The following is a 56921-nucleotide window of genomic DNA, read 5'->3' as shown; positions in this document are numbered from 1 at the left end:
GGGACTTTATCTCGGACTTGCTTTTATCGGTGTAGGCGTGGGAGGATTTTCTTCCCAAAGCGCAATGATTGTCTCTGCAGTATTAAACCCTAGAGATGCAAGCCAAAGTGGAGGGATTCAAGCTTCTGTAAGAAATATTTGGCAAGCAGGAGGTGTGGCGATCGTGGGAACCGTGTTTTTATTCTCTCTCACAAGTATTTTTAAAGCCAATATTGCGCAAAGTAATATGCCTGAAAATATCAAAACTTCCATTGAAAATATGAAAATTATCAATTTAGTCAGAACGTCAGAAATAATACAAAAATTGCAAAATTCAGGCATTCAAAACCTAAATGACTCATCAACAAACAAAATTATCCAAATATACAATGACACCACTTTAAAATCAGGAAGGCTAGCATTATGGGCACTCTTTATCCTAGTGGCATTACATATTCCAGGGTTTTTTGGGATTCAAAAAAACGGTTGGACGCAAAAATCCGACTCAAAAAATAAATCTTAATACAAAGGAGAAAAAATGAGATTTAATGATATTGATTATGGCTTAATCGACTTAAATAAGCCAGTAAAAGTATTTTGTGCCAAAAAGGTTATTACAATGGATGAAAATAGACCTGAGGCTGAAGCGATCGCAATTCAAGATGGATATATTGTAGGCGTAGGTAGCAAAGAAAGCGTACTTAGGGGACTCAAAGTCAGAGAAATTCAATTTGAAACGGATATGCAATTTGAAAATTATTACATTTATCCAGGATTTGCCGAACACCATATGCACCCTCAAATTATGGGTAGTTTTATGACAGGGGGCAACTATATCGGATTCACGGACAGAACAACTGCTGAAGGCGGAATACTTCCGGGTATTCAAAGTATAGAAAAGCTCAAAGCTCGTATCAAAGAATTGGTTGTCCAAAATGAAGAAAGACTGAAAAAAGGTGGGAATGAATGGCTGAATTGTTGGGGTTTTGACCCATTAATGCTTCAAGATGCAGATGTGACTAGAGACGTACTTGATGAAGTGTGCAAAGACTACCCGCTTTGTATTTATCACGCTTCAGCTCATATTATGAATTTGAATTCAGCAGGTCTCAAACTTGCCGGTTATGACAAACTCCCGCCAAGTCCTTTTTTACCCCGCTATGAAGATGGCAGAATTGATGGGACGATTGAAGAGCCTGAGATGATGCGTTACGCCTTTGAAGCAGGGGCTTCCCGACTTGATTATTCTTTGGAAGGAATGATTAAGGCAAGTGAGGTTTCTACAAAAATTGCTCGCATTAAAGGATGTACATCTGTAACCGATAAGGGAACTAATTTTCCCCTCACTCCCAAAGATATTGCCTCTAGGGCTTGGGTAAGTGCAAGAGATCAAAAAAAGATCCATACACGTGTCAATATGGAAGTATGGTTCAATACCGTTGATGTATGGGACTACAAGGGAAAAAAAGGCTGGGATGCCATCAAGGAAATTCAAAACGAGAAAGACCCACGACTTAGCGTCGGAAATTTTAAAATCCTCATAGACGGTTCAATTCAAGGTTTTACGGCAAATTTATTACCCAATTGTTGCTACATCAAACCAGGAAAAGAAAACGGGCTATTAACAGTCGATGAAGATCATTTGGTCAAGCTTATCAAAATAGCTGAAGAACACGGAATGAGTGTTTCTGTCCATACCAATGGTAACGGAGCGACTGAGGCAGTCATCAATGCGATTGAAAGAGTCAGAAAAGAAAGTCCAAGCATCGGCTTCAGACATTCTATGGAACATTGCCAATTGGCTACAGAAAATCAATTTTGGCGTATGGCAAAACTTCACATTACTCCTAATCTTTTTACGAATCACCTGTATTATTGGGGCGATGCACACGCAAAATACACCGTTGGCGAACACGGCGTGCGCCATATGGACGCATGCAGATCAGCCCTAAGATACGGACTCAAAATTGGTATGCATTCTGATGATGTCGTCACAGAAGTTTCACCACTCTTTACAGCTTGGTGTGCAACAAATCGAAAATCACTTTCAGGCAAAGTCTATGGAGAAGATCAATGCATCAGTGTGGCTGAAGCAATGCGTGCAATCACGTACAATCACGCTTGGTTAGCCCACCAAGAAGACGTAAGGGGCAGTATTGAAATGGGCAAATGGGCTGATTTCACCATCCTTGAAGAAGAAGCTACTGAAGATAAAAAAGAAAGACTCAAAGATATCAGAATCATCGGTAGTGTGATTGGTGGTGATGATATTTTTATTAATGGCAGGAATTAAGGCTTATTGAGTACCCCTCATTAAGCCTTAGAATCATTGATATAATGAAATTTATTATATTATTCATTTTATTCATTTCCTGTTCGCACGCCTTTAGCTATAAATTTTATGGCTCGGCTTTAAGTTTTTCAAAGCTAGGATTCAATCATAGCAAAATCGACTTGCAAAAAGGAAAATTTCCTACTGAATCCTATTCTTTTTTAGATGCAGGAATGCGATTTGATCTTGATCTTGACTATGGGTTTAACGCAGGGATTGGAGGATATGTCGGAGGCGTCGCGTTTGATGGAACCAAGTTTGTCAAAACAACGGAGGGAGATTTTCTAAATCCCAATGGGGTTATTTATAACCTATTTGGCTTCTGGACAGGTTCAAACGCTACAGGTGTTGCGAGTTCGCGTACAGCAAAATATTATTCCTTAACAGAAGCCAATATCGGCTATAAATATTTAAATCGGATAGATCTTAAACTGGGACGCTTTAAACTCGGAGGAGATTTAGGAACAGATTGGCTGACTTCTTACGTACAAGGAGTGGGAATTTCAAGCAGAATTATTCCCGATACTGCGCTTTGGTTTTTTGCAATCAATAAAAGAGCTTTTGTAGGAGGTTCTTGGTTTAAAGATTTTAAATACATCAATCCAAATCTCCCTTTTGATAATGGTAAAGGATTTTATATTTATGCTGGAGGCGTAAATATAAGGCATAAAAATATCAATCTAAACGCCTATATCTATGCCCAAGATTCACGATTTATTGCACCAGGTTTTCGCTTCAAATACGATACAAAGCCTGATTTCAATTCACAAGGATTCCGTTCCAAAACAGAATTATTGGGATTATTTATGACGCATTTCAAACCTGGGATGAGAAAAACCACAGGATTTAATAATTACGCAATCGGAACGACAGGATTGCCTGATAGTTATTTTCAAATCGGTTCAAATTCATCTCTCCCCCATATTGGTAAAGGTGGCATTAGCTTGATGTTTAAACAAACATTTTATATCAATGCATACAATTTTGGATTTCTAGTATATAAGAATTTTGGCAATCCAAATGAATTCTTAGGAAGTATTGGCGATCCTACAGGTTATGACAACTGGAACAATAGCATTTATGATAGCTCCACTTGGAATAATATGTTTAGGCGAGATTCTTTAAGTGGATTTTTATTCCTAAACAACTCATTTGGAAAATTCAGCTACGGATTTTTAGGTCGCATCACACACGCTCCTAGGGCAAATGAACAAGCTTTAAGCCTTAGTGTGAATTATTTGTTTTTTCACAATACAAACGCTGGATTTATCCTCACTTACTACAACAATACGACCTTTAAAGGCTATACTCTAGGATTGCCCCCACAAGTTGTTACACTTAAAAATACTCTCTCTCAAGACAGAAGCTTTATTCAAACCTATATCAATTACAATTTTTAATGTTTAAGCTTGTATCTCTTGGATGGGATCTTGCGAATATTCTTTAAAAATATCTTGACTAATTTTATAGCTGCAAAATTTTGGTCCGCACATTGAGCAAAATTCAGCTTCTTTAAAAACTTCTTGAGGAAGCCCTTCATCGTGATACTCTCTTGCTCGCTCAGGATCTAAAGCAAGCTCAAATTGCTTATTCCAATCAAAACCATACCTCGCATCACTCATCGCATCATCCCTATCTCTTGCCCCTATCCTGCCCCTTGCAATATCGGCTGCGTGTGCTGCTATCTTATAGGCCAAAATGCCTTCTCTGACATCTTTGGCATTAGGCAACCCTAAATGTTCTTTTGGGGTCACATAACATAACATTGCTACCCCTTTCCAAGCTGCTACGCACGCCCCAATAGCACTTGCAATATGATCATATCCTGCTGCAATATCTGTCACCAAAGGTCCTAGCACATAAAAAGGAGCTTCATTGCAATATTCTTTCTGCAATTTAACATTGCGCTCAATTTGATTTAAGGGTACGTGTCCAGGACCTTCAATCATCACTTGCACATCAGCATCATAAGCCCTTTTTGCAAGCTCACCCAATACTTTCAATTCTGCAAATTGAGCTGCATCACTTGCATCAGCCAAACAACCTGGACGCAAAGAATCCCCCAAACTTAAGCTTACATCGTATTCTTGACAAATTTTTAAAATCTCATCATAAGCCTCATAGAAAGGATTTTGCTTGTGATAGTGCATCATCCAGCTTGCCATCAAACTCCCACCTCGACTGACAATACCCATTTTTCTCCTACTCACATAAGGCATATGCTCTAACAAAAACCCGCAATGAATCGTAAAATAACTCACCCCTTGCTCAGCTTGCTTTCTCAATACTTCAAGCATCACTTCAATATCAAGCTTCATTACATCATTTTTAACATCATGAAGAATCTGATACATAGGAACGGTTCCGATTGGCACGCTTGAAGCTTGAATGATGGCTTCTCGAATCTTATCTAAATTGCCTCCAGTAGAAAGATCCATTACCGTATCTGCGCCATATTTAATTGAGACTTTTAATTTTTCAACCTCTTCATCAATCGAATTGATAATAGAAGAACTTCCAATATTTGAATTGATTTTGGTTCTTAGTGCCACTCCGATACCCATTGGCTCCAAATTCATATGATTGATATTAGCTGGAATGATGAGCCTACCTTTTTGCACTTCTTTACAAATGCTTTCTGCACTCAGGTTTTCTTTATTGGCAATGTATTCCATCTCCGGAGTAATGATCCCTTTTTTAGCATAATGCAATTGTGTCTTGATCTTATCACTCTTACGTTGTTCTACCCATTCTTTTCTCATATCTGCTCACTTTCATTATAATATATTTTTAATATTTTTTAATTATACACAAAACCTTGTAACAAAAATTTCAAAACAAACAAAATATAAGCTTTTAAAAATACTGAAATAGTGTATAATTTAGTAACAAGTTTAGATACATAGGAGTTAAACCCAATATAATGGAAAACAATCTGAACATATCCCTAATCATAATGGCAGCGGGAACTTCAAGTCGCTTTTGCTCCCAAATGTCTCCTAATCACAGAATCAAAAAGCAATGGTTGCGTCTAGGGCATACTCCTTTGTGGGAAAAAGTAGCAAATGACCTTGCAAAGCTTTATGATTTCAAACAAATCATTCTTGCAATATCTAAAGAAGATTTTGCCTATGCGAAAAAAATTTATGATTACAAATTCGTGTGCGGAGGGAAAACGCGTCAAGAGTCTGTTCAAAATGCCTTAGAATATATTCAAACCCCGCTTGTACTTATTAGCGATGCAGCCAGATGGAATCTAGATGAAAATGTTTTTAAAAATCTTCTAAATGCCTTGAATGAAGATACCGACTGCGTCGTGCCCTATTTAGAAGTTCCTGATACAGCAACTTATGAAGGGCGCTACATCGAAAGAAACTCTCTGAAATTGATCCAAACCCCACAACTTTGCCGTACTCAAAAACTCAAAGATGCACTCACAAAAGGCAATTTCACCGATGAAAGTTCAGCCATTTGGACAAATGGAGGAAAAATCGCTTATATCAAAGGCAGTTCCAAGCTTGCTAAACTTACTTATGAAAACGACTTGAATGCACTAAAAGAATTGCCCAATCCCTCTAAAGAAATTTTTTGTGGCAGCGGATTTGATGTTCATGCATTTGAAATGAATAAAAAAATGATCCTTGGAGGGATAGAGATAGAATCGGATTTTGGCTTTAAAGCTCATAGCGATGGTGATGTTTTGCTTCACGCGCTCACAGATGCCATACTTGGAGCAATTGGAGGGGGAGATATCGGAGATTGGTTTCCTGATACAGACGAAACGCACAAAAATGCTGATTCTAAGCTCTTGCTTAAACAAATTTATGACTTTGCCATCAGTATAGGGTTTGAAATCATCAATGCTGATATTACTATTTACGCTCAAATCCCTAAAATAAGCCCTTACAAATCAAAAATACGCCAAAGTGTTGCAGAAATTCTCTACACCGACAAATCCCGTATCAATATCAAAGCCACAACAACTGAAAAACTTGGATTTATTGGCAGAAAAGAGGGGATTGGAGTAAGTGCAAGTGTGAATATGAAATTTATTAACTGGAAGGAAAAAATATGGACATTCTAATCATCGAAAATGAGACCTACCTAGCCCAAAGCATCGCCTCAAAACTTGCTGATGTAGGGCACGAATGCCATATTACTTCAATCATAGATCATAATCTCAAAAATGCCTATGACGTTATCCTCATCTCTTCAGGCATTTGCGGGGATCATTATGAAAAATTTATCCGCAACAATGCTAAATCCATCATTATTATGATGATTTCATATGTAAGCGATGATACTGTTAGCAAACCCATCAAAGCAGGTGCAAAAGATTATATTCTCAAGCCATTTATGATTGATGAATTGATTAGAAAAATCGAACACTATCAAAATTACAAAGACATTGTCACGAAAATAAATTTTTATAATTCTTATTTTAATTTTATAGAAAAAGAACTCAACACACCCACACCTTTTCAATATAACCCTCCCTTCGTCATCAAAAGCAACTCTCAACGCAGTGCCGATATTTATGCAATGAAATATGCGAGGGAAAAAAATGTGTATTTTGAGTTTTTTACTCTCAAAGATGATAGATATAAAATTTTTCTTAGAAGTAACCCACCCAAATCAATGATTATCTATATCACAAATCTTGAAGAGCTTAAAAAACAAGAAAGAAAAGAATTTCTTGAAATTGCCTTGAAGTATTCAATGATTATTTCAATTGTAACCACTGATAAAATTGCCTTTCCTCAAGTTATGGATATATCCAACATACCCAATAACCACGAAATCGGTGCAGAAATCCTTTCAATAAAAGACTACGAAAAAGCAATCATAACAAAATTTGAAGGACGCTATCCTGATATTGAGTTGGCAAAAAAACTTGGGATGAGTCGAAAAAGTTTATGGGAGAAAAGAAAAAAATATGGCATTGCAAGAAAAAAATAAAATCTATATTGACAAAGAAGCCCTTTCAGCACTCTCACTTGTCCAAGAAGGTCTTCTTTATCCCGTAATTACGCTGATGAACCAAAAAGAAATGGAAGAAGTCAATAAAACTGGGCTTTATAAAAATCAAAGTTTTCCTTGTCCATTTCTTTTAAGCCCTAGCGGTAAAAGAAACCACGAGGTTTTATCTAGAATAAAAAAAGGCGAAACGCTTGAAATTATAAGCGAAAAAAAAATAGTGGGGGAAATCACAGCAGAAGAAATCTATAAAATTGACAAACTCCAAAGGCTTGAAAAAATAATGGGAGGAGGTGATCTTTCTACTCAAGAGGCTGATATGACTCTCCAAAGGCTTGGAGAATATGCTATTAGTGGAAAATATAATGTGATTTTTGAAGACATCAAAATAGCCAAAAAAACTCTTGAACAAAAAATCAATCTTTTAAGTGCCAAAAAAATTACAGGGGTAATGATGAGTGCCAAGCCTTTTCACAGAGCTCACGAAAGAATGTTGCGCGAAGAATTAGATGATTGTGATCTGCTTGTTATCTTCCTTTTAAAGCCTTATAAAAAAGACCTTATGGATTATCGTTTAAGAAAAAAATGTATGCAATATATCGCCAATAACTTTCTCATCAAGGACAAAATCTGCATCATTCCCCTTGATGACACCTATCTTTTTGCAGGGCAAAACAAAATGATCCTTCATGCCATTGTTGCCAAAAATTATGGTTGTACCAAATTAATTGTCGGGCAAAATACGCCTAATCTCTCCATTTATTATACGGGTAATGTCAGGCATTCAGTATTTGATCGGCTTGAGGGTGTGAATATCGAAACAGAAATCATTAATGAATACGTTTATTGTTCTCTTTGCAAAACGATTGTAAGCAAATCGACTTGCCCCCACGGACACCATTACCATACCAACTATAATGCCGAGTCGATTTTAGAATTACTTGGACTTGGGATATTGCCCCCTTCTATTTTAGTTAGAGAGGAGATTTCAGCAATGATTCTTTCTTGTTTTTATCCCAATCGCTTTTCCAATCTCAAAAAACTTTATTATGATCTTGTCCCTTCAGATGGAATTTTAAATAACAAGAACGAAGAAGAATTTTATATCCAGCTGATGCAGTTGTATCAAAATTCATTCCAAAGATAAGGCACTATCAAATGAGAGAATTATTTTTGACCCTTTTTTACAGCGGTAAATCTTCTGTTGCTCCAGGTACAATGGGAAGCTTAGTAGCGCTTATAATCGGACTCCCTATTTTATATTTTTCTTCAGAAACAATTTTTTTATTTGCTATATTTATTGGAATTATAGCCATCAAACAAATTGATATTTATGAAAAAAATGGTGGGATTCACGATGATAAAAGCATTGTCATCGATGAGCTTGTAGGTCTATGGCTAGCAATGGGAATGGTCGGATTTTCTTTAAGCGGGATTATTATGGCATTCTTATTTTTTCGCCTCTATGATATTTGGAAACCCTCAATTATCGGAAAAATTGATCGGGAAATAAAAGGAGGATTGGGAGTTGTGGGCGATGATGCGTTAGCAGGCCTACTTGCAGGGTTAAGCGTGCTGATTATTCTCCGGATATTATCTTTTTTTCAAATAAGTCCTAATTGGGGATTATTTCAATCTTTTGCTCAATAAATCCACTAGTGATAAACCATCATTTAGCCTCTGATATTATGGGCAATAATAAAATCAGCCAATCCTGCAGTGCTTACCAAATGTGGTATCAGAAAATGATGATTTAAATTTTCAGGTTTTATTTTAACTCTTGTATGGCGTTTCCAACGCCCTTTATTCCTATCAGCATTTTCTTGTGTCCCCGCTATTATAGCGAGCTTCTTGAGCCTCATTAAAAAATTCTTCTCGAGTTTTAGGAATCTTATCGGGATGATTTTTTTGCATATGCTCCAAATACTTATCATAGCTTGGAAGCCCGACCAAAAGATACAAAAATCTATCTGAACGTCGATAAAGATTTAAAATCCTTGCAAACCATTTCACTTAAACAGCCTTTATATAAGGGGATTCTTTCAATGGAGGATACACTCCTTGATTTCCATATTTCCAACAATACCAGCAAATTCTAAGACAAGAAATAATCACAAGAATTGTTACAAACATAAAGAAAATACATAAAAGAGCATTGACAATATTATTGGTAATCGCACTTTTTGTGGTTGCTATCTCAAGTGGATCGCTCAAATTCACTAACTTAGCCTTCAGGTTTTGAGCTGTCGCAATGTGGCTCACGCTATCACTCACCTTATCTCCACTTGCAGGCATCACCTTTTGAATGCCTGCATAAAGCGTTGCCACAAGTACAAATGCAGCAGGCAACGCATTCACCCACGCATATTTGCCTTTACCCATCTTGAACAAAATTGCAGTAACAAGTAAAAGCGCCATCCCCGCAAGCATTTGATTACTAACCCCAAAAAGAGGCCAAAGTGAATAAATCCCTCCTTTTGGATCAATAGCCCCCTGATACAAAAAGTATCCCCATCCTGCTACACAAATCGCAGTGGCAACAATACCGGCAAAATAAGAATGTGTATTACCCAAAGGCTTATACACATTCCCCAAAATATCTTGCACCATAAAACGACAGGTTCTTGTGCCAGCATCCACGGCAGTCAAAATAAAAAGCGCTTCAAACAAAATAGCAAAATGATACCAAAAAGCCATCATTTCCGAACCTCCAATAATTTGATGCATAATCAAAGCCAAGCCGATGGCAAATGTTGGCGCTCCTCCGGTTCTACTCAAAATAGTCTGTTCGCCAATATTTTGAGTCAATGAAGCAATTTCTTGTGGTGTAATCTGAAAACCCCAACTTGTTACGGTATGAGCTGCTGAAACAATATCTGCTCCGATAGTAAGCGCAGGAGAATTGATCACAAAATACAAACCTGGATGTAAAATACAAGCAGCTATCAAAGCCATCATTGCAACCACAGATTCCATAATCATTGAACCATAACCAACCACTCTAGCATCAGACTCTCTCTCAAGCATTTTGGGGGTCGTGCCTGAAGCGATTAAAGCGTGAAACCCGCTGATAGCCCCACAAGCAATTGTAATAAACAAGAACGGAAAAATACTGCCAGCAAATACAGGACCGCTTCCATCAAGATATTGAGTCAGTTTGGGCATTTGCAATGGTGGGGCTACAAAGACAATCGCGACTGCCATACATAAAATAACCCCAATTTTCAAAAAAGTACTCAAATAATCCCTTGGAGCAAGCAAAAACCATACGGGCAAAATTGCAGCAATAAAACCATAAGCGATCATCATCATTGCCAAAGTCGGTGCATCAAAAGTAAATAAGCTTGCCATTTGTGGATTAGCAGCAATATAACTGCCACAATAAAGGGCAATCATCAATAAAATAAAACCGACAATCGAAGCTTCTCCAACTTTTCCTGGACGAATATAACGCATATAAACCCCCATCAAAATGGCTATGGGGATTGTCATTGCTATTGTAAAAAGTCCCCAAGGACTTTCTGCTAACGCTTTAACCACTACCATTGCTAAAATCGCAATGATGATGAGCATAATGCCAAAAATCCCTAGCATTGCAAATGCTCCTGTAAATCGCCCCATCTCTCCTTTTATCATTTCACCCAAAGATTTTCCATTGCGTCTAACCGAAACAAACAAAACAACAAAGTCGTGAACAGCTCCTGCTAACACGCCCCCGACTAAAATCCATATCATACTTGGGAGATAGCCCATCTGTGCAGCCAAAATCGGTCCGACAAGCGGTCCTGCTCCTGCAATAGCAGCAAAATGATGGCCAAAAAGAACGATTTTATTCGTAGGGACATAGTCCTTGCCATCATTATTAACTATCGCGGGGGTAGCACGATTATCATCAAGCCCAAGCACTTTATAAGCAATAAACTTGCTGTAAAAACGATAGCCAATGACATAGATGCAGACACTAGCAAGCACAAGCCATATCGTATTGATATTCTCCCCTTTATTGAGTGCCAAAACACCAAAACAAAACGCTCCAACAATAGCGACTAAAGCCCAAAATCCGACCTGAAAAATTTTACTCATTTATTTTCCTTAGAAAAATTTTTTCCTGCCTAATAATAAACTATAAAATTGGATTTGGAACGTTGAAAGAAATCTAAAAAAGATAAAATTGAGAGTTTTTGGAAAAAAGTAACATTTTTCCAATTAACCCCGATAAAATAGAAAAAACTACTTTATTGGAGATTAATTATTTTTGTTCAGGATTCCAAATCGTTTCTTCTGAAGGAGTGTAATCAGACTCATCAAGCTGAGCTTTTTGCTTATTTATAGCACATCCATTAAAAAATACCATCAGCAATAAACCAATACCAATTGAAAATTTCATCATCTTTTATCCTTTTAATCCAAGAGATTTGAAACACCAAAAACTTACAATTACTTTGGTGTTCTATTATACCAAATTACCGATATCTTTAAATAAAGCCTCATAAATTAGAATTTCTAGCTTTGAGAATATCTGCGATCAAAAATGCTAATTCAATGGCTTGGGTAGCATTCAATCTAGGATCGCATTGGGTATTATAATTACAGCAAAGCCCTGCTTCAGTGATCGCTTGAGAGCCACCTACGCATTCAGTAACATCCTGACCTGTCATCTCCAAATGCACACCTCCTGCATAACTACCCTCAGCCTGATGAATTTCAAAAAAGCTTTTTACCTCACTTAAAACACTATCAAACATTCTAGTTTTATATCCCGAGCTTGCCTTTATCGTATTTCCATGCATCGGATCACAACTCCAAAGAATTTCTCTGCCCTCAGATTTAATTTGTCTTAAAAGCTTGGGTAATTTTTCTCTGATCACATCTGCCCCCATACGCACAATCAGATTTAAACGTCCCGACTCGTTATGCGGGTTGAGAATTTCACATATTCCTAAAATATCTTCTTTAGTGGCTTTGGGACCAATCTTTACCCCTACTGGATTTCTAACCCCTCGCAAAAATTCCAAATGAGCCTCATTAAGTCCCCTTGTACGCTCACCTACCCAAAGCATATGCGCAGAACAATCATACCATTGCCCACTTAAGCTGTCTTGGCGCACAAGCTGTTCTTCATAATTAAGTACCAATGCTTCGTGACTTGTATAAAATTCGGTTTCTTTTAAAATCGGGGTATTTTGCGTATTGATACCACACGCTTTCATAAATCCTAAAGTCTGGGTAATGCGATCTGCTAATTCTTCGTATTTTTTCCCAAAATCATTGTTTTTGACAAAGCTTAAATTCCATCGATGCACTTCATTCAGATCTGCCAAACCACCTTGTGCAAAAGCACGGATTAAATTAAGTGTCGCAGCGCTTTGATGATAAGCACGCAATAACCTCTGAGGATCGGGTGTTCTACTGGCAGCATCAAATTCCATTCCATTGATCATATCCCCACGATAGCTTGGAAGCTCAACCCCATCAATCGTTTCAGTATCACAAGATCGCGGTTTAGCAAACTGACCTGCCAATCTTCCGACTTTAACGATCGGACAACTGCCTGCAAAAGTCAAAATTGCACCCATTTGAATGATGACTTTAAACATATCTCGGATATTGATGGCATTAAATTGCGAAAATGATTCGGCACAATCCCCGCCTTGAAGCAAAAAAGCTTTGCCTACAGAAGCCTCTTTTAGCCTTTCTTGAAGATTTCTGGCCTCTCCGGCAAAAACAAGTGGGGGGTAGCTCCTAAGTTCAGTTTCAACCGCGTTAAGTTCTTGAATATTGGGATAAACAGGGTGTTGCTTTATGGAAAAATCTCTCCACGACCTTGGACTCCATTCTTTCATCTCTGCTCCAATCACTCAAAATATTCCTACATTCTACCCAAAACTTTTCAATAAGCCCCTGCCTCAAAGAAAAAAATACTTCAATACCAAAGAAACAAACATCACTAAAAAAGATAAAATCACAAAAAGTTTGACAATTTTTTCTCCGCCCTTAAGGGCAAATCGACTCCCAAGATAGGCACCAAAAATATTTGCAACAATCAAAGGAATGCCAAGAGCATAAAAAATATGGCCAGAGAGAGCGAAGGCAAAAAATGAACCTAATCCTGAAGCAAGATTAAGAGCTTTGGCAGTCGCTGAAGCACTCAACATATTCATATGCAAAAAGAGATAAAAGCTCAAGATCAAAAATGTCCCAGTTCCTGGACCAAAAAATCCATCATAAGCTCCAATAATAAAACTAATCAAAGGAGCATAAACAAAAGTATCCATAGAACTAAAACTCTCCTGTCGCATTTTTGAAACACCTTTGGGAATAAAAATAACCAAAGCACTCACAGGCAATAAAAATAAAATGACAGAAGCAACATCACGCTCATCAAACAAAAGAATCAGTTTTGTACCCGCATAAGCCCCTATCAGTGAAAATCCAACACTCAAAAGAGTGATTTTATAAATCAACTTTTTATGGCGTACAAAATTTCCCAACGCAACGGCTGTTCCAAATATCACGACAAATTTATTAGTTCCTAAGGCATATTGGGGCGGAATACCTGCCAATAACAAAGAAGGCATAGAAATCAAACCACCCCCACCTGCAATGCTATCAACAAAACCGGCAATAAAAAATGCTATGCAAACTCCAACAAGCGTCCAAACTTCAAAATTTTCATACACACCCATCATTGATGTTGCTCCAAATTTTGATACAATAACATCTTTAAACTTTTAAAATCAAGGGCAAGAATGAATGTCGATGAGCGTCTATTGGAAAAACTTGAAAAACTAGGGATGATTGAGATTGCTCCAGATAAAAAAGAAGCAATCAAAAAAGACTTGGATGAGATTTTAGGCTTTGTAGAAAACATTTCTGAACTCAATCTTGAAGATTTTGATAAAGAAAGCACTCAAAAGATAACCCCTTTGCGAGAAGATACAAAACACAATGATCCCTCCATTGCTCAAAAAGTACTTAAAAATGCTCCAGAAGCAAGAGAGGGATATTTTATCGTTCCTAAAATTATCGAATAGTAAGATTTTCTCAAAGCTTCAAGAAATTCTCTAATATTTTTTTACCCCCATCAGACAAGACTGATTCGGGGTGAAACTGTACGCCATAAACATCATAAAGCTTATGTTTAAGAGCCATAATGACTCCATCGTTATCATAAGCTAAAGCAATCAGTTCTTCTCCAAGCGAAGAGACATATAAAGAATGATATCTGCCCACCATCAAACTTGATCCCAATCCCTCAAAAAGTGCGCAAGGAAGTAAATTGATTATGGAAGCTTTTCCATGAACAGGTGCAAAAAGCCTTGAAATCTTTCCCCCATAAGCCTCCGCGATACATTGATGTCCTAGACAAACTCCCAAAATTTTCTTACTCGCTGCATAATGCTTGATCAAATCCATATTAATCTTAGCATCTTGAGGATTTCCAAAACCGGGCGAAATCAAAATATGGCTATAAGAATCCAAATCTTTTAAAGCAATACCATCATTTTTAAAAACATCTATTTTTTGATCAAGCGCTTCAATATAATGGACAAGATTATAAGTAAAAGAATCGTAATTATCAATCATAGCAATTTTCATTTCTGCACTTCCACTAAAGTCATACCTCGCACCGAATTGATACAATAGATTTTATCTGCTTGCTTCAAATCTGACAAACGCAATATTTTTTCTACACACATATGCTGAGCAAGTAATTTTTCCCGATATATACCCCCAAGCAAACCACACTCTATCGGAGGCGTAAAAAGATTACCATCAATTTCAAGCACCAAATTACTCCTAGCCCCCTCTGTGAGTTCTCCATTCTGATTGTAAAAAACCTCATCAAAAATCATTCCTTCTGTGATTTTTTGCATACTTTTCTCATACCAAGGGCGATAAGTGGTTTTATAATATAAGAAATCGTTCCGATTATCTAAAAATTCATTACTGAGAATAATTTTATTGCTTGCAGGGAGCAACCATTCTGAATAAATCTTAGATGTATGCCCATTTTTATCTGATAAAATCCTAAGAATTCCATCTTTTTGGGGTTTTAAAGCCTGCAAAGAATCGTCAAATTTAAAACCGAAATAATCGGCTGCACGCCTCAAACGCTTCAAATGCAAAGAAAAATCGATGATTTTCAAATCTTGCACACGCATTGTTTCAACTAAACAAAAATCAATCTTTGGGTAAATAAAAAGTGATTTCAGTTTGGTCTCATCCCATTCCTCGCTAGTCTTACTATCCCAGACAATTCCTCCACCCACATTTAGTGTATAAGTCTTATGTTTGCATTTTTTATAAAGAGTGCGGATAGGAACGCTGAAGCGCATTCCGACTTTATCAATAACCCCAATAGCTCCGCAATAAATACCTCGATCTTTAGTTTCAAGCTTGCTGATGATTTCCATTGTTTTGATTTTAGGAGCACCGGTAATGGAACCACAAGGAAAAAGAGAATTGAAAATGTTGTAAAGTGAAATATCTTTAGGAATTTCTGCTGTGATTTCTGAAATCATCTGATGAAGTGTGGGATGGGTTTGTATCTCAAAAAGCTTGCTTACTTCGACGCTCCCTTTTAAGGCAATTTTACTCAAATCATTGCGCAAAAGATCGACGATCATTACATTTTCACTTTGATTTTTTATATCATTTTTAAGAAACGCTTTATTTTTTAAATCCTCCTCTTGATCTGCTCCTCTTTGAATCGTACCTTTCATCGGTCTAGCAATGATAGAATGATTTGCACCTTTGGAAGTAATTTCAAAAAAAAGTTCGGGCGAAAAACTCAAAATACTTTCAAATTCATTGGTAATAAATGCTTTATAGGGAGTATCCTGATTATTTAAGATCGAATAAAAAACACTCTCTTCATCACAATGAGTAAATATATCTATCGGATAAGTAAAATTAGTCTGATAAGTATCCCCTTTTGCAATCGCCTCCTTGATTGAAACAATCTTATCTTTATAGACATAAAAATCTATTTGTGGCTTCAAATGGGGATAAAAAGCATTCCAAATATTTTTTTTGAGGGGAAAAGGGCGACTTTTGGCGAAATGTTCAAAATACAAAAGAGGTTCTTTCAAAACAATATCTTTACCTAAAAAAATATCTTTCGCCTCATATTTCACATAGCCTACAAAATAACCTCTGTGGCGATGAGAATCAATATAGTCAAAAGCTTGTATAAGCCCTTTTCTATCAAATGCGACAAGTTTTTTCAGGCTTTGATAATAAAGCTTATCTCCAAAAATCATCCTTCAAAAACAGCTTCAAATTTCTCAACTAAAAATACCGGATTATAGCTCATTTTAGCTCTTCGTAATCCCTCTATCCCTAAATCTTCTTCACGATTGGCATAGACATAGGTGCTAAATTCGTTTAAAAGAAGCTGTTGATTAATGATCTGATAAGCTCCATGGTGTTTGGAATCAGCTTTTTCAATATGCACCACTACCATTTCTTGATTGATAATCTCACCAAAACTGAAAGCAATGATCTCATCTCCTATACTTACAAACCCACCTTTTAAGCCCAAAAATTCATAGTTTTTAAGTGCATTGACAATCCCAATATTTTCATTTTTCAACCCTTCGCTTGCCTCATCTTGAATCTGCAAAAACCATTTTTCCCACGCTTGAAGAACTCTAAGCTTATTGGATATGTCAATACTTGTATAAGTAAAATTAGGGTAGGTCTGCAAAAACTGGTTTAAATGATTTTTTTTCTTATGGTATTTTCTGCCTGAAAGCTCAATAAGTTCTTTAATATTATAAACATAATCGCTACGATCACGATTAGGGAAAATAGAAAATTTCTGAGGAAAATATTCCTGAAGGCTTTGAACAGATTTGGATTCTAAAGAATGAAACTCAAGTCTTTCTCCTCTAAGAGTGCTATCTTGGATTAATGCCTGAATACACAAAGCCCTATTTCCACTCCCGATAGGATAAAAATAAAACGGCGATTTTTGCAGATATTGTGTGCGTATCACTAAAAAACCCTCTACAATCGCATAACTAATTTCTCTTGCGGTATGCCAAATATAAAGATTGCCAAAGCTGATATCTGAGACATAAAAAAAGTCTTTGTTTAAATAAGAATCAAACAAAGGCTTATCTTCTAAAGAGATTTTTTTATACTCAATCATTTTTTTCCTTATTCATCCGTTTTAACATAACTACCCAACCACTTTAACTCATCTTTGCGGGTATCAAAAAGATCTTTAATATGGGGATCATCCCTATGGCCTTCAAAATCAATATAAAATCCGAAACTGAAATCAGATTTTGTTTTGATCGGACGAGAATCAATCTTAGTCAGATTAATACCTCTTTGACTAAAATCTTTGAGTAAATCAAGCAAAGTACCAGACTTTTGAAATCCTTTAAGATTAGCAAAAACTGAAGTCTTATCTTTTCCGCTAGGACGATTGATAAAATCACTGATGATAACAAAACGCGTTTTATTTTTATTAGAATCTTCAATATTGTCAAACATAATGGGTAAATGATACAATTTTCCGGCAATTTTTGAGCAAATCGCAGCAGAATTTTTATCCTCTTTAGCAAGTTGGGCTGCTTTTGCAGTCGAATCTACGGGAATTCTATCAATCTCTTGAAGCTGATGGGATTCAATAAATTCATTGCATTGTCCAAAAGCAATATCTTTGGAATAAATACGTTTAACCTCATCTAAATGTTCGCAATTGCTTGCAAAACTATGATGAATAGGCAAAACAATCTCAGCGATAATTTTGAGTTCAGAATTGGCAAGCAAATCAATCGTATCCCCCACCATCCCATTAGTATTGTTTTCCAAAGGCACAACCCCATATTTAGCCCGCTTAAGTTCCACAGCCTTAAAAACCGAATAAATATTTGTCATCGCCAAATATTCGCTCATCGCCCCAAATCTCTCTTCGGCAGCCTGATGGGTATAGCTTCCTAAAGGTCCTAAATAAGCAACTTTTTCAGGCAATTCTAAATTTCTAGAAATAGCAAAAATTTCTTGGTAAATCGCTTCAATAGTCTTATCATTAAGATATCTAGATTCTCTATGTGACAAACGCTCAATGATCTCCCTCTCTCTTTCGGGTCTGTAAATACTCGCACCTACTTTAAGCTTTTCTCTCCCAATCTCAGATACAATGGCTAAACGCTCATTTAAAAGATCAAAGATTGCATCATCAATCGCATCAATCCTGATTCTTTTTTCACTTAAATCCATTTTGTGCTCCTTGAAGGATTTTAAGCTCATCACTAACCATATCTTCAAAATTCTCCCGATGTTTCAACACCCTATCCTCACCTCTTTCAATACCGACTTCTGCTACTCTTTTTCTTGTATTATAGTTACTTGACATACTATAGCCATAAGCACCTGCATTTTCAAATACAATCAAATCCCCTGAAGCCAAAGAAGGAAGCATCACATTCTTGGCAAGATAATCCCCGCTCTCACAAATCGGTCCGACAATATCACACAAGCTTTCTGAATCTTTTTGGGGTTTATTTTTAAAACAAACTCTAACTTTATGAACAGCCTGATAAAGGGTTGGACGCATCAAATCATTCATTGCTCCATCTACAATCACAAAACGTTTTGTCTTGGTATGTTTTTCATATAAAACTTTTGTGACCAAATAACCGCTCTCCCCCACGATATATCTTCCGGGTTCGCAAATAATAGTAAAATCCAATCCTTTGAGCGCTCTTAAAATTGTTTGAGCATAATCATAAAGCTCAATTGTTTTTTCATTAGCATAAGCAATACCAAGTCCCCCGCCCACATCAAAAAATTTTAAATCAATTTTAAGAGCAAGTAGGGATCGGGCAAAATCTGCTACCTTTTCCACACTTGCAGTTATAGGCGCTAAATCCGTAAGTTGAGATCCGATGTGAAAATGAATGCCGACAGGTTCTAAAAAAGGCGAATTCTTAGCATAAAGATAAAGTTTTAAAGCCGTTTCCTTATCAACGCCAAATTTATTTTCATCAAGCCCTGTAGAAATGTAGGGATGTGTCTTTGGATCGATATTTGGATTGAGGCGAACTGAAATTCTAGCCTTTTTATCTAATTCTTTGGCGATAAATTCTATCCGTTCAAGCTCTTGTTGGGACTCTACATTTAAAAATAAAATATCTGTCTCTAAGGCTTCCTTGATTTCCTCATCGCTTTTACCCACACCACTAAAAATAATCCTATATTTTTTCACTCCTACCAAAATCGCACGTCTCACTTCTCCGATAGAAACACAATCTGCCCCGCTTTCAAGACAAGAAAGCGTATGAATGACACTCAAATTTGAATTTGCTTTCAAAGCATAGCAAATCAAAACCTTTCTTCCAAAAAAAGCATTTTTAAAATTCAAAAATTGTTCTTTAATGCGATCTAAGTCATACACATATAAAGGCGTTTTGTATTTCTGCGCCAGACTTAAAAAATCCATTTTTATCCTTAATAGAGTTTAAATATAAAAAGGCTACAATTCTAACTAAAAGTCTTTAATGTAATCATTTAAGTCAAATGAGGAAAAAATGGATCCAAATGCATTTTTTATTATCGTTTCATTTGTAATTGTTTTTGGAGTATTTTTCATTACTCTGCTAAAACTTTTAAATAAAAAGAAACAAAAAATTGCTCTAAACGATGACAAAATAATCGATTACAACACCGTAATGCTTTTGCTTGATTCTAGATATAGTACTTATAAAGACCTACAAAGAGCAATCGAATATTTTTTCAACAATTACGAAAAATGGGATCTGAATAAGTCTCAAAAAAAGAATTTTTTATTTGCGCTTTGTCTGCATAAAAATGCCAATTCAAAAATAATTCTTGAAACGCAAAAAAAACTCACTGATCTGAATGAAAATATGAAAAACGATTTCGAAAAAATTGTTAAAAAAGCCATTGATATTCGTTAAATCCCCGACTTTGAAATCAGGATTTTGCCAATCCGATTTTCATAGCCTCTAAAGCGTGCTTTTCGCCCAATTCAAATGCTTTTTTATTTAATTCTACTACTTTATCAGGAACTTTGCTAATCATTGTATTAAAAACCAAATCCCTATCTACACATTTTGTAAAGGTAACCGTTACAGCCAAAGCAACTACTGATTGGGTCACAACATTTCCAACCTCTTCTTTTGCGATAGTGATGATGGGAATCTTATAAATCTGGTATTTTTTAAAATCTTCTTCTATGGGGAATACCAAATTTGGCTCAACCACAACAATTCCGCCGACTTTTACTCCAGATTTAAACTGATTGTAGCTCACTTGAGCAGTAGAAAGCATAAAATCTATTTCGCCTTCATTTGCATAAGGATAAAGAATTTCTTTAGAATCTAAAAGAATATCAACTTTCGTAGGTCCTCCACGGACTTGACTTGTATAAGTGGATGCTTGGACGCCATAACCCCCACCACGGATTCTAGACTCTGCAAGTATCTCTCCGGCAAGCAAAACCCCTTGTCCTCCAACACCTGTGAATCTCAACTGGGTTTCCATAATCAATGCCCTCCTTTTTCTTGGGCTTTTTTAATCACTTCTTTATAAGCTTTTGTATATTCAGTCTTTGTTGTATCTTGCTTCAATATGCCTGTAGGAAATTTTCCTTCTTTCTCTTCATCTTTGAGTTCGTCATATTTGCGTTTTGAAATTGTGCGTGATTCAATCCATTTGAGCGTTTGAATTGCTTCACCCATCTTATTTTTGCGTCCTAAATTAATATGGCAGTTACTATGGATATCAAAAAAACTAAATCCCTCATGCTTAAATCCTTCAGTCAATATTTTTTCGATTTTCTTAGGATCTAAAACACTTTCTCTAGCAACAAAAGTAGCGCCTGCTGCATCAGCAAGTTTGCAAGGATCAAAATTATTGTCAATATTTCCATATTGAGCAGTCACAGTCCACATTCCTTTGGGCGTAGTAGGTGAGGTTTGAGAATTAGTAAGTCCATAGATAAAATTATTAACCAATACAAAATTAATATCAATATTTCTTCTGCAAGCGTGTATTGTATGATTTCCCCCAATTGCAAGCGCATCACCATCACCAGATACAACAATGACGTGCTTATCAGGATTGGCCATCTTAATCCCTGTAGCATAGGCCACTGCCCTTCCGTGTGTAGTATGCACAGTATTACAATTTACATAAGAACTCATTCTCCCACTACAACCAATCCCGCTGACCAAACAAACATCATTCATATTCCACCCAAGCGCATCAATAGCTCGAATGATCGATTTCAAGATAACCCCATCGCCACAACCCCAACACCATAAAGTGGGCATTTTTTCCACTCTTAAATATTCATCGTAATTAAATGCCATCTTAAAGCTCCTTTAATTTAGAAATAATCTGAGTGGGCGATATGCTTCGACCATTTGCCTGACCCATAAAATGAACTTTTCTTTGTAAAATTCTTTCGATCTCCTCTACATACTGCCCTTTATTAAGCTCAATAACTAAAATTTTTTCAAATTTCTGTCCCAAAGCCTTAATTTGCTTTTCGGGACTAGGCCAAATTGTAATGGGACGGAAAAGCCCTACTTTTTTACCATTTTGTTTTTTGAGTTCCACCATTGCTTCTTTCACAGCCAAAGATACTGAACCATATGCAATGATAGCAATTTCAGCACCATCTAAATCGATTTCTTCATTTTTTGTAATGGTATCAATCCTAGATTCTATTTTTCCAAATAACCGATCAATCAAAGCTTGCCCCATTTTTGCATCTTCGGTTGGGAATCCGATGGGTCCGTGATGTAACCCTGTAATATGATAGCGATAGCCTTTAAAAAATGGATTTAAAATGGCAGGTTCATTTTCAGGAACCCCATAAGGTTGATAATCCTTAGGATCTCCTTGAAAAACTTTTCTATTTTTGATTGTTTTTTGCATTTCTTCAAAATCTGGAATCATTGTCTTACCATACATATGCCCGATTGTTTCATCCATCACTAAAAATACCGGCGTCATCAACTCTTCGGCCAAATTAAATGCGCGAAAAGCCTCCGTATAAGATTCTGCCAAGTTTCCTGGTGCAAGAGCTACAGCTTTAAAATCGCCGTGAGAAGGATGCTTTAAAAAAGATATATCCCCTTGCGCAACACGCGTAGGCATTCCAGTTGAAGGACCCGAACGCATTACATCAGCAATTACAAGAGGAATTTCAGCCATAAAACCAAGTCCGATTTGTTCGACTTTGAGTGAAATTCCAGGTCCCGAACTTCCTGTCATTGACTTCACACCACTCATACTAGCTCCAAGCGAAACCGAAATCCCACTAATTTCATCTTCCATCTGAATAAAATGCCCTCCATATTTTGGAAGCAATACACTCATTTGGTGCATAATATCTGAGGAAGGCGTAATCGGATAACCTCCATAAAATCTGCAACCAGCCTCAATAGCTGCCATTGCCACTAATTCATTCCCACCAGAAATAACTTCTCGCATTATCTTCCCTTTTCTTTTAATTCAATTAATTCAATAACATAAAATTATTCTCTTTGACTTTTTGAGCCCTTTCTTGCGCATCTTGAGAAACTTTTGCAAATTTAAACTCTTTTCTGTCTGCCACATAAATCGCAAAATCAGGACAATGCAATTCGCAATCCAAACAACCTATGCAACTTTCAGGATGAGCAACTTTTACAATTTTTCCCAACACTTTATTTGCATCTAATCTCATACCCAAAACGCCTGCAGGGCACAAAGAAACGCAAATGTCACAACCCTTGCAACGATCCTCATTTACCCATACAGGGACGTCCTTAGGGGCAACCATACTAGACATTATCTTCTCCTTCGATTGATATAATATAATCCGAATTAATTTCTGCCCTAATTGAGCAGACCATCTAAACCTAAAAATAGTAACATAAAATTTTGAACAAATTTTAACCATATCTTGACTAAAATTTAATTAAAGTTCAAAAAAAATTACCTGATATTCTTCAAATGCTGCTGGTATGTAGAGCTGAAAACATGATCTCCATTTTTTGTCTTAACAAAATACAGATACTTTACATCAGCAGGGTTAATGACGGCTAAAATCGCATCCATACTCACACTCCCGACTGGGTATGGCGGAATCCCGCGATATTTATAAGTATTGTAGGGAGTGGTATCTTTTTTAATCCGCTCTGGCGTTACTTTTGTATGCGAATATTGCCCGTAATTTAAGGCTCCATCCATTTGCAGAGGCATACCGATTTTTATCCTGTTATAAATAACTGCAGCTACAATCGGCATTTCTTTCTTATTTGCAGCCTCTTTTTGCACAATGGAAGCCAGCGTAATGTAACGAAACCACTGCTTCTCATCAAAACGTCCCAAAACTTTTATTGCCAATTCTTTATGTTTATCCATAGAACGCGCGACCAAATATTGCATCAAATAATTTGCGCTGATACCCAAAGGCAATTTATAAGTATCGGGCAAAATAACCCCATCGGGAAAAGGTGCATATCGCTTGTAAGCTTCCCAAAGATCAGATTCTTTCAATCCGAAAATATTGCTCGCATCACGGATAAAAAAATACATTGTTTCACCCGGTATCAGAGTGATATCCTTAAGCGCAGCTTTTGACTTGGTAAGACGATATAAAAAATCTCCTTTAGCAAGCTCAGTCTCTCGAATATCTATCCATCCGCTTTGAGGCTTCCCCATCACGCGCAAAATATACCTGTCAAAACCATTGATATCAAAGTTATTTTTAGATAAATATGTTATAATTCCTTTAATTGACCCCTGTGGCATATAGATCACACTACTTGAACGTATGGGAATACTTAAATAAAAAAAGATTGACACCACTATGAGTAAAATCGTATCAAAAAAAATACTGAGCCTTATTATCTTCTTTGTCATCATTATCATACTTCTTTTTACAGGGTATAAAATTTTATCCGATGGTCTTTATATTCAAAATATCAAAATTGGCAAACTGAATATTAATGAATTGTATCTGAAACTAGACAATAAACTCATATTAGACATTGGCAAGCTTGATATTTCCTCTTATCTCAATTCCAAGCCCAAACAACCCTTAGACGTGGAAATCTTTACCGAAAATATAAAATATGGCATTTGGGCAATATCTTACTTCCAAAGATTGGGGATTAAAGAAATTATTCTAGATAAAAATAGCAAAGCCTCTATCATTTATGATGGCAAACAATACAAGTTAGAATTTCCAAATATTCAAGCTAATTTTGCCATTCAAAACAACAATAAAGACATATCCTTGAAAATCCTAAATTTGATTTTTAAGGATATGGGTATTCAAACCGATGGGAATATTATCTATTCGACCCAAACTAGAAAATTAGGATTCAATCTAGCTATTTCTCCAATTCAAATTAAAAAAGACATTCTTTATCTACAAGGAATCACTGATCTAAAAAAGATTGAACTCAAAGCTAAAACTTCAGAAATCAAAGACATTGGATTTTTACAACCCTTTTTTGATAAAATCCAAAATCCCGAACTGCAAGAATGGATTTTTGAAAAAATAAAATTTTCTAGTCTGCAAATCAATTCTGCAAAAATTCAAGCAACTTTAACAAAAAACCATTTTCTTCCAACCCTCATCAAAAACGCTAGTATCAAGATAAGCATAAAAAATCCTGAAATCTATCTAGAAAAAGATCTTGAACCTATTAGAGCAAAACAAACCGATATAAAAATAGAAAACCAAAAGATTTATATTGACCCTCAAGCTCCCATCTATGATAATATCAACTTGGAAGGATCGAATGTGATTCTTTCTAACTTGCTTGACTCCCCCAAATTGGACCTAAAAATCATTTCTAAGCAAACCCACTACAGCCAAGCTATCAAAAATTTGCTCGGAATTTACCATATCAATCTACCTTTAGATAATATCAACTCGCCTCTAGATACAGATATTAATCTTTCTGTCCAATTTTTGCAAAACTCAGAGCCAATTTTAAGTGTCAAAGGGCTAATTAGCACTCAAGAAAACAATTTCTTACTTTATCATATTCCTCTTTATGTACAAAAAGCCGATGTCTCACTAGACATTACTCCTGAATACAAATATGTCTATATCAACGCAACGCACGCAAGATATCAAAATATAGCCGATACGGATGCAAATATCACTCTTAATCTAGGAGAAAACAATCTACATACTGATATGAACATCCATAAACTCCAAATCAGTACAAATAATGACATCAATACGCAACCCTATCAAAACCCTATCGATCAACAATCTCAAGAACAACAAGACCAAGTCGATCAAAAAATTTCTGAAAACAAACCTGTTCAAACCACTCAAGTCGATCAAAAACCATTCCCTACCTCGCAAAAAAGCTCTCCTGCAGCTCTCCTTAAGAGAAAAATTATCGAAGCCATCAAGGCTCAATCCGAAGATAAATTTACAAAAGATATTTTTTATGCAGACAATCAAACATTGCCAACACTCTCTTTTGATATTGACTTCTCAAATCCTCAATCAGTTCTTTTAAATATTCCCGAATTTCAAGTTGAAGGGATTATAGGTGAAAATCTTTATGAGTTTAAAGCAAACGACTTGAGTCAGTTTTATACCTATTCACCTTTGATGCAATATATCTTGATTAAAAATGGGAATCTCGACATAAAAACAAAAGATTTTGAAAATATTGATTTTGAAATCTACCTCTCAGATTTAAATCTTCCTATATATCAAAAAGACGGCAAACAACTCAATGAAATTTCAATTTCAGGAAAAATCAATAAAGATGAAGTAATAGCTTCCTCTTCAAATCAAGACCTCATCGCACATATCAAAGGCAATAAAAAAAGTATTACTTTCAAAAATCTTAACTTCAACTTAGATGAATTTCTCAAAAGCGACATACCTGCAGTCAAGGAAATGTTTGCCCAATCTCCCCAAACTAAACTCACACAAAAACAAATTGAAGAAGAAACTCATTTCATACGAGAAAAACAAAGATACGAACAAACCCATAACATTGAACCTCTGATAACAACTATCGAATCAGATAACACTGCCATCACATATAAAAACTATCAAATCCCTCTAGAAAATATCAATTTAATGTTGCGCGATGGAAGAATATCTGCTGATGGTACCTATAAAAACGGGATAGTCAGTCTTGACCTCGCATATGGAAATATCCTAATCAGGGCAAATAATTTTAGTGGTGATTACATCAATAAAGTCCTGAAAAAAAATATTGTCAGAGGCGGACTTTATACCCTAATAGGAGCCTATAGGGATGACACTTTTAGTGGCGAGCTCAAACTACAAAATACACTTTTTAAAAATTTTGCAGTTTTACAAAATATCATCAACCTGATTGATACTATTCCCTCCTTGATTGTATTTAAAAACCCCAATCTAGGAACTGATGGCTATGAGATTCAAAAAGGAAATATCATTTTTGCCATCAATTCAAAATATATCGGCATTGAACACATCAATCTGATTGGAAGCTCAATGGATATTGATGGGAATGGCGTCATTGAATTGGGTTCAGAAGAAATCAATATGAATCTTACAATATCTACAATCAAAAATTTTACCAACATTGTCAATAAAATACCCGTCGTGGGTTACCTGATACTCGGAAAAGAAGGGAAAATCTCCACAAACGTCATTATAAATGGCACACTAGAAAATCCAAAAACAGAAATTACCCTTGCTGAAGATGCAATTAAAGCTCCATTTAACATATTAAGAAGAGTCTTTACCCCTATCGACATCATTGTCGATGAGATAAAAAATGAAATGAAAAAAGAATAATTCAATATCAAATTTAATATTCAATACTATAATTAATACTATGTTATTTAAATAAAAATTTTATGACCAAAGGCAAAAAATGACACTGGATCAATGCGAAAAAGGCAAATCATATAAAATAAAAAATATTAATTTCTGTGACAATGCTTTAAAAAATCGTTTTATATCATTTGGTATTACAAAAAATACTATCATCACACTCTTACACTGTTCGACAAAAAAATCAACTCTAGCTATCCTTATCAACCAATCTCAAATTGCTCTGCGGGATCACGAGGCAAAATTTATTGAAGTCGAACAGATTGCCTGATGACAAAAAAACAAAGAGCTTTAGAAATTAAAAAACGATTTTTAAAGCATTATCAAAATCCAAAAACTGAACTCAAATACCGCAATATTTACGAATTATTGGTTTCAGTGATTCTCTCTGCACAATGCACTGACAAGAGGGTTAATCTTGTAACGCCTGCACTTTTTGCAAAATACCCTTCTCCTTCTATGCTTGCAAAAGCTAATGTTGAAGAAGTCAAAGAAATCATCAAGTCTGTTTCTTACTTTAACAATAAAGCTCAAAATCTCGTCAAAATGGCTAACCAAATCATAGAAAATTTTGAGGGAAAAGTTCCTACTACGCAAGAAGAATTAAAATCACTTGCAGGCGTCGGACAAAAAACTGCCAATGTAGTTTTAATTGAATATTTTGAAGCCAATTATATGGCTGTGGATACTCACGTATTCCGAACATCTCACAGATTGGGATTGAGTAAAGCAAAAACAGCCATTCAGACCGAAGAAGATTTGACAAAACTTTTTAAAACAGATTTAAGTATTCTCCATCAGGCATTCGTTCTATTTGGCAGATATACCTGCAAAGCTCAAAAGCCTGAATGTGAAAATTGTTTTGTAAAAGATTTTTGCACCTCAAAAAGCAATTTCAAACCGGCATAAACAAAATCTGGGTATAATCAAAAAGTTATATAATATCGGATATTTAAGAAGGGTTTGGGATGCAAATTATTCATAAAAGTTTTTTTGATGTCATACAAAAAAGCATTAATATGACCCCTCAAGATTCTATTATGCCCCTCAAAAAAGGCTATTTATCCTCAATAGAAATGCTTGAAAGTGGCATAGTGGTTTATTTGGCCTTTAATAAAGCTTTTTTAAAGATTATGTGCAAGCATTTTTTATCAGAAGAGCAGCCTTCAGAAGAAATGCTTATTGATATGGCAAAAGAGCTTGCCAACCTCACCACAGGACGGGCAAAAGTAATCGTACAGGAAAAAGGTGGTAGTTTCAGTATTTCCACCCCTAAATATCTGGGAATAAAATGCATCAAAAACTATGACAAGGGTCTTCATTTCAGACTTAAAAACGGACGTTGTAGCATTTTTATAAGAGGCCAATGATGGCAAAAGAAAACCCTATCTTAGACAAACAAAAGATACATTCTCAAAAAGATATTGAGCTTGCTACTTATCTTGAAGATTTAATGACTAATTATGAAGGTCTTCTTGATATGGAAGTTGCCTTTATGGCCGAATTAGGCTCGACCAAAATACCATTGAGAGAAATATTAAAGTTTGAAAAAGGTTCGATCATTGATTTGCAAAAACCTGCGGGCGAAAGTGTAGATACCTTTGTAAATGGCAGAGTCATAGGGAAAGGAGAAGTGATGGTATATGAGAAAAACCTTGCCATCAGATTAAATGAAATTTTAGATTCCAATGCGATTGTTTATTACTTGACCAAGGATTTCTAAATTCATTATGAAAAAAATATTCCTCATATTCCCTATTCTATTTGCCATCGCCCAATCAGCCACGATCAAAGACATTGAAATTTTTGATCGAAAAGAAAATCTGGATTTACTTTTATTATCCGATGGCATTTTTTCCACCAATCCTGAAATTCTTAAAATGCAGAACGAAAAAATTATCACTCTTAAAAATACTTCCATTGACCAAAAATGGCAAAAACATCTCTCCTCTTCAATTTTAAACTCCATAGAAGTTTTTTCAAAAAATAAAAATCTCTACATTGTGCCAAAAAGCGAAAAAAAAATAACAATTCAGGCCGCAAAGTCAAAAGACGGCTATACCTTAAGGCTTCGTTTTATTCCTGAACAATCTATCGATCATATCGATTCCCTGATAAACAAGACCCCTGAAATCAAATCTAAACCCATAGCAACATTTAAAAAAAATTCCGTATTGGAAGAAGACTATCAATATTGGGCAGTTTTAGGGATTATGGGTCTCTTAATCATTGTATTGGTATTTGTGCGAAAAAAGATAAACCTTGACAATCCTTGGAAAAAAAATAAACTTGACCAGCATACCTCCCTTCAAATCTTGTCTGCTAAAAACATTGATACCAATAATAAAATTATCCTCATTCAAAGTCAAAATTATCGGTATATATTGCTTTTGGGGAATAAACAAAATTTATTGATTGATAAAATCATTCTTGATGGACAGGAAAACAAAAGCAGAATTATTGACGATGATTTTTGGGCATCACTAAAACAAAGTTCCATAAACAACAAAAATGCAAGATAAAAATTCCGATAAACGTTTTATCATTTCATTGTTTATTTCAATTCTGATTCATTTGTTGATTGGAATTATTATTTATGGTTTAAATAAACTTACCTACACGCAAAAACCCCAACTGGCAAAAATTGATGCAAGCAATCTTCTTATTCTAAAAAGAGGCCGCTCTCAAGATCCTTCAAAGCAAAAACCCGGAGCACAGCCCCCATCTTTGGCAGCAAGTGGTAAGTTAAAACCTGTTTCCCCAACACCTCCAACACCACCAATGCCTGCTTCCAGACCTACCCCAACACCACCAAATCCAAACAAACCTAAACAAAATGATCAAAAAGAAAAACAAAGCAAGATAAAACAACAAAAAAAACAAGAAAATTCTACAAGCAAAGCACTTGATAAGTATCAAAAAGATTATATTGATCCCAAAAATCTCTCTTTGCTTTCAAAAGAACAATCTTTGGCTTTTCAGTCCTCCTCTTCATCCCAAAGTGCAAATACTAGCGAAGATAACAATAAAGGAATGGATACTCAAACCAAAAAAGAAATTGATGAACTCTATGGGGAAGAATTTGGAGATTTGGGCGAAGCAGAAAAAGATTTTATCAAAAACAATCTACGCGAAATCGGAAGAATTACTCAAAAATACCTCGAATATCCAAGAACTGCAGCATATCTAGGACAAGATGGGGAAAACGCAGTTGAATTTTATCTCCATCCTAATGGGGATATTACCGACTTAAAAATTCTTAAAAAATCAGGCTATGTCATTTTGGATCAAAACACCCTAAAAACTATCGAAATTGCTTATAAAGACTATCCTCGACCTAGTGTAAAAACCCTCATTAGAATTCACGTTAGATACTTTATGTATAGATAGATAAATGCTTATTATAAACGCATTGGCTACTTGGAATTAAAGGATTTTGATTATATAACAATTCATAGTAAAATTAAAAGATAAAAAATAAAGGGATACTTATGGAAGAAATCACCCTATACAGCCCTCTTGATATGCATCTGCATTTAAGAGAAGGAGAGATGCTTAAAAACATTATTGACTTCACCACTTCTCAATTCAGCGGTGCTGTCATAATGCCAAATCTCTCTATCCCTATCACCACAACCCGCCTTGCAATGCAGTATAAGAAAGAAATTCTTAGTAATTCTAAAGATAAGAACTTTACTCCTTTCATAACACTTTATCTCACTGATGCATTAAATGAAGAAGAACTCAGAACTGCCAAAAACAATGGCATTAAAATTCTCAAACTTTACCCCAAAGGCGCGACCACAAATTCTCAAAATGGGCTTGGAGAAATTCTCACTCCAAGAACCTTAAAGATATTTGAAATGGCTCAAGAACTTGGTTTTATGCTCTCCATTCATGGCGAAACCAACGGATTTTGTATGGAACGAGAATATGAATTTAAACAAATTTTTGCATCCATTGCAAAGGACTTTCCCAAACTTAAAATCATCATTGAGCATATGAGCGATCATCGCAGCATTGAGCTTTTAGAAAGCTACGAAAATATTTATGCAACCCTCACGTTTCATCATATTACAATGACCCTAGATGATATTTTGGGCGCAGGTTTAAAACCCCATCATTTCTGCAAACCCATCTTAAAAACTCCAAAAGACAAAGAAATGCTTCTAAAGCTCGCTTTAGAAGCCCATCCAAAAGTGAGTTTTGGATCTGATAGTGCCCCACATTTAGAAAAAAATAAGCTTAAAGACAATGCGTCTGCAGGTATTTTTTCATCACCAGCAATTCTATGTGCCCTATGCGAACTCTTCGAAAAATATGGCAAGCTTCAAAATCTGCAAGCTTTTGTGAGTGATAATGCTAGAATCAACTATGGCATTTCAAATCTGCCAAAAAAAGAAATTAAATTATATAAAAAACATTCCTCAATCCCAAGTCAAATCAAATTGATACAAAATAATATTGTTCCCTTAAATGGGGGGCGATTACTCGAATGGACTCAAGCTTTATGAAAAAAGTTTATTTTGTCTTAACAGTAATCTTATTGGGAGGAGTTTTTTTATATCTTTATCCCCAACACCCCAATAATAAACTAAATTTTCAAATTACACTCACTCCTACCCCTTATACCCGTCCATATTTCTCAAAAACAGATATTCCAATGCCGCCAAAAGTTCCATCTGCACATGCTGCAACCCTTATATACCTTGAAAATGGAGACTTACTGACCGCTTTTTTCGGCGGAAGCAGGGAGGGAGCTAGAGATGTCAAGATTTATGGAAGCATTTATGATGTCAAAAAACATAAATGGAGCCAACCTTTCATAATGCTCACCAAAGAGGAATTAAGTCAAAAATCGCACCAATACATTAAAAAACTTGGAAATCCTGTACTTTATAGAGATAAAAATAAAATTTATCTCTTTGTTACCGGCACAAATATAGGCGGATGGGCGACAAGCAAAATTTACCAACTTTATATGTATAATTTTATCCCAAATAAAAATTTCACCTATCAAGGAACTCTCCAACTAAGTCCATTTCTAAATATTAGCAATCTTGTCCGATCCATACCCGTTAAAACAAATGATGGCGGGTTTTATCTTCCCATTTATCACGAGCTTGCAGACAAATACGCCTTGATTCTCAAATTTGATTCTTCAGGCAAACTCACCTCCATCATCAAACCTAACGGATTGCACAGACAACTCCAGCCAAGTTTAAGTCCAATTTCAGATAGCAGCTGTCTAGTAGTTTTTCGCAACCACGATCGTTATGACAACACAATGTTTTCTCAAATCTGTCTAAAAGGTGGGGAACGTTGGCTAAAGCCGGAAATGACAAATATAAAAAATTATAACAATTCTGCCAATCTGATTAATTTCAATAAAGATATTTACCTCATCCACAACACGCTTGATTTAAATCCTAATTTAGAAAGAGGAACGCTCACACTTTCAAAAATGATGTCCCCAACCGAATTTAAAAAGATCTTTGATCTTGATCATACAACTTCTCCAAACGGAGAAGTGAGCTATCCAACAACCATTACCGACGGGGATAACATTGATATAGTCTATACCTATAATAGAAAAAATATTCGCCATATTCGGTTTAATCGATCTTATCTTAAGGCTAGACAATGAACTATTATGTCTTTTCCGTTAGTTATATGGCTATTTTTGGATATTTTGGACATCGAGCAAAAATTTCAACGCTGACAAATCTGATCCTTATCATTTTAACGGGTATTGTCGTGAATATCCCTTTTAAAGGTCTTTCAATCAATATGCTTACTTACAGCTTCCTAGGCGAAATGAGTGTTTTTTTATTCGCTTTGAGTCTGATCACTATCTTTGAAAGTTTAGGAAAAACACAAAACGCCTTGATGAACTTGAAAGCCTTTATTTTTATCTTTATTTTCGGACTTATCTTATATTTGAGTACGCTAAATCTGATCCCTATTGATCTTTATTATCAACCCACGCAAATAACTATCTCGATTTGTTGTGCAATCACAATTCTGGCATATTTCATCCATAAACCCTTAGGCATTATCTATCTCATCAGCCTGCTTAGCTATGGACTTGAGATAATAGAATCGAAAAATTTATTTGACTATTTTATTGATGTGCCCATCTGGGTATTTTCAATTTTTTATATCCTAACTTTCATAATCAAGAAATTTAACAAATGATGAAAATTCTCAACACTTTACTTCAATCTGTCGTTTTTAGCTTATTCCTTAGTCTTTTATTTATATGTCTTCGTATTGCTTTTATTCTTTTAACACCAAATGAGGCATTGGAAAGTGCAAATTTTCAAAATATTCTTCAATCTCTTATTGATGGAGCTAAATACGATAATAGAACGGTAGCCACTGCAGGAATTATCTTTTTCTTGTTGGCATTTGCCTTTATCGCTAATCGTTTTCAAAAACAAATCCTTCTATTTTATGCGGGATTTATATTTTTCATCTGCATTTTTTTAAGTATAGCTAATATGGCGTTTTACAATATCTATGGCAGCACATTTGATGGGAATCTTTTAGGTATTATTTTTGATGATCAAAAGGCAATTTTCAAAACCGGTATACAAGGCAACTATCACATCAGCACCAAAATTATTTCTTTGCTTTTAGCAAGTTTTAGCACTTTTTATATTTACGCCAAAATAGTCAATCTCATACAAAAACTTGCTTCCCAAAAAATATGCATACAACATCTTAAAATATTTGTTTTAGGTTCATTTGTCATATTTGCAGGCATTATACTTGTTTTTATCAATTCTCATTTGGGGTTTAAAGCCCTTTCACTTGACCAACACATTCACCCTTCAAAAGATCCTTTTTTGAGAAAAATCACTCCGGGTGCTTTTCGTGATCTCTATTTTGTCTATAGAGATTATAAAAAAATTACAAACTCAAAGTTTTCAGATTTTTATGACAAATCCCCGACTCAAGCTGTAAAAGATTTTTTCAATTTGCCTCAAAATGCAAAGCCCCCTTTTGATCTTTCCAAGCTCCTTTTACATACAAGCACAAACACTTCTGAAGTTAAAATTAAACATATTTTTTATATTGTCTCTGAAAGTCTGAGTGAATGGCATTTTGATCCTGAATTTGATGCTATTGGGCTAACTTCAGGACTCAAATCACTCCTTGATGGCAAACACGGCTTTAAAATTCAAAATTTTTTAGAAAATGCTCCTGGAACCATTAAAAGTCTTGATGTACAAATTACAGGACTTTTTCAGACTGATATCCCTATCAATACAATGATTGGTGACCTCCCATTATTTCCTACCGCTATTGCTGGGATAATGCAAAAACTAGGGTATGACACAAGGTTTTATTATGGGGGTTCAGGTATCTGGCAAAAGCTTGACAGATACACATCTGCAGAGGGTTTTAATAAAATTTTATACAACGCAAATATCTTGGATTATGCCAAAAATAAGCCTTATTTAAAACCTCTTGAAAATATATGGGGAGTTTATGATCACATTTTATTTGACTATATCATTCAAAACACTATGGATTCTAAGCATCCGACTTTCAATATGATAATGACCACCTCCAATCACCCCCCTTATGATGTCAATTTAAAAGCTTTTGGCGTTCCTTTAGAAAAAATCAAAAATTTTTTAAAAACACATTTCTTGAATAAGCAAAGATTCCAAGAAGCCGATGAAAATGTTTTAGGGCATATCTGGTGGTACGATAAACAAATCACGCACTTTATCAAAGAAGCCTCAAAGCTTTTTCCACAATCCTTATTTGTGATCACAGGAGATCACTTTGATAGAATGTATCCTTTGACAAAAAGAGATAATCGGATTATCAAATCCATTCCATTAATTCTCTACGCACCCTCCTTAACACCCAAACAAATATCTGATATCGGCTCTCATATCGATATAGCTCCTAGTATTGTTGAACTTGTCGCCCCAAAAGGCTTTCAATACGATAGCTTTGGCAAACCTCTTTTTACAAATAATCATACCCTTAAATTTAAAGATGATGGGTATGCATTAGGTTATTTTGCCATCGCTACAAATCGCTTTATTTATACCCCTGATTTTGGAATCCAATACCGTAATGCCCCCCCCCTCCCCAAAAAAATATAGAAGATATCCAACAAGCTCAAAACCTCTATAACAAACTTCAAGAAGCCAGAGCACTAAGCTGGTGGATATTTACCCAAGGCAATGAAGTTAAATGAAAGATATTTTAGAGGACTATGATTTTATTATTGATGTAAGAACACCTTCAGAATATGCTCATTCTCATATTCCAAACGCGATCAATCTCGCAGTCTTAAACGATGACGAATATGTCAAAATTGGGACCATATACAAACAGGAATCTCCATTAAAAGCAAAGATACTCGGAGCAAGCATAGCTTGCAAAAATATTTCTAAAATCCTAGATTCAATCCCAAAAGATAAAGCACTCCAAACCATATTGAACCACAAAAACAAACTTTTGATTTATTGCGCTAGAGGCGGTCAAAGAAGTGAGTCTCTATGTGTTATTTTAAACCATATAGGATTCCGTGTCAAAAAGCTTGAAAATGGCTACAAAGGATATCGCAACAAAGTAGTGGAATATTTTTCTACCCCTATGAACCACTTTTTTTTGACACTTTGCGGTCATACAGGGTGTGGAAAAACAGAAATCATTCAGAGTCAAGAAAAATGGAGCATTAATTTAGAAGCGCTTGCACATCATTATGGCTCAAGCTTTGGAAATATGGCTTCATTAAAAGGGTATCAACCCACGCAAAAAATGTTTGAAAATAGGCTCTTTGAAGAATTTTGCAAAAAAGCACCTGAAAAAATCCTACTGATAGAAGCAGAATCTCGAAAATTAGGTAAAATTATCATACCTCATTCGCTTTTTAAAGCCTATCAAGACAAAATCATAATTCTAGTACAATCAGACTTATCACTACGCATTCAAAGAATAGTCAAAATGTATCAAAACATCCCAGAAAATGAATTTTTTATCGGGATGGAAAAAATAAAACCATATATATCAAAAAATATTTTTTCTGAAATCTTAACCTTATGGGAAAAAAAAGATTTAAATAAAATTGCAGAAATTCTTATCGTGAAATATTATGACAAAGTCTATCGAATTCCAAAATATACACATATTATTACCAACAATAATATGCACACAAGCATTCAAGAAATTTTAGAAATCAAAAAATATTATGAAAGCATCTTGTCAAATAAACTTGAATTTAATCAATTTCTAAGCTCCAAAATATAGCAATGCTGACCCCCACGTTAGCCCTCCCCCAAAGGCATCTAAAAGCATCAAATCACCTCCGTTGAGTCTCCCATTTTCATAAATATCATTCATTGCCATAGGAATACTAGCTGCAGAAGTGTTGCCATACTTTTCAACCGTTACAACGACTTGTTCCGAAGAAAATTTGAGTTGCTCCCCAACAGCAGAAATAATACGTAAATTTGCCTGATGAGGGATAAAAAAATCAATATCCTTAGAAAAAATATTATTCTTTTTCATAATTTCTTTAACATCGCTTGTGAGCGTTTTAACAGCAAGCTTGAATGTTTCATTACCCTTCATTTGAAGGTACTGAGGAGCAAATTTTTCCTGTAAAAACTTACTTTCTTTCAAAGATCTAGGTGTCAGCAAATAATCATAATATGTTCCATCTGAAGAAATATGAACATCAAGAATAGATTTATTTTTCTCCGATGTAGTACCAATAACTGCTGCTCCAGCCCCATCTCCAAAAAGTACACAAGTACTCCTATCTTTAAAATCAAGCACACTACTGACTTTTTCTGCCCCGACAATCAAGATATTTTCATAAGCACCTGACTCTATAAAAGATTTTGCCAAAGAGAGTAGATAGATAAAACCCGAGCAAGCAGCGCTAATATCAAAAGCAGGTTTATTCCTAATCCCTAACTTTGCACTCAAAAGACAAGCACTCGAAGGCATCCCCAAATAATCTGGACTTAAAGTAGCCACAATCACTAAATCAATGTCCTGAACGTCTAATCCTGAACGTTCAAGAGCTAATTTTGCAGCCCTTGCCCCCAAATCACTACTATTTTCATCATCGGAAGCAAAATAACGCGTTTGAATACCGGTACGCTTGCGTATCCATTCATCACTAGTATCCAAAATTTCCTCAAAATCAGAATTTTTTACACATCTTGAAGGAACATAAGAAGCAATCGATTTCAAAGATGCGTATTTTTTCATTAAACTACCTCGACTCTATTAATAAAGGCTTGGGCTATCTTATCACAAACATTTGACTCAATAGCTCTAATTGCTTGATAAACAGCACATTCAATAGCCCTTGCGTTACTTTTTCCGTGACTGATGATGACAGTCTTATTTACGCCCAAAAGAGGAGCACCACCATACTCGGCATAATCCATCTTTTTTTTCAAATTAGCAAATGCACCTTTCAAAAGCAAGCCGCCCAAAATTCCCCATATCGAAGATTTTATTTCACTTTTCAAAATATAACCAATCGAATTTGCAACCCCTTCTGCAGCCTTCAATACAATATTTCCACTAAATCCGTCACAAACAACCACTTCTACGCTTCCATTAAAGATATCATTGCTTTCGACATTGCCCTTAAAAAAATTATACGATTTTAAAATTTTAAAAGCTTCTTTAGTGAGTTCATTGCCCTTAGAATCTTCTTCTCCATTTGCCAAAAGCCCAACCTTGGGATTTGCATAACCCATAACATTTTTAGCATACTCATAACCCATAATTGCAAAATCAACGAGATATTCAGGCTTACAATCAGTATTGGCACCCGCATCCAAAATCATACTTGGATTTTGAGTGATTGAAGGCATCAAAGTGCAGATGGCGGGGCGTGAAACCCCGTGAATTCTACCGATTTTTAATGTGGCTAAACTCATCGTAGCACCACTATGTCCAGCAGAAACAATAGCATCTGCATTGCATTCTTTAACAAGTTCAGTTCCGATATAAATAGAAGAATCCTTTCTTTTTATAGCAACAGAAGCCGACTCTTCCATTCTGATAAAATCAGAACAATGGACAATTTCAATTTTATCGGCAATACCTTTTGAAATCAAAGGTTTTATTGCACTCTCATCTCCAACCAATACAGCTTGAAATTGCTTGGAAGACAAAGCTTTTGAAACCCCTTCAACAATAGGCAAAACACCATTGTCAGCACCCATAGCATCAATAACTATTTTTAACATATGTTTTTCCAATTATTTAAATAACAAACAGATATTACACAAAAACTTTGTAAAACAAAGTTTTTATTTATAAGAACCGCTAAATTTATTAACGTGATGAGGCATTTTCCAGCTTCCATCCTTATCACGAACCGGACAAGCTAATTTTACCTTATAATGGGTCCGTCGTTTTGCTGCTCTTGTTTTACTCACTCTCCTATCAGGTACTGCCATTTTAACTCCTTATCTTAATTCTTTAGTATGATAATCCATTTTAATAGATTCTATCTCACTTTCTAAAATATATCCTATATCAATAAAGCCGTCAAAGAATTCAATGACATCAAAATCATCAAATTTTAAACTTTGGCTTTGCATATCCCACAAACCATCTGAGATATACAAAACTAAAGAATCACTAAATTCTTTTAAAAAACTATCCCCACTCATATCACAGATCAGTTCTAAAGTCCCACTCAAGGAAGCATCCATACGAAAAAGCTTAGAAGCTTTACGAGAAATCTCACCCTTTAAAACAAGACCTTCAGATTTTAAAGAAAACTCTTTAGGAGTTTGAGTGATTTTTCTCATTTCAATTTTCATCTGAAAATACTAGCAAATCTCTCTTTTTGAAAAGAAAAATTCAATTTCAATTTTTGCATTTTCCAAACTATCGCTGCCATGAACTGCATTTGCATCGATACTTTCAGCAAAATCTGCACGAATCGTACCCGGCTTGGCTTCCTTAGGATTGGTAGCTCCCATTAACTCACGATTTTTTATTACAGCTTCTTTGCCTTCCAAAACCATTGCAACAACAGGACCACTAATCATAAATTTTACCAAATCCCCAAAAAAAGGTCTGTCTTTATGAATATGATAAAACGCTTTGGCCTCACATTCTGACAAATGAATTTTCTTTATCGCAGCAATCCTCAACCCTTCTGTTTCAAATCGATCAATAATTTTTCCAATCACATTTTTTTTCACCGCATCGGGCTTGATAATTGAAAGTGTCTGTTCCATATATAAATACTCCTCATTGTTTAAAGGCTAAAATTTTTAGATTTTACAAAATCAAACTTTTATTATACATAAAATCGCATTTAGAACGCTTAAAGATTATCTAAAAATAAAATCCCAAAAATAAAATCTTAGCTTACAACAGGATGTGTGCCATCCCTCAAACTCAAATCAATCTCACTTCGATTAGAACTTCCTAAGTCGCTCCAAACAATGCATCCATCTGTAGGGCAAGCATTCGCACAAGCAGGGATTTCATTATGTTCAACACATTCCACACATTTATCAGGATATACGTAATAAATATTTTCTCCGTTCGGGTTGTCATCATCATCAACAATCGCCTGAACAGGACATTCATCAATACAAGCACCGCAAGCAATACAAATATCTGTAATTTTTACTGACATCACACTCCCCTAACAAAATAATTGAAATAAAATATATTATTTTTGAGTCTATAAAACCAGACTCAAAATATAATGTAATTATTATAAATAATGATATTAATGAGAATTAATGGATACTGAAAAATTCTTTTATCTCATTCACCTTATCAAGTTTTTCCCAACTAAACTCAGGCAATTCTCTCCCAAAATGCCCATAAGCAGCCGTACTTCTATAGATAGGTCTGAGTAAATCCAAACTTTCTATAATACCCTTAGGTGTCAAACGAAAAATTTTTCTAACGCAAGCCTCTATCTTAGAATCATCAAATTTCGAAGTTCCGTGGGTATTGACATAAACAGAAACAGGCTCAACCACACCAATCGCATAGGCAAGCTGAACAGTTGCCCTTTCACAAATTCCGCTCGCAACCAAATTTTTTGCCACATATCTAGCTGCATAAGCTGCGCTTCTATCAACCTTGCTTGGGTCTTTTCCGCTAAAAGCACCGCCACCGTGAGGGCAACTTCCTCCGTAAGTATCCACAATAATTTTTCTTCCGGTAAGCCCAGCATCCCCTTGCGGTCCTCCAATCACAAACTGACCTGTAGGATTGACATGGTACTTAATATTATCATTAAGGTATTCTTGAGGCAAAACCTTATAAACAATCTCTTCAATGACTGCTTCTCTCAAACGTTTTTGCTCAACTTCGGGAGAATGTTGCGTTGAAATCACAATTGTATCAATTCCAACCGGTTTGCCATCAACATATTTAACGGTTACTTGAGATTTTCCATCAGGTCTTAAAAATGGAATAGTGCCATCTTTTCTTCTGTCAGCAAGCCCTTGAGTAAGTTTATGAGCAAGCCAAATGGGCAAAGGCATTAACGTATCAGTTTCCTTACACGCATAGCCAAACATCAATCCTTGATCGCCCGCCCCTATCTCTCCATCAACCCTATCAACCCCCTGATTGATGTCAGGACTTTGCTCACCAATACCATTTAATACAGCAGCGCTTCTATAATCAAAGCCATACAAAGCATCTGTATAGCCAATACTTTTTACAACTTCTCTAGCAATTTCTTGCATCGGAGCATAAACTGATGTTTTAAGCTCCCCAGCAATCACACAAAAACCATTCGATACAAGAGTTTCGCAAGCTACTCTGGCATTTTTATCTCTTCCTATAATATAATCTAAAACCGCATCACTGATTTGATCAGCCATTTTATCAGGATGACCCTCTGTTACAGATTCTGAAGTGAAAAGAAACTCATTTTTCATAAAAACTCACCTTGTATTTTGAAATTTTATTTGAGATTGTACCACCTTTTCATAAATAACGGCTCAAAAACCAAAACGATTAGACTTCAATTAACTTTTAATCGTTATCATTAGCAGGTGATAATTATTATTTGTTATCAGAAAATTAAAAATTAAATTCACTAAGGAGAAAAAAAATGTTAGTAACAAAAAAAGCACCTGACTTCAAAGCAGCAGCAGTTTTAGGCAACAATCAAATCGTAGAAAATTTTGAGCTTTCAAAAAATCTAGGTAAAAACGGCGCAATATTGTTTTTTTGGCCCAAAGATTTTACATTTGTATGCCCCTCTGAAATCATCGCTTTTGATCACAGGGTAAAAGATTTTCAAGAAAAAGGTTTTAATGTAATCGGTGTATCCACAGACACTGAAGTTGTGCATTTTGCTTGGAAAAACACTCCTGTCAATCAAGGCGGTATCGGTAATATTACTTTCCCAATGGTTGCAGACATTACCAAACAAATTTCAAGAGACTATGACGTATTATTTGAGGGATCTGTAGCATTGAGAGGATCTTTTTTGATAGATAAAAACCAAGTTATCCGTCATGCTGTCATCAATGATCTTCCTTTGGGTAGAAATGTAGATGAAATGATCCGAATGGTAGATGCTCTTTTATTCTTTGAAGAGAATGGGGAAGTATGTCCTGCAGGTTGGAGAAAAGGTGACAAAGGTATGAAAGCCACTCACGAAGGTGTAGCTGAATACTTATCTCAAAACGCATCTAAACTCTAATCACTCAAGACCAAGGCTTGCCTTGGTTGCAACTCAATAATTTAAATATTAAATCTTACTTCATTGTCATAACCGCAATCAAACATATCAGCTAGATGCAAAACTTTACAGCTGTTTTCAATCAAAGCAATCGTTTTTGCCAATGAATACAAATCTCTATGATAGGCATAAATTCCATAGCCTTTGATAAAAATAAAATTTCTTTTAGTTTGTTTGAAGTATCTTGAAATATCAATATCGGCGCGCTCATACCAATCATCATAATTTTTTGGGTCAAAAATATCTACCTGTTTGCCCAAAAAACGATAGCCAAAGTAATCTTTGGGAAATAAGATATCGTGCTTTAGAGAATAAGCAACGCTATAAGGTGGCATACTATACACAACAAAACGAGCTTCTGTAAAGTTTTGATAAATATTGGAGTGGATATAAGCATCAATACTTGCCTCTTGCCACCGATAATCCTCTTTGTCATAAAGCATAATCAAAGAAGCATTGTCAATCCTGTCAAATATCGCATCTTTTTTATTGATCAAAAAGCGATTCTGAGAAATCCTAGCCGATATTGAGCCGTGAAAAACTCCAAAAAAACTCTTTCTGAACATCGCCAAAGAAACGCTACTAATCTTATCAATGAGATTTGGATCTATATTTTTGGTATGTATATTCATAAGTCACATTTTACCATCTTTTCATTTTCCAAAGCCAAATTTGTAAATTTTATAATCTATAATTAATGAGAGATTGTCTTAATATCAATAAATTCTATAAACTTTATTTAGTCTGTAAATTTATATTACTTTATATTAAAAGACTAAAGCTTTATATTTTTTAGCAATATTTTTATGTGAATGCTAATTTTATTTACTTTTTTTGGTATAATAGCGACAAAATATTTTTTAGAAATCGTAAGGCTTTTAAAACTATGAATCGTAAAAAAGATTTGCTTTTAGACAAAATCATTCAGAAATACATACACTCTCAAGAACCAATCGGTTCAGAAGCGTTGAAAATGTCTTTGAGCATTAAAATTTCATCAGCAACCATTCGAAATTATTTCAAAATTCTCTCTGAAGAGGGTGTTTTGATGCAGCCTCATATCAGTAGCGGGAGAATACCCACTCACTTGGCGCTCAAAAACTATTGGAGAAGCAAGCTTAATTTTAAAGATGCTTGCCTTGAAATTGATATTTCAAAGTTTAAAAAAGCCTGTGAAGAAAATGGTATTTTTGGGATCATTAAAGAAAATTCTTTTGAGATCCTCCAAGAAGTTACTAATCATAATAATAAGTTTTTGATTTTAAGTTTTGAAACCGATCAAATAGTGCTGCCTTTTAATCATTCAATCGAGAGATTTACGAAAGAACTTATCGGCTTAGAGATTCAAGATATAAAAAAAATTGCCCAACAAGTCTGTGCCCTCAGTCTTGTCAAAAAACTTGACCAAATGGTAGAAAATTCGCAATTGTCCTACTCTGGCATCCAATTTATAGGATTTTTGTTACAACATTCAGAATTTCAAAAATTATTTTTTGAAATCATCAGCGGAAAAATTTTTGACAAACTGAATAAAGGTATCTATTTTGAAAATACTATACCAAAAGGAAATATTGCCATCATCCAAGACATCAAACTTGAAAAAAAAGATGCGAAGATGTTTTGTATGGGGGCATTAGATAGAGACTATACAAGTTTTTATGAAGAAATTGCTTCATAAACCAACATAAGGAGTAAAAATGGAAAACGATCAAGAAACGGGCGTTCAAGAAGAACTTCCAACCCAAGATGAAACTCAAGAAAAAAATCAAGCACAGGAGGATGAAAATTTTGAAAAGAAATATAAAGAGCTTCACGAAAATTATATTCGAGTTCATGCGGATTTTGAAAATACCAAAAAACGTCTTGAACGAGATAAATATCAAGCGCTAGAATACGCTTATGAAAAAATAGCTAAAGATTTGCTACCTGTGATCGACACGCTTGAAAAAGCATTGGAAAGTGCAAAAAATACGCAATCCAATGAAGCAGTCGTGCAAGGTTTGGAACTGACGATTGAAAACTTGCACAAAGTTTTAGCAAAACACGGTATTGAATGCATTGATTGCGTTCAAGAGTTTGATCCAAATTTTCACGACGCTATTATGCAAGTCCCTTCTGATGAAAAAAATGATGGGGAAATCGTGCAAGTTTTGCAAAAAGGCTATAAGTATAAAGAAAGAATGCTTAGACCAGCAATGGTAAGCATTGCAAAAAATAATTAATCTCAACATAAAAGGATAAACAATGGCAAAAGTAATTGGAATTGACTTAGGAACAACAAACTCCGCAATGGCAGTCTATGAGGGCAATGAAGCTAAAATCATTGCAAACAAAGAAGGTAAAAACACCACTCCTTCTATCGTGGCCTTTACAGATAAAGGCGAAATTTTAGTCGGGGAAAGTGCAAAAAGACAAGCAATCACCAATCCCCAAAAAACCATCTACTCCATTAAGCGAATTATGGGGTTAATGTTCAATGAAGACAAAGCTAAAGAAGCTGAAAAACGTCTTCCTTATAAAATCGTTGATCGAAATGGGGCGTGTGCGATAGAAATTGCTGATAAAGTCTATACCCCTCAAGAAATTTCAGCAAAAATTCTTATGAAACTCAAAGAAGATGCTGAAGCTTATTTGGGTGAAGAAGTGAGTGAAGCAGTCATCACGGTTCCGGCGTATTTTAACGATAGTCAAAGAAAAGCGACAAAAGAAGCTGGCACAATTGCAGGGCTAAACGTCTTACGTATCATTAATGAACCAACTTCTGCTGCTCTTGCTTACGGGCTTGACAAAAAAGAATCCGAAAAGATTATGGTTTATGATTTAGGAGGTGGAACATTTGATGTTACCGTCCTTGAGACTGGGGACAATGTCGTAGAAGTCTTGGCTACCGGAGGAGATGCATTTTTAGGCGGGGATGATTTTGATAACCGCATTATTGATTGGGCAGCCAAAGAATTTAAAGATGAGACAGGCATTGACATCAAATCAGATGTGATGGCACTCCAACGTCTCAAAGATGCAGCTGAAAATGCCAAAAAAGAATTGAGTTCAGCTCAAGAAAGCGAAATTAATCTACCCTTTATCACAGCTGATGCTAGCGGCCCCAAACACTTGGTTAAAAAATTAAGCCGTGCTAAATTTGAAAGCCTCATTGATGATCTCATTGATGAAACAATTAAAAAAATAGACTTTGTCATCAAAGATGCCGGACTCAATAAAAGCGATATTTCTGAAGTCGTGATGGTGGGTGGTTCAACCAGAATCCCCAAAGCTCAAGAAAGAGTCAAAGAGTTTATCGGTAAAGATTTGAATAAATCTGTTAATCCTGATGAAGTTGTCGCCATCGGTGCAGCTATTCAAGGCGGGGTTTTAAAAGGAGATGTTAAAGATGTATTGCTCCTTGATGTTACGCCTTTGAGTTTAGGGATTGAGACCTTAGGGGGAGTAATGACAAAAGTGATTGAAAGAGGCACAACGATCCCAGCTAAAAAAGCGCAAGTCTTCTCAACTGCCGAAGACAATCAACCTGCAGTTTCCATCCACGTATTGCAAGGGGAAAGAGAGCTTGCCAAAGATAATAAATCGCTTGGAAGATTCGACCTTACTGGCATTCCTGCTGCCCCAAGAGGCGTACCTCAAATTGAAGTAACATTTGATATTGATGCCAATGGAATCTTAACCGTTTCAGCCAAAGATAAAGCCAGTGGTAAATCTCAAGAAATCAAAATTTCAGGCTCAAGCGGTTTGAGTGATTCTGAGATAGAAAAAATGGTCAAAGATGCAGAATTACATAAAGAAGAAGATTCTAAACGAAAAGAAGCAATTGAAGCTAGAAATCAAGGGGATTCTTTGGTGTATCAGACTGAAAAAAGCTTAAGCGAACTCAAAGACAAACTCGAAGCAAGCGAAGTGGAAAAAATCCAAAAAGCTCTAGATGAACTTAAAGAGACACTTAAAAATGAAAATGCTTCAAAAGAAGAGATTGAAGCCAAAGTAAAAGCACTCACAGAAGTAAGCCATAAACTTGCTGAAGCGATGTATGCCAAGGATAATAACGCTCAAAATCAAAATCCTGGAGCAAATAATAAAAAAGATGATGATGTCATCGATGCTGAAGTGGAATAAATTCCACTTTCACACCGCTATTTAGGATTTTATCTGAAATAAAATCCTACTCTCTCTTTGATTTCAGTCACATTTTTGTATAATCTAAAATAAAATTTAAAATGATAGGGTTTTCATTGATGCAAGAGAAATCAGATAGAAAAAAACAAGCTATCCCCGTTATGTTTTGTTTTGATAAAAATTATGTAATTCCTGCTAGTGTGGCATTTTATTCGCTTTTAAAAAATGCTGGGGAGTTAATGGGGGGGGGGGTATAAGTTTTATGTCCTTCACAATGATATCACCAAAGACCAAATCCAAAAATTATATGAAACCATTGCCCCCTTCTCTTATTGTGAATTAGAATTCATTCACACAAAAGGACGCTTTGAAAAACTCTGGAAAACTATACCTTCAAAACACCATTTTTCTAAAGAAATGCTCTACAAACTCTTTGCTGCAAGCTTTTTCCCTCAATATGACAAAATTATTATTTCTGATGTCGATGTCGTATTTTTAGATGACGTGAGTGAAAGTTTTTTAGCATTTGACACCAATGAAAAATCCTACCTTGCAGGTATCAGAGCAAATGAACCTGATGCTATTTATCCTCTTACAGATTGGAAAGAAGGTTATAAAAAATTCTCACAAACTGAGTTTGAATCGATTCAAAACGGTATAGGAGCGGGTTATTTTATTGCCAATCTCAAACAAATACGCAAAGATAATATCGAACAAAAATTTCTTGATTATCTGATCAAAAATACTCACAAATTAGTCCTTGCTGAACAAGACATCCTCAATATTATTTGCTATCCTCATATCAAAACTTTAAGCCTAAGACATATGATCTGTCATAGTATGTGGAAACAATATGGAGAAAAATGGGAAAATCTGCACCCCAATTTTTACACTCAAGATCAAATTACACAAGCTCGACTTCACCCAATCCAACTCCATTATGCCGGAAATAAAAAACCTTGGCAATACCCCAATGCCCCCAAATCAGCTCTATGGTATTATTACGTGTGTCAAACCCCATTTGCTCAAGATTTTCTTAATGAACTACCAAATGCAATCATTTCCCTCTATAAGCAAGAAAGATTTTTCAACAAACTGATTTTATATATCTGCAACAACCCGCTATTTATCTTTAAACCCAGATTTTATGTCAAACTTGTTTTATTTTTCATACGTCCATTAAGGCGAATATCAAAATTTTTAAGCTAGAATGATAAAAACCACATTATTTTGGAGAATTGCTTGAAAGGTATTATCTTAGCAGGAGGTAGCGGGACAAGACTATACCCGACCACCCTTGCCCTATCTAAACAACTTCTCCCCATCTATGACAAACCAATGATCTATTATCCGCTCTCTGTATTAATGCTTGCTCAAATTAGGGAAATTTTAATCATCTCTACTCTTAAAGATATTCCTTTTTTTCAAAAAATCTTTGGTGATGGTTCTTGGCTTGGGATAAATATAGAATATTGTGTCCAACAAAACCCAGATGGGTTGGCTCAAGGATTGATTTTGGCAGAAAATTTTATTGGAAATGACACTATAGCACTCATACTCGGAGATAATATATTTTATGGGCAAGGATTTTATCCAATGCTAAACATCGCAAAAGATAATGCCCTAAAATCCCAAGCCACTATTTTTGCTTATCCCGTAAAAGACCCCGAAAGATTTGGTGTGGTAGAATTTAATGAACACCTTGAAGTTATCAGTTTAGAAGAAAAACCTCAAAAAGCAAAAAGTAAGTTTGCTATAACCGGTCTTTATTTTTATGACAATTCGGCCATCAAAATTGCCAAAACCATTGTGCCAAGCAAACGACAGGAACTTGAAATCACTGATGTTAATATTGCCTATATGAAAGAAAACAGACTGAAAGTTCAGCTACTAGGAAGAGGATTTGCGTGGCTTGATACAGGAACACACGACAGCTTGATTGAAGCAAGCAGTTTTGTTCAGACCATTGAACATAGACAAGGCTATAAAATTGCCTGTTTGGAAGAAATCGCTTATAATAACGGGTGGATTGATACTGATATAATTTTCAAACGGTCTCAGGAATTGAAGAAAAGTGGCTATGGAAAATACCTAGAAACACTATTAGCAAAAGATATAAATCAAAAATAAAAACAACTGAAAATATAGGAGTATTAAAAGCATAATGAAAATCAACAATTTTAATTCTGACGAAAAAATATTGCATTACACAGACAAAATTGATTATTTTTTCAATTTTCACAAAACCTTAGTTGTTGCCGAACTTGATTTAACCAATAAATGCAATCATCGATGTCCTGGATGTTGCGGAAATAATGAAAATAATGCTGAACTTTCAAAAGAACAAGTTGAAGAAGTTGTACAAGGATTAAAAAGTCTTGAGTGCAAAGGTGTGATTCTCTCAGGAGGTGGAGAACCAACTATCAGTCCGCATTTCGAATATGCCATTCACTTACTCAAACAAGCAGGTATCAATATTGGTCTTAATTCCCACGGAATGAATTTAGATGAACAAAAAGCACATATTATTGCAAGCAATTTAGAATATTTTCGAATCAGTCTTGACGCGGGAAGTCCTGAAATGTATGAAAAAATACACGGAATGAAACCCCATCATTTTGAAAAAACACTTGAAAATATTGCTCTTTTTTCTAAGACTAAAAAAGCTCTAGGGGGGGGGGGGCTCTAAAACATCTTTCGGAGTAGGTTTTTTAACTTCTGAACTTACTCAAAAAGATATGGAACCTTTCGTTCGTCTTGTAAAAGAAAGAGGAGCTGATTTTGCACAATTCAGACCTTTTACAGGGAATACGTTAAACATTATGCCTATTCTAGAAAATTTGAGAAAAAAATATGAAGATGAAAATTTTAAAATTGTCGCAAGCTATCAAAAATACAAAGAAATGAACGATCCGCTTCATCGAGGTTATGACAAATGTCACGGAATGTTTTTTTCCACAGTTATTTCAGCAGATTTTAAAGTTTGGGCCTGTCTACATTTCAGACAAAGTGATAAACACTTTTTGGGTGATTTGAGAGAACAAACAATGGAACAAATTTGGAGAGGTTCAAGGATTAGAGAAGTCTATGAATCCATCAATTGTGCAGAATGTCCTATTTTATGTCGAAACGATAGCTTTAATCGAACGCTTAATCGACTAAGCCTTAATGTTACCAATAGTGAATTCTTATAAAAAGGTTTTTTATGACTATAAATGTAAATAAACCTTATCTTCCAGATATTAAAAAATATCAAAAATACCTAGAAATCATTTGGAAAAATCATCATCTTACAAATTTCGGACCTCTTTCCCGTATGCTTGAAGAAAAACTATGTGAATATTTGGGGATTTCGAATTTATTATTTGTAAGCAATGGAACCATTGCTCTTCAAATTGCATACAAACTTGCTGGATTGAAAAAAAACGACGAAGTGATTACTACTCCCTTTTCATTCGTTGCTACTACAGGGACATTATTATGGGAAGGCTTCAATCCGATTTTTTGCGATATTGATTCAAAAAATTTCTGCATAGATACAAATAAAATTTTACCACTCCTTACTCCCAAAACAAAAGCAATTTTACCCGTTCACGTATTCGGCAACGCCTGCGAAGTGGAAATTTTACAAACAATTGCCAAAAACCACAATCTCAAAATCATTTATGATGGAGCGCATGCCTTTGGAGTAAATTATAAAAATAAAAGTATTTTTGAATATGGCGATTTAGCAACCTTAAGTCTCCACGCAACCAAAATCTTCCATACTGTTGAAGGGGGGCTTATCATTGCAAAAGATCCCGCTATGATTGATGAAGCTAGAAAAATTATTAATTTTGGGCTTTCTGATTCTTTTCCTCAAACACTTGGAATCAATGCTAAAAATAGTGAATTTCATGCTGCTATGGGATTATGCTTACTTGAAGATTTGGACTTTATCTTACAAGAGAGACAAAGAATTTGGGAATATTACTATGAACATTTAAAAAATGACTTCGTTTTCCAAAATCTTCATCAATACTCCACTAATAATTATCACTATTTTCCGATTTTATTCCAAAAAGAATCTACCCTTCTTGAAAGTCTTTCAAAATTAGGTGATGAAAATATCTTTCCAAGAAGATACTTTTATCCTAGTTTAAATACATTAAATTTTAATCCCTCAAAATCTTCTTGTACCATATCAGAAGACATATCCAAAAGAATTCTTTGCTTGCCTATGTATGTGGGATTGTCTCAAAAAATACAAGATAAAATCATCGAAATTTTGAAAAAAAGCATATGAAAAATTCAAATAACTTCAGATATAATCCCAAGCAAATAATTTTAGGCTAATCAATAATGAACAGCTATTATACGAAAGATCAACTCCATAAATTAGGTTTCAAATCACTTGGAGACAATGTACTTTTGAGTAAAAAAGCAAGTATTTATAATGCTGAAAATATCTCCATAGCAAATAATGTCAGAATTGATGATTTTGTGATTTTATCTGGATATATTGATATTGGAAGTTTTGTTCATATCAGCACAGGAAGCGTCCTAATGAGCAAAGAAGAAGGTATTATTTTAGAAGATTATTCGTGTGTAAGCATTCAATGTAAGGTTTTAGGTTCAAGCGATGATTTTACAGGGGAGGCTTTAGTAGGGCCGTGCATTCCTTTGCAATATCGCCATATTACTTCTAAACCAATCATTTTAAAAAAATACTCCCTCTTAGGTTGCAATTCAATCATACTGCCAGGTGGAAATCTTGCTGAAGGAGTCAGCGTAGGCGCAGCCAGTCTAATTTTACGACCTACAAAAGCTTGGGGAATTTATTTTGGAACTCCGGCTAAGCGTATTGCTGAACGAAGTAAAAATCTTCTAAAACTAGAAGAAGAATTTTCTGCACTGGGGGGGGGGGCAGATAAACTAAAATCATCACTCTCTTCAATCTCTCTTTTATTTTCGATCCAAAAAAGTGCTTGATATGAAAAATATTTTATTTATTGGGGCGGGAGGATTTGGAAGTGAATGCTACCAATATTTATCAGATGTAATGAATTTTGATAAAACTATTTCTTTTAAGGGCTTCTTATCTACAAGTAATGATTTAGCCCCTTATGGATTGGAGCATTTGTTTTTAGGACACTATGATGATTATAAATTTATGGAAAATGATTATGTTGTGATTGCTATTGGTTCGCCTGTTGCAAGATTTAATATTTATCATTTACTTAAAGATAGAGGTGTAAAATTTTACAATTTAATTTCTCCCAAGGCATTCATTACTCACACAAATAATATCGGCGAAGCAAATGTGATTGCGCCTTTTAGCACCTTAGGCATCAATACAATTATAGGAAATGCCAACATTATCGGCGCTTATGCTTTGATTGGGCATGATTGCAAAGTAGGAAATTATAACTTTATCAGCTCTTACACTTCTTTTGGCGGAGGTGCAAGTATAAAAGATTTCAATTTCTTGGCCCATAAAACTACTTTAACTCCCAAAACAAACGTTGAAAATAATTGTATTGTATCAGCAAACTCCGTAGTATCTAAGAAACTTAAGTCAAATTCCATTGCACTTGGGAATCCTGCTGAAATCATCGGAATAAACACAAATCAAATAAAGGAGATATAAATATGGAAGAAAAAATAAAGCAAATCATTCTTGAATTAAGACCTGATATTGAACTCGACCAAACAATAGAATTCATTAATGATGGGGTATTTGATTCCTTTGATATCATTTCATTGGTCGCTTCTCTTGACAAAGAATTTGGAATTTCCATAGATGGGAGCAAAATTACTCCAAAATATTTCAACACACTCAAAGATATTCAAAATTTAGTGAAAGAAAGCAAAAATGAACTTTAATTTTATTGGAAAAAAAATCTCCTCAATTACTAGCATACTCCCAGAAAATGAAAGTTTTTTTGATGATGAAATTTCCAATTATAACTTCCCGCCCAAAAAATCAAGAATTCTCAAAGAACTTATGGGATACGAAAAACACAGGGTTGCGTCTCCCAATACGCTTGCTTCTGATTTTATCATCGCTGGATTTGAACATCTTTTTACAAATAATATTATAGAAAAAGATGAAATTGACGCCTTCATTTATGTTACCCAATCTCCTGATTATCTTGTTCCACAAACTTCAACCATTATCCAACATAAAGTCGGACTAAAAAAAGATATTTTATGCTTTGATTTAAATCAGGGTTGCGCAGGGTTTATTCACGGACTTTTTCAAGCATTCTTTATGCTAGAAAACCCTAAGATTCAAAAAGTAGCCATTGCAAATTCAGATGTTTTGAGCCATAAAGTCAATAAAAAAGATCGCAATAGTTATCCCCTAGTAGGTGATGGTGGGAGTATTGCCATCGTTGAAGCAAGCAAAATCAAAAATGAAATCTTTTGTTTCAACCAAACTTTCGGAGAAAATGCACTTGCTATTTCCATCCCTGCAGGTGGCTTTAAACTCCCCTCCACAGACGCAACAGCCAAAGATTTTGAAGATGAAGACGGCAATATCAGAAGTTTAAACAATCTTGTTATGCAAGGGGCTTCCGTTTTTAGTTTCGTGCAAGAATATGTGCCTGTAATGGTAGATTCACTATTAAAGGAAGCAAAACTTTCCAAAGAGGAAATTGATTATTTTCTCTTTCATCAGCCCAATAAATTTATGCTTGAAAAACTTGCCGATAAAATGCAAATTCCTCACCATAAAATGCCCAACAACATCGTGCAAAATTTTGGCAATGGAAGTGGGATCACGATACCTCTTAATATTTGCTTTAATTTATCCTCTGATGCCAAAAAAAATCCCTTAAAAGTCTGCCTTGGTGGATTTGGAGTGGGACTCACACTCTCAGGGATTATTATGGATTTAGAAAAAATTCCTCATCTGCAACTCATAACCCTAAAGGAATCCTATGCAAACCTTACTGAATAAAATCCAAGATCTATTAGATGTCAAAGACTTAGATCTCCAATCAAAATTGAATGATTTTGACGAATGGGATAGTTTAAGTATGGTCGCCCTAATTTCTTTTGCGCAAAAATATTACCATATTAATATCAGCATTAATGAATTAATGGCGTGTCAAAATATTCAAAATATTTGTGATTTAATATTACCGCTGGGGGGGGGGGCAGATAAACTAAAATCATCACTCTCTTCAATCTCTCTTTTATTTTCGATCCAAAAAAGTGCTTGATATGAAAAATATTTTATTTATTGGGGCGGGAGGATTTGGAAGTGAATGCTACCAATATTTATCAGATGTAATGAATTTTGATAAAACTATTTCTTTTAAGGGCTTCTTATCTACAAGTAATGATTTAGCCCCTTATGGATTGGAGCATTTGTTTTTAGGACACTATGATGATTATAAATTTATGGAAAATGATTATGTTGTGATTGCTATTGGTTCGCCTGTTGCAAGATTTAATATTTATCATTTACTTAAAGATAGAGGTGTAAAATTTTACAATTTAATTTCTCCCAAGGCATTCATTACTCACACAAATAATATCGGCGAAGCAAATGTGATTGCGCCTTTTAGCGTGATTGCTTATAATGCAAAAATTGGAAATGGAAATCTGATCAATGTTTCTTGTGCTTTGGGGCATGATAGCGAGATTGGAAATTTTAATGTTATCGGCTCATATTCCGGATTTGCAGGATTTAGTTCTTTAAAAGACGGAAATTTCTTGGGTCCAAGAGTGAGTCTATTTCCCAAAGCAAAAGTAGGCAACAATAATAAAATTTCTGCAGGAAGTATTATTTTTAAACGCCTCAAAGACAATACTATAGCCTTTGGAAATCCGGCTGAAATCATCGGTGAAAACGAAATTTTTCATTTTAATTAAGGAGAAAATATGGAAAAAATATATGCAAAACTACAAGACATTTTAGAGGCAGACAATCTCTCAGATAATGATATTTTAGATAATTTTGAAGATTGGGATAGTTTGAGCATCATCACTCTAATCACATTTTTAGATAAAGAGTATGGTGTAAATCTCTATACAAACGAAATCAAGGCCACAAAATCCGTAAAAGATTTAATGGATTTAATCAAAAGCAAACTCAAATGAAATCCTTTGCTTTGCTCACAGGTGGAAACTCAGGTATTGGTAAGAGCATTGCTGAAGAATTAAGTAAAACACACAAAATTATCTTTATTTCACGCAATCCCGCCAAAACAATTGAGGTAATACAAACACTCCCAAACCCTGATGGACATAAAATTCTTGAATGCGATTTAAAAAATTTAAAAAAGATTGAGTGCATTATGCAAGAGATTTCTAAAGATCTTAAGATAGAAGTTTTCATCCATTCCGCAGGAGTGAGTTATATTTCTTATGCAAAAAATTTCTCCCTAAGCGAAATGTCAGATTGTGCCAATATTAATCTCTATTCAGCAATGATGATCATAAAATACTTGCTCAAAAAATCATTCAAATCCTGTCTTAAAAATATTATTTTTATCTCTAGCACATTCTCAAAAAAAGGAGAAATTGCAAATAGTTTTTACGCTTCTACAAAGGGTGGATTAGATTCTTATATGAAAAGCCTAAGCGTGGAACTTGCACCAAATATTCGGGTCAATTCCATTCTTCCAGGAGGCATATTTGAAACAGGTATGACAAAAAAACTTTTTACCGATGAACAAAAACAAGAAATTCTAAAAAAATACCCGCTTGGAGAAGGAAAATGCGAAGAGATTGCACAAGGCGTGAGATTTTTACTTCAAAATAAATGGATAAGTGGGCAACAAATCATCATTGATGGAGGATTTTGTGCCTGATATTTCACATACTAAACCGACGCTCCATCTATTGAAGCAGATATTAAATAAGGAAAATATATGGAAAATAAAAATCTGATTCTTTTTAAAAATAATCATCAAGCCATCACAAAAGAAATCTTGTTTAATTCCTTGCTTGAAATTGGGGCAAACGAATGTGAATATCTGTTTATCCATTCTGAACTGAATTTTGGAACACCCAATGAAACAATGAGCAAAAAAGAGCTCTTATCCGAGATTTTTGATGTTTTTATCAACCTTAATGTCCCTAATCTCATTATGCCTACCTTTAGCTTTAGTTTTTGTGCTAGAGAAGATTTTAACTTGCAAAAAACCAAATCCCCTATGGGAATTTTTAGCGAATATTTTAGAAAACATCCTAATGCTAAACGTAGCATTGATCCCTTAATGTCTTGCGCACTCATAGGTAAAGATCAAAGTCTGCTAGAAATCTCCAAACACTCTTGTGGCAAAGGAAGTTTATTTGATAAATTGCACCATAAAAATGATGTAAAATTTTTGTTTTTTGGCAATATAGTAAGTGATTGTTTTACTTATTCTCATTATATTGAAAAAATACTTGAAGTTCCCTACAGATATGATAAAACTTTTGAAGGTAAAATTATTCTAGAAGACAAAACCTATCAAGACAGCTTTATTTTACCCGTCAGATATGCCAATGTAAAAGCATTCGAAGATGATAGATTGAATAAATTACTCCAAAATGAAATCAAAGAAATTAAAACAGGAAAATCCCAAATCCAAATCGTGAATGAAAAAAATGCCTATGCCCTAATCTATGAGGCAATAGAGAAAGACATAGACTTTATGCTTAAGACTCCTTATCCAAGAGATACCCTAGACAATAGTTATCTTTATGAAAAAAAAGTTGCCCTATGAACTATACATTTCTTAGCGGAGCAACTTCAGATATTGGAAAGGCAATTGCACACTCACTAAGCAAAAGTCGCACACTCCTTTTAAGTGCGCGAGATAAAAAAAAGTTGGAAGAAATCGAATTGATTCCTGATTTTCCTCATAAAATCTTACCTCTCGATCTTAATCATATCCAAGATATTAAACCCTCTATAGAAAGCTTTATTCTAGGGGGGGGGGGGATAGACACTTTTATTCATTGCGCTGGGGACGCTAGCTTTGGGGCTATCAAACATTTTGACTATACCCACGCACTTGCAAGTTTTAATGTAAATATTTTAAGTTGCTGTGAAATCATTTCCATATTATTAAAAAAATCAAATAAAAATTGCCTTAAAAATATCATTCTGATTTCAAGCATATCCACGCTCAAAGGGTACAAGGGTACAAGTATTTATGCAGCAGCAAAAGCGGGGTTAAATTCTTTGGCAAGAAGCTTATGCAATGAACTGAGTCCTAAAGTAAGAATCAACTCCATCTGTCTTGGACCTATCCCTACAAATTCGAATGCATATTTAGATCAAAATAATTCAGATATAAGCGGATTTCATTCGGGAAACTGCGAAGATGTAGCAGGATTAGTAGAATTTTTATGTTCAAAATCTTCTGTCTATATCAATGGACAAAATATCGTTCTTGATGGAGGAAGAAGCGTTATAGGATGATAGGGTTATGATATAATAACCTCAAATTTACTCAATCGGGATTAGAATGAAAATCAATGTGGTGGAATATCTCCAAGAAACACTTCAAAAATACCCTGATAAAATAGGCTTTGAAGATAGCAATCAAAAACTTAGTTTCAAGGATTTTTTTCAATATTCTCTTCATATTTCAACCCATTTAAGCAATTTAGAACTTGATTGCGTTGTTATCGCTATCTTCTTACCTAAAAATATTGAATCACTCCTATGCATTAGTGGTATTTTGCTTTCTGGAAATATTTATATGCCCTTAGATATCAAAAGCCCTCAAGAAAGACTCAAATCAATTTTAGAGAATATTGCTCCTGGATTTATCATTACAGATATTGCCCATAAAAATAAGATTCAAGATATTTTTCCTGAAGAAAAAATTCTACTCATAGAAAATCTATTAGAAAAAACAGAAAATATAAAAACAAATTTTGCTTCTAGAATTGATACAGATCCTGCTTACATTATCAACACTTCAGGTTCAACA

Annotated in this window: 66 protein-coding genes (2 of these 66 cut by a window edge); 42 read left to right on the top strand and 24 right to left on the bottom strand. The window is 35.0% G+C overall.

Translation table 11 applies throughout. The annotated features are described in order from the left end of the window. The 3 genes in view from BKH41_RS04640 to BKH41_RS04630 are tightly spaced (at most 44 nt apart) and all read left to right on the top strand, a layout consistent with a single transcriptional unit that may run on beyond the window. A protein-coding gene (locus tag BKH41_RS04640; protein ID WP_095297458.1) for an MFS transporter crosses the window boundary here: on the top strand, nt 1-502 show its end. 1118 nt of this gene lie to the left of the window's left edge; the window shows 502 of its 1620 coding nt (coding positions 1119-1620); its start codon lies beyond the left edge, outside the window; its stop codon occupies nt 500-502. Nucleotides 503-517: 15 nt separating this feature from the next. Next, nucleotides 518-2272 (top strand): amidohydrolase, encoded by a 1755-nt coding sequence (locus BKH41_RS04635; RefSeq protein WP_095297457.1) that lies wholly within the window; start codon nt 518-520, stop codon nt 2270-2272. 44 nt (nt 2273-2316) lie between these two features. Beyond that, nucleotides 2317-3711: an outer membrane family protein gene (locus tag BKH41_RS04630; RefSeq protein WP_095297455.1), complete on the top strand. Its 1395-nt coding sequence runs from the start codon at nt 2317-2319 to the stop codon at nt 3709-3711. A gap of 3 nt (nt 3712-3714) precedes the next feature. On the opposite strand, the gene thiC is transcribed toward BKH41_RS04630, so the two are convergent. Beyond that, a complete protein-coding gene (thiC, locus tag BKH41_RS04625) occupies nt 3715-5073 on the bottom strand; it encodes a phosphomethylpyrimidine synthase ThiC (RefSeq protein ID WP_095297454.1) in 1359 nt (452 codons plus the stop codon). A gap of 161 nt (nt 5074-5234) precedes the next feature. Between thiC and BKH41_RS04620 the strand changes: the two genes are divergently transcribed. Genes BKH41_RS04620 through BKH41_RS04605 form a run of 4 tightly spaced genes read left to right on the top strand, consistent with a single transcriptional unit; the run spans nt 5235 to nt 8938 of the window. Beyond that, nucleotides 5235-6395, top strand: coding sequence for a bifunctional 2-C-methyl-D-erythritol 4-phosphate cytidylyltransferase/2-C-methyl-D-erythritol 2,4-cyclodiphosphate synthase (locus tag BKH41_RS04620; RefSeq protein ID WP_095297452.1), 1161 nt, complete (start codon nt 5235-5237; stop codon nt 6393-6395). Then, complete coding sequence (locus BKH41_RS04615; protein WP_095297451.1) at nt 6383-7270, top strand: response regulator; 888 nt, start codon at nt 6383-6385, stop codon at nt 7268-7270. Before BKH41_RS04620 ends, BKH41_RS04615 begins: the two co-directional genes overlap by 13 nt. Continuing rightward, entirely contained in the window at nt 7248-8435 is a 1188-nt protein-coding gene (locus BKH41_RS04610) for a sulfate adenylyltransferase (RefSeq protein WP_095297449.1), read from the top strand. The genes BKH41_RS04615 and BKH41_RS04610 overlap by 23 nt, the downstream gene beginning before the upstream one ends. Before the next feature lie 11 nt (nt 8436-8446). Further along, nucleotides 8447-8938, top strand: coding sequence for a phosphatidylglycerophosphatase A (locus BKH41_RS04605; RefSeq protein ID WP_095297448.1), 492 nt, complete (start codon nt 8447-8449; stop codon nt 8936-8938). A 162-nt stretch (nt 8939-9100) separates the two neighbouring features. On the opposite strand, the gene kcuS is transcribed toward BKH41_RS04605, so the two are convergent. The 5 genes from kcuS to BKH41_RS04580 all read right to left on the bottom strand — a co-directional run bounded on the left by kcuS (nt 9101) and on the right by BKH41_RS04580 (nt 13977). Next, nucleotides 9101-9301, bottom strand: coding sequence for a KCU-star family selenoprotein (gene kcuS, locus BKH41_RS04600; protein ID WP_095297445.1), 201 nt, complete (start codon nt 9299-9301; stop codon nt 9101-9103). Beyond that, complete coding sequence (locus tag BKH41_RS04595) at nt 9302-11371, bottom strand: carbon starvation CstA family protein (protein ID WP_095297443.1); 2070 nt, start codon at nt 11369-11371, stop codon at nt 9302-9304. It lies immediately after the preceding gene. A gap of 166 nt (nt 11372-11537) precedes the next feature. After that, complete coding sequence (locus BKH41_RS09785; RefSeq protein ID WP_095297441.1) at nt 11538-11678, bottom strand: hypothetical protein; 141 nt, start codon at nt 11676-11678, stop codon at nt 11538-11540. Nucleotides 11679-11775: 97 nt separating this feature from the next. Continuing rightward, on the bottom strand, nt 11776-13131 hold the full coding sequence (locus tag BKH41_RS04585; protein ID WP_095297580.1) for a 3-deoxy-7-phosphoheptulonate synthase class II: 1356 nt from the start codon (nt 13129-13131) through the stop codon (nt 11776-11778). Between the two features lie 63 nt (nt 13132-13194). Next, nucleotides 13195-13977, bottom strand: a complete 783-nt coding sequence (locus tag BKH41_RS04580; protein ID WP_219350016.1) for a TSUP family transporter — start codon at nt 13975-13977, stop codon at nt 13195-13197. A 60-nt stretch (nt 13978-14037) separates the two neighbouring features. Between BKH41_RS04580 and gatC the strand changes: the two genes are divergently transcribed. Beyond that, nucleotides 14038-14322 carry an Asp-tRNA(Asn)/Glu-tRNA(Gln) amidotransferase subunit GatC gene (gene gatC / locus BKH41_RS04575; protein ID WP_095297439.1) on the top strand — a complete coding sequence of 95 codons (285 nt, stop codon included), beginning with the start codon at nt 14038-14040 and terminating at the stop codon, nt 14320-14322. A 10-nt stretch (nt 14323-14332) separates the two neighbouring features. On the opposite strand, the gene BKH41_RS04570 is transcribed toward gatC, so the two are convergent. From BKH41_RS04570 to lysA, 5 genes are read right to left on the bottom strand one after another with little or no spacing between them, the layout of a single operon-like run. Continuing rightward, nucleotides 14333-14887 (bottom strand): aminodeoxychorismate/anthranilate synthase component II, encoded by a 555-nt coding sequence (locus BKH41_RS04570; RefSeq protein ID WP_095297437.1) that lies wholly within the window; start codon nt 14885-14887, stop codon nt 14333-14335. After that, entirely contained in the window at nt 14884-16554 is a 1671-nt protein-coding gene (locus BKH41_RS04565; RefSeq protein WP_095297435.1) for a chorismate-binding protein, read from the bottom strand. The genes BKH41_RS04570 and BKH41_RS04565 overlap by 4 nt, the downstream gene beginning before the upstream one ends. Further along, entirely contained in the window at nt 16551-17447 is an 897-nt protein-coding gene (locus tag BKH41_RS04560; protein ID WP_095297433.1) for a phosphatidylglycerol lysyltransferase domain-containing protein, read from the bottom strand. The genes BKH41_RS04565 and BKH41_RS04560 overlap by 4 nt, the downstream gene beginning before the upstream one ends. 8 nt (nt 17448-17455) lie before the next feature. Then, a complete protein-coding gene (gene pheA / locus BKH41_RS04555; RefSeq protein WP_095297431.1) occupies nt 17456-18526 on the bottom strand; it encodes a prephenate dehydratase in 1071 nt (356 codons plus the stop codon). After that, nucleotides 18513-19748, bottom strand: a complete 1236-nt coding sequence (lysA, locus tag BKH41_RS04550; protein ID WP_095297429.1) for a diaminopimelate decarboxylase — start codon at nt 19746-19748, stop codon at nt 18513-18515. The genes pheA and lysA overlap by 14 nt, the downstream gene beginning before the upstream one ends. 88 nt (nt 19749-19836) lie before the next feature. Here lysA and BKH41_RS04545 point away from each other — a divergent pair, with 88 nt between their 5' ends. Next, the gene (locus BKH41_RS04545) at nt 19837-20226 is read left to right on the top strand and encodes a hypothetical protein (RefSeq protein WP_095297427.1); all 390 of its coding nucleotides are present in this window, start codon (nt 19837-19839) and stop codon (nt 20224-20226) included. A gap of 16 nt (nt 20227-20242) precedes the next feature. Here the strand turns inward: BKH41_RS04545 and BKH41_RS04540 are convergent, their stop codons facing one another. From BKH41_RS04540 to mltG, 5 genes are all read right to left on the bottom strand, one after another. After that, nucleotides 20243-20812, bottom strand: a complete 570-nt coding sequence (locus tag BKH41_RS04540) for a 2-oxoacid:acceptor oxidoreductase family protein (protein ID WP_095297425.1) — start codon at nt 20810-20812, stop codon at nt 20243-20245. A 2-nt stretch (nt 20813-20814) separates the two neighbouring features. After that, nucleotides 20815-21642 (bottom strand): 2-oxoglutarate ferredoxin oxidoreductase subunit beta, encoded by an 828-nt coding sequence (locus BKH41_RS04535; RefSeq protein WP_095297423.1) that lies wholly within the window; start codon nt 21640-21642, stop codon nt 20815-20817. A gap of 1 nt (nt 21643) precedes the next feature. Then, on the bottom strand, nt 21644-22771 hold the full coding sequence (locus BKH41_RS04530) for a 2-oxoglutarate synthase subunit alpha (RefSeq protein ID WP_095297421.1): 1128 nt from the start codon (nt 22769-22771) through the stop codon (nt 21644-21646). 25 nt (nt 22772-22796) lie between these two features. After that, nucleotides 22797-23111, bottom strand: a complete 315-nt coding sequence (locus BKH41_RS04525) for a 4Fe-4S binding protein (protein WP_095297419.1) — start codon at nt 23109-23111, stop codon at nt 22797-22799. 146 nt (nt 23112-23257) lie between these two features. Further along, nucleotides 23258-24187, bottom strand: coding sequence for an endolytic transglycosylase MltG (gene mltG / locus BKH41_RS04520; protein ID WP_095297575.1), 930 nt, complete (start codon nt 24185-24187; stop codon nt 23258-23260). On the opposite strand from mltG, the gene BKH41_RS04515 reads away from it, so the two are divergent. From BKH41_RS04515 to mnmH, 12 genes are all read left to right on the top strand, one after another. Beyond that, a complete protein-coding gene (locus BKH41_RS04515; RefSeq protein ID WP_095297417.1) occupies nt 24135-27095 on the top strand; it encodes a DUF3971 domain-containing protein in 2961 nt (986 codons plus the stop codon). The genes mltG and BKH41_RS04515 overlap by 53 nt on opposite strands. A gap of 79 nt (nt 27096-27174) precedes the next feature. After that, nucleotides 27175-27405, top strand: a complete 231-nt coding sequence (locus BKH41_RS04510) for a FeoA family protein (protein ID WP_095297415.1) — start codon at nt 27175-27177, stop codon at nt 27403-27405. Continuing rightward, the gene (gene nth / locus BKH41_RS04505; protein WP_095297414.1) at nt 27405-28043 is read left to right on the top strand and encodes an endonuclease III; all 639 of its coding nucleotides are present in this window, start codon (nt 27405-27407) and stop codon (nt 28041-28043) included. Before BKH41_RS04510 ends, nth begins: the two co-directional genes overlap by 1 nt. Nucleotides 28044-28102: 59 nt before the next feature. Continuing rightward, nucleotides 28103-28504: a chemotaxis protein CheX gene (locus BKH41_RS04500; protein WP_095297412.1), complete on the top strand. Its 402-nt coding sequence runs from the start codon at nt 28103-28105 to the stop codon at nt 28502-28504. Beyond that, nucleotides 28504-28857 carry a flagellar motor switch protein FliN gene (gene fliN, locus BKH41_RS04495; RefSeq protein WP_095297573.1) on the top strand — a complete coding sequence of 118 codons (354 nt, stop codon included), beginning with the start codon at nt 28504-28506 and terminating at the stop codon, nt 28855-28857. Before BKH41_RS04500 ends, fliN begins: the two co-directional genes overlap by 1 nt. 7 nt (nt 28858-28864) lie before the next feature. Beyond that, entirely contained in the window at nt 28865-29656 is a 792-nt protein-coding gene (locus BKH41_RS04490) for a hypothetical protein (RefSeq protein WP_095297410.1), read from the top strand. Beyond that, the gene (locus BKH41_RS04485; RefSeq protein WP_095297408.1) at nt 29646-30524 is read left to right on the top strand and encodes an energy transducer TonB; all 879 of its coding nucleotides are present in this window, start codon (nt 29646-29648) and stop codon (nt 30522-30524) included. Before BKH41_RS04490 ends, BKH41_RS04485 begins: the two co-directional genes overlap by 11 nt. Before the next feature lie 101 nt (nt 30525-30625). Then, a complete protein-coding gene (pyrC, locus tag BKH41_RS04480; RefSeq protein WP_095297406.1) occupies nt 30626-31648 on the top strand; it encodes a dihydroorotase in 1023 nt (340 codons plus the stop codon). Then, complete coding sequence (locus tag BKH41_RS04475) at nt 31645-32781, top strand: sialidase family protein (RefSeq protein ID WP_095297404.1); 1137 nt, start codon at nt 31645-31647, stop codon at nt 32779-32781. The genes pyrC and BKH41_RS04475 overlap by 4 nt, the downstream gene beginning before the upstream one ends. Continuing rightward, nucleotides 32778-33332: a hypothetical protein gene (locus BKH41_RS04470; protein ID WP_095297402.1), complete on the top strand. Its 555-nt coding sequence runs from the start codon at nt 32778-32780 to the stop codon at nt 33330-33332. Before BKH41_RS04475 ends, BKH41_RS04470 begins: the two co-directional genes overlap by 4 nt. Continuing rightward, nucleotides 33329-35263 (top strand): alkaline phosphatase family protein, encoded by a 1935-nt coding sequence (locus BKH41_RS04465; RefSeq protein ID WP_095297400.1) that lies wholly within the window; start codon nt 33329-33331, stop codon nt 35261-35263. Before BKH41_RS04470 ends, BKH41_RS04465 begins: the two co-directional genes overlap by 4 nt. 91 nt (nt 35264-35354) lie before the next feature. Next, on the top strand, nt 35355-36413 hold the full coding sequence (mnmH, locus tag BKH41_RS04460; RefSeq protein WP_095297398.1) for a tRNA 2-selenouridine(34) synthase MnmH: 1059 nt from the start codon (nt 35355-35357) through the stop codon (nt 36411-36413). On the opposite strand, the gene BKH41_RS04455 is transcribed toward mnmH, so the two are convergent. From BKH41_RS04455 to metK, 7 genes are all read right to left on the bottom strand, one after another. After that, nucleotides 36396-37385 (bottom strand): beta-ketoacyl-ACP synthase III, encoded by a 990-nt coding sequence (locus BKH41_RS04455; RefSeq protein ID WP_095297396.1) that lies wholly within the window; start codon nt 37383-37385, stop codon nt 36396-36398. The genes mnmH and BKH41_RS04455 overlap by 18 nt on opposite strands. Beyond that, nucleotides 37385-38380, bottom strand: coding sequence for a phosphate acyltransferase PlsX (plsX, locus tag BKH41_RS04450; RefSeq protein WP_095297394.1), 996 nt, complete (start codon nt 38378-38380; stop codon nt 37385-37387). Before plsX ends, BKH41_RS04455 begins: the two co-directional genes overlap by 1 nt. A gap of 63 nt (nt 38381-38443) precedes the next feature. Beyond that, complete coding sequence (gene rpmF / locus BKH41_RS04445) at nt 38444-38593, bottom strand: 50S ribosomal protein L32 (protein WP_095297392.1); 150 nt, start codon at nt 38591-38593, stop codon at nt 38444-38446. A gap of 9 nt (nt 38594-38602) precedes the next feature. Further along, nucleotides 38603-38962: a hypothetical protein gene (locus BKH41_RS04440; RefSeq protein WP_095297390.1), complete on the bottom strand. Its 360-nt coding sequence runs from the start codon at nt 38960-38962 to the stop codon at nt 38603-38605. A 9-nt stretch (nt 38963-38971) separates the two neighbouring features. After that, nucleotides 38972-39385 (bottom strand): nucleoside-diphosphate kinase, encoded by a 414-nt coding sequence (gene ndk / locus BKH41_RS04435; RefSeq protein ID WP_095297388.1) that lies wholly within the window; start codon nt 39383-39385, stop codon nt 38972-38974. A gap of 128 nt (nt 39386-39513) precedes the next feature. Beyond that, nucleotides 39514-39792 carry a 4Fe-4S dicluster domain-containing protein gene (locus tag BKH41_RS04430; protein WP_095297386.1) on the bottom strand — a complete coding sequence of 93 codons (279 nt, stop codon included), beginning with the start codon at nt 39790-39792 and terminating at the stop codon, nt 39514-39516. A 106-nt stretch (nt 39793-39898) separates the two neighbouring features. Beyond that, nucleotides 39899-41059, bottom strand: a complete 1161-nt coding sequence (metK, locus tag BKH41_RS04425) for a methionine adenosyltransferase (RefSeq protein ID WP_095297384.1) — start codon at nt 41057-41059, stop codon at nt 39899-39901. Nucleotides 41060-41235: 176 nt separating this feature from the next. Here metK and BKH41_RS04420 point away from each other — a divergent pair, with 176 nt between their 5' ends. Beyond that, nucleotides 41236-41832: a peroxiredoxin gene (locus BKH41_RS04420; protein ID WP_095297383.1), complete on the top strand. Its 597-nt coding sequence runs from the start codon at nt 41236-41238 to the stop codon at nt 41830-41832. Nucleotides 41833-41873: 41 nt separating this feature from the next. Here BKH41_RS04420 and BKH41_RS04415 read toward each other — a convergent pair whose 3' ends face one another. After that, nucleotides 41874-42503 carry a class II aldolase and adducin N-terminal domain-containing protein gene (locus tag BKH41_RS04415; protein ID WP_095297382.1) on the bottom strand — a complete coding sequence of 210 codons (630 nt, stop codon included), beginning with the start codon at nt 42501-42503 and terminating at the stop codon, nt 41874-41876. A gap of 254 nt (nt 42504-42757) precedes the next feature. On the opposite strand from BKH41_RS04415, the gene BKH41_RS04410 reads away from it, so the two are divergent. The 20 genes from BKH41_RS04410 to BKH41_RS04325 form a co-directional block, all read left to right on the top strand. Continuing rightward, on the top strand, nt 42758-43549 hold the full coding sequence (locus BKH41_RS04410; RefSeq protein WP_095297380.1) for an HrcA family transcriptional regulator: 792 nt from the start codon (nt 42758-42760) through the stop codon (nt 43547-43549). 19 nt (nt 43550-43568) lie between these two features. Beyond that, nucleotides 43569-44093 carry a nucleotide exchange factor GrpE gene (gene grpE / locus BKH41_RS04405; RefSeq protein WP_095297378.1) on the top strand — a complete coding sequence of 175 codons (525 nt, stop codon included), beginning with the start codon at nt 43569-43571 and terminating at the stop codon, nt 44091-44093. A 22-nt stretch (nt 44094-44115) separates the two neighbouring features. Next, complete coding sequence (gene dnaK / locus BKH41_RS04400) at nt 44116-45996, top strand: molecular chaperone DnaK (protein ID WP_095297377.1); 1881 nt, start codon at nt 44116-44118, stop codon at nt 45994-45996. 119 nt (nt 45997-46115) lie between these two features. After that, on the top strand, nt 46116-46253 hold the full coding sequence (locus BKH41_RS09780; RefSeq protein ID WP_180762735.1) for a hypothetical protein: 138 nt from the start codon (nt 46116-46118) through the stop codon (nt 46251-46253). 22 nt (nt 46254-46275) lie between these two features. Next, a complete protein-coding gene (locus tag BKH41_RS04395) occupies nt 46276-47205 on the top strand; it encodes a glycosyltransferase (protein ID WP_095297375.1) in 930 nt (309 codons plus the stop codon). Between the two features lie 33 nt (nt 47206-47238). Continuing rightward, nucleotides 47239-48126: a glucose-1-phosphate thymidylyltransferase RfbA gene (gene rfbA, locus BKH41_RS04390; RefSeq protein WP_095297373.1), complete on the top strand. Its 888-nt coding sequence runs from the start codon at nt 47239-47241 to the stop codon at nt 48124-48126. 34 nt (nt 48127-48160) lie between these two features. Then, complete coding sequence (locus tag BKH41_RS10095; protein ID WP_257875403.1) at nt 48161-48685, top strand: radical SAM protein; 525 nt, start codon at nt 48161-48163, stop codon at nt 48683-48685. A gap of 49 nt (nt 48686-48734) precedes the next feature. Beyond that, the gene (locus tag BKH41_RS10090; protein ID WP_257875402.1) at nt 48735-49190 is read left to right on the top strand and encodes an SPASM domain-containing protein; all 456 of its coding nucleotides are present in this window, start codon (nt 48735-48737) and stop codon (nt 49188-49190) included. Between the two features lie 11 nt (nt 49191-49201). Beyond that, on the top strand, nt 49202-50281 hold the full coding sequence (locus tag BKH41_RS04380) for a DegT/DnrJ/EryC1/StrS family aminotransferase (protein ID WP_095297371.1): 1080 nt from the start codon (nt 49202-49204) through the stop codon (nt 50279-50281). A gap of 56 nt (nt 50282-50337) precedes the next feature. Beyond that, nucleotides 50338-50967 carry a hypothetical protein gene (locus tag BKH41_RS04375; RefSeq protein ID WP_095297369.1) on the top strand — a complete coding sequence of 210 codons (630 nt, stop codon included), beginning with the start codon at nt 50338-50340 and terminating at the stop codon, nt 50965-50967. A 1-nt stretch (nt 50968) separates the two neighbouring features. Next, on the top strand, nt 50969-51625 hold the full coding sequence (locus tag BKH41_RS04370; RefSeq protein ID WP_095297365.1) for a hypothetical protein: 657 nt from the start codon (nt 50969-50971) through the stop codon (nt 51623-51625). 2 nt (nt 51626-51627) lie between these two features. Then, nucleotides 51628-51861: an acyl carrier protein gene (locus tag BKH41_RS04365; RefSeq protein ID WP_095297363.1), complete on the top strand. Its 234-nt coding sequence runs from the start codon at nt 51628-51630 to the stop codon at nt 51859-51861. Then, nucleotides 51851-52942 (top strand): ketoacyl-ACP synthase III, encoded by a 1092-nt coding sequence (locus tag BKH41_RS04360; protein ID WP_095297361.1) that lies wholly within the window; start codon nt 51851-51853, stop codon nt 52940-52942. The genes BKH41_RS04365 and BKH41_RS04360 overlap by 11 nt, the downstream gene beginning before the upstream one ends. After that, nucleotides 52923-53207, top strand: coding sequence for an acyl carrier protein (locus BKH41_RS04355; protein ID WP_095297359.1), 285 nt, complete (start codon nt 52923-52925; stop codon nt 53205-53207). Before BKH41_RS04360 ends, BKH41_RS04355 begins: the two co-directional genes overlap by 20 nt. Nucleotide 53208: 1 nt before the next feature. After that, nucleotides 53209-53862, top strand: a complete 654-nt coding sequence (locus BKH41_RS04350) for a hypothetical protein (RefSeq protein ID WP_095297357.1) — start codon at nt 53209-53211, stop codon at nt 53860-53862. 9 nt (nt 53863-53871) lie between these two features. Continuing rightward, nucleotides 53872-54090: an acyl carrier protein gene (locus BKH41_RS04345; protein ID WP_095297355.1), complete on the top strand. Its 219-nt coding sequence runs from the start codon at nt 53872-53874 to the stop codon at nt 54088-54090. Further along, entirely contained in the window at nt 54087-54803 is a 717-nt protein-coding gene (locus BKH41_RS04340; RefSeq protein WP_095297353.1) for an SDR family oxidoreductase, read from the top strand. The genes BKH41_RS04345 and BKH41_RS04340 overlap by 4 nt, the downstream gene beginning before the upstream one ends. Before the next feature lie 60 nt (nt 54804-54863). Beyond that, nucleotides 54864-55703, top strand: a complete 840-nt coding sequence (locus BKH41_RS04335; RefSeq protein ID WP_095297351.1) for an AAC(3) family N-acetyltransferase — start codon at nt 54864-54866, stop codon at nt 55701-55703. Continuing rightward, the gene (locus tag BKH41_RS04330; RefSeq protein WP_095297349.1) at nt 55700-56404 is read left to right on the top strand and encodes an SDR family oxidoreductase; all 705 of its coding nucleotides are present in this window, start codon (nt 55700-55702) and stop codon (nt 56402-56404) included. The genes BKH41_RS04335 and BKH41_RS04330 overlap by 4 nt, the downstream gene beginning before the upstream one ends. 46 nt (nt 56405-56450) lie before the next feature. Continuing rightward, on the top strand, nt 56451-56921 hold the start of the coding sequence (locus BKH41_RS04325; RefSeq protein ID WP_095297347.1) for an amino acid adenylation domain-containing protein. 1050 nt of this gene lie beyond the right edge of the window; only the first 471 of its 1521 coding nucleotides appear in the window; the start codon lies at nt 56451-56453; its stop codon lies beyond the right edge, outside the window.

It is taken from the genome of Helicobacter sp. 12S02232-10, assembly GCF_002272895.1.
In the GTDB taxonomy this organism is placed as follows: Bacteria; Campylobacterota; Campylobacteria; order Campylobacterales; family Helicobacteraceae; genus Helicobacter_J.
The sequence above is the reverse complement of the archived record's forward strand: the minus strand, read 5'-3'. Positions and strand labels throughout refer to the sequence as shown.

Excerpts from the sequence above, each read along its gene's own strand:
- BKH41_RS04420 (WP_095297383.1), top strand. The coding sequence starts at position 41,236 with ATGTTAGTAACAAAAAAAGCACCTGACTTCAAAGCAGCAGCAGTTTTA.
- pheA (WP_095297431.1), bottom strand. The coding sequence starts at position 18,526 with ATGGATTTAAGTGAAAAAAGAATCAGGATTGATGCGATTGATGATGCA.
- BKH41_RS04530 (WP_095297421.1), bottom strand. The coding sequence starts at position 22,771 with ATGCGAGAAGTTATTTCTGGTGGGAATGAATTAGTGGCAATGGCAGCT.
- BKH41_RS04475 (WP_095297404.1), top strand. The coding sequence starts at position 31,645 with ATGAAAAAAGTTTATTTTGTCTTAACAGTAATCTTATTGGGAGGAGTT.
- fliN (WP_095297573.1), top strand. The coding sequence starts at position 28,504 with ATGGCAAAAGAAAACCCTATCTTAGACAAACAAAAGATACATTCTCAA.
- rpmF (WP_095297392.1), bottom strand. The coding sequence starts at position 38,593 with ATGGCAGTACCTGATAGGAGAGTGAGTAAAACAAGAGCAGCAAAACGA.
- BKH41_RS04490 (WP_095297410.1), top strand. The coding sequence starts at position 28,865 with ATGAAAAAAATATTCCTCATATTCCCTATTCTATTTGCCATCGCCCAA.
- BKH41_RS04595 (WP_095297443.1), bottom strand. The coding sequence starts at position 11,371 with ATGAGTAAAATTTTTCAGGTCGGATTTTGGGCTTTAGTCGCTATTGTT.
- BKH41_RS04630 (WP_095297455.1), top strand. The coding sequence starts at position 2,317 with ATGAAATTTATTATATTATTCATTTTATTCATTTCCTGTTCGCACGCC.
- BKH41_RS04535 (WP_095297423.1), bottom strand. The coding sequence starts at position 21,642 with ATGGCATTTAATTACGATGAATATTTAAGAGTGGAAAAAATGCCCACT.
- BKH41_RS04515 (WP_095297417.1), top strand. The coding sequence starts at position 24,135 with ATGAGTAAAATCGTATCAAAAAAAATACTGAGCCTTATTATCTTCTTT.
- BKH41_RS04380 (WP_095297371.1), top strand. The coding sequence starts at position 49,202 with ATGACTATAAATGTAAATAAACCTTATCTTCCAGATATTAAAAAATAT.
- BKH41_RS04415 (WP_095297382.1), bottom strand. The coding sequence starts at position 42,503 with ATGAATATACATACCAAAAATATAGATCCAAATCTCATTGATAAGATT.
- BKH41_RS04350 (WP_095297357.1), top strand. The coding sequence starts at position 53,209 with ATGAAAAATATTTTATTTATTGGGGCGGGAGGATTTGGAAGTGAATGC.
- ndk (WP_095297388.1), bottom strand. The coding sequence starts at position 39,385 with ATGGAACAGACACTTTCAATTATCAAGCCCGATGCGGTGAAAAAAAAT.
- BKH41_RS04455 (WP_095297396.1), bottom strand. The coding sequence starts at position 37,385 with ATGAAAAAATACGCATCTTTGAAATCGATTGCTTCTTATGTTCCTTCA.
- BKH41_RS04335 (WP_095297351.1), top strand. The coding sequence starts at position 54,864 with ATGGAAAATAAAAATCTGATTCTTTTTAAAAATAATCATCAAGCCATC.
- BKH41_RS04510 (WP_095297415.1), top strand. The coding sequence starts at position 27,175 with ATGACACTGGATCAATGCGAAAAAGGCAAATCATATAAAATAAAAAAT.
- BKH41_RS04615 (WP_095297451.1), top strand. The coding sequence starts at position 6,383 with ATGGACATTCTAATCATCGAAAATGAGACCTACCTAGCCCAAAGCATC.
- BKH41_RS04540 (WP_095297425.1), bottom strand. The coding sequence starts at position 20,812 with ATGGAAACCCAGTTGAGATTCACAGGTGTTGGAGGACAAGGGGTTTTG.
- BKH41_RS04430 (WP_095297386.1), bottom strand. The coding sequence starts at position 39,792 with ATGTCAGTAAAAATTACAGATATTTGTATTGCTTGCGGTGCTTGTATT.
- grpE (WP_095297378.1), top strand. The coding sequence starts at position 43,569 with ATGGAAAACGATCAAGAAACGGGCGTTCAAGAAGAACTTCCAACCCAA.
- BKH41_RS04470 (WP_095297402.1), top strand. The coding sequence starts at position 32,778 with ATGAACTATTATGTCTTTTCCGTTAGTTATATGGCTATTTTTGGATAT.
- BKH41_RS04440 (WP_095297390.1), bottom strand. The coding sequence starts at position 38,962 with ATGAAAATTGAAATGAGAAAAATCACTCAAACTCCTAAAGAGTTTTCT.
- BKH41_RS04525 (WP_095297419.1), bottom strand. The coding sequence starts at position 23,111 with ATGTCTAGTATGGTTGCCCCTAAGGACGTCCCTGTATGGGTAAATGAG.
- gatC (WP_095297439.1), top strand. The coding sequence starts at position 14,038 with ATGAATGTCGATGAGCGTCTATTGGAAAAACTTGAAAAACTAGGGATG.
- BKH41_RS04610 (WP_095297449.1), top strand. The coding sequence starts at position 7,248 with ATGGCATTGCAAGAAAAAAATAAAATCTATATTGACAAAGAAGCCCTT.
- pyrC (WP_095297406.1), top strand. The coding sequence starts at position 30,626 with ATGGAAGAAATCACCCTATACAGCCCTCTTGATATGCATCTGCATTTA.
- BKH41_RS04580 (WP_219350016.1), bottom strand. The coding sequence starts at position 13,977 with ATGATGGGTGTGTATGAAAATTTTGAAGTTTGGACGCTTGTTGGAGTT.
- BKH41_RS04365 (WP_095297363.1), top strand. The coding sequence starts at position 51,628 with ATGGAAGAAAAAATAAAGCAAATCATTCTTGAATTAAGACCTGATATT.
- BKH41_RS10090 (WP_257875402.1), top strand. The coding sequence starts at position 48,735 with ATGGAACCTTTCGTTCGTCTTGTAAAAGAAAGAGGAGCTGATTTTGCA.
- BKH41_RS04360 (WP_095297361.1), top strand. The coding sequence starts at position 51,851 with ATGAACTTTAATTTTATTGGAAAAAAAATCTCCTCAATTACTAGCATA.
- BKH41_RS04565 (WP_095297435.1), bottom strand. The coding sequence starts at position 16,554 with ATGATTTTTGGAGATAAGCTTTATTATCAAAGCCTGAAAAAACTTGTC.
- BKH41_RS04620 (WP_095297452.1), top strand. The coding sequence starts at position 5,235 with ATGGAAAACAATCTGAACATATCCCTAATCATAATGGCAGCGGGAACT.
- BKH41_RS04410 (WP_095297380.1), top strand. The coding sequence starts at position 42,758 with ATGAATCGTAAAAAAGATTTGCTTTTAGACAAAATCATTCAGAAATAC.
- BKH41_RS04485 (WP_095297408.1), top strand. The coding sequence starts at position 29,646 with ATGCAAGATAAAAATTCCGATAAACGTTTTATCATTTCATTGTTTATT.
- BKH41_RS04570 (WP_095297437.1), bottom strand. The coding sequence starts at position 14,887 with ATGAAAATTGCTATGATTGATAATTACGATTCTTTTACTTATAATCTT.
- metK (WP_095297384.1), bottom strand. The coding sequence starts at position 41,059 with ATGAAAAATGAGTTTCTTTTCACTTCAGAATCTGTAACAGAGGGTCAT.
- thiC (WP_095297454.1), bottom strand. The coding sequence starts at position 5,073 with ATGAGAAAAGAATGGGTAGAACAACGTAAGAGTGATAAGATCAAGACA.
- BKH41_RS04330 (WP_095297349.1), top strand. The coding sequence starts at position 55,700 with ATGAACTATACATTTCTTAGCGGAGCAACTTCAGATATTGGAAAGGCA.
- BKH41_RS04500 (WP_095297412.1), top strand. The coding sequence starts at position 28,103 with ATGCAAATTATTCATAAAAGTTTTTTTGATGTCATACAAAAAAGCATT.
- BKH41_RS04465 (WP_095297400.1), top strand. The coding sequence starts at position 33,329 with ATGATGAAAATTCTCAACACTTTACTTCAATCTGTCGTTTTTAGCTTA.
- dnaK (WP_095297377.1), top strand. The coding sequence starts at position 44,116 with ATGGCAAAAGTAATTGGAATTGACTTAGGAACAACAAACTCCGCAATG.
- lysA (WP_095297429.1), bottom strand. The coding sequence starts at position 19,748 with ATGGATTTTTTAAGTCTGGCGCAGAAATACAAAACGCCTTTATATGTG.
- plsX (WP_095297394.1), bottom strand. The coding sequence starts at position 38,380 with ATGTTAAAAATAGTTATTGATGCTATGGGTGCTGACAATGGTGTTTTG.
- BKH41_RS04375 (WP_095297369.1), top strand. The coding sequence starts at position 50,338 with ATGAACAGCTATTATACGAAAGATCAACTCCATAAATTAGGTTTCAAA.
- nth (WP_095297414.1), top strand. The coding sequence starts at position 27,405 with ATGACAAAAAAACAAAGAGCTTTAGAAATTAAAAAACGATTTTTAAAG.
- BKH41_RS04635 (WP_095297457.1), top strand. The coding sequence starts at position 518 with ATGAGATTTAATGATATTGATTATGGCTTAATCGACTTAAATAAGCCA.
- BKH41_RS04560 (WP_095297433.1), bottom strand. The coding sequence starts at position 17,447 with ATGATTGAGTATAAAAAAATCTCTTTAGAAGATAAGCCTTTGTTTGAT.
- mnmH (WP_095297398.1), top strand. The coding sequence starts at position 35,355 with ATGAAAGATATTTTAGAGGACTATGATTTTATTATTGATGTAAGAACA.
- BKH41_RS04370 (WP_095297365.1), top strand. The coding sequence starts at position 50,969 with ATGAAAAATATTTTATTTATTGGGGCGGGAGGATTTGGAAGTGAATGC.
- BKH41_RS04340 (WP_095297353.1), top strand. The coding sequence starts at position 54,087 with ATGAAATCCTTTGCTTTGCTCACAGGTGGAAACTCAGGTATTGGTAAG.
- mltG (WP_095297575.1), bottom strand. The coding sequence starts at position 24,187 with ATGACAAAGAAGATAATAAGGCTCAGTATTTTTTTTGATACGATTTTA.
- BKH41_RS04345 (WP_095297355.1), top strand. The coding sequence starts at position 53,872 with ATGGAAAAAATATATGCAAAACTACAAGACATTTTAGAGGCAGACAAT.
- BKH41_RS04355 (WP_095297359.1), top strand. The coding sequence starts at position 52,923 with ATGCAAACCTTACTGAATAAAATCCAAGATCTATTAGATGTCAAAGAC.
- BKH41_RS10095 (WP_257875403.1), top strand. The coding sequence starts at position 48,161 with ATGAAAATCAACAATTTTAATTCTGACGAAAAAATATTGCATTACACA.
- BKH41_RS09780 (WP_180762735.1), top strand. The coding sequence starts at position 46,116 with ATGCAAGAGAAATCAGATAGAAAAAAACAAGCTATCCCCGTTATGTTT.
- BKH41_RS04545 (WP_095297427.1), top strand. The coding sequence starts at position 19,837 with ATGGATCCAAATGCATTTTTTATTATCGTTTCATTTGTAATTGTTTTT.
- BKH41_RS09785 (WP_095297441.1), bottom strand. The coding sequence starts at position 11,678 with ATGATGAAATTTTCAATTGGTATTGGTTTATTGCTGATGGTATTTTTT.
- BKH41_RS04605 (WP_095297448.1), top strand. The coding sequence starts at position 8,447 with ATGAGAGAATTATTTTTGACCCTTTTTTACAGCGGTAAATCTTCTGTT.
- BKH41_RS04585 (WP_095297580.1), bottom strand. The coding sequence starts at position 13,131 with ATGAAAGAATGGAGTCCAAGGTCGTGGAGAGATTTTTCCATAAAGCAA.